This window comes from Cellulomonas sp. APG4 (genome assembly GCF_009996735.1).
GTDB lineage: Bacteria > Actinomycetota > Actinomycetes > Actinomycetales > Cellulomonadaceae > Actinotalea.
In genome coordinates this window covers 108,885-163,706 of sequence record NZ_JAACYI010000004.1, presented here as the reverse complement: position 1 = coordinate 163,706, position 54,822 = coordinate 108,885, and the positions used below count along the sequence as shown (strand labels likewise).

Annotated in this window: 58 protein-coding genes and 2 tRNA genes; 40 read left to right on the top strand and 20 right to left on the bottom strand. The window is 70.5% G+C overall.

The features are described from left to right. Nucleotides 1-7: 7 nt before the first annotated feature. Nucleotides 8-1,219 (bottom strand): hypothetical protein, encoded by a 1,212-nt coding sequence (locus tag GXB85_RS05410; protein WP_161916614.1) that lies wholly within the window; start codon nucleotides 1,217-1,219, stop codon nucleotides 8-10. Nucleotides 1,220-1,236: 17 nt separating this feature from the next. Between GXB85_RS05410 and GXB85_RS05405 the strand changes: the two genes are divergently transcribed. Beyond that, on the top strand, nucleotides 1,237-1,542 hold the full coding sequence (locus GXB85_RS05405; protein WP_161916613.1) for a hypothetical protein: 306 nt from the start codon (nucleotides 1,237-1,239) through the stop codon (nucleotides 1,540-1,542). Between the two features lie 328 nt (nucleotides 1,543-1,870). Then, entirely contained in the window at nucleotides 1,871-2,203 is a 333-nt protein-coding gene (locus GXB85_RS05400) for a hypothetical protein (RefSeq protein WP_161916612.1), read from the top strand. Nucleotides 2,204-2,826: 623 nt separating this feature from the next. On the opposite strand, the gene GXB85_RS05395 is transcribed toward GXB85_RS05400, so the two are convergent. From GXB85_RS05395 to GXB85_RS05385, 3 genes are read right to left on the bottom strand one after another with little or no spacing between them, the layout of a single operon-like run. Next, nucleotides 2,827-4,011: a hypothetical protein gene (locus GXB85_RS05395; RefSeq protein ID WP_161916611.1), complete on the bottom strand. Its 1,185-nt coding sequence runs from the start codon at nucleotides 4,009-4,011 to the stop codon at nucleotides 2,827-2,829. A gap of 55 nt (nucleotides 4,012-4,066) precedes the next feature. Then, the gene (locus GXB85_RS05390; RefSeq protein ID WP_161916610.1) at nucleotides 4,067-5,440 is read right to left on the bottom strand and encodes a hypothetical protein; all 1,374 of its coding nucleotides are present in this window, start codon (nucleotides 5,438-5,440) and stop codon (nucleotides 4,067-4,069) included. Nucleotides 5,441-5,496: 56 nt separating this feature from the next. Next, entirely contained in the window at nucleotides 5,497-5,961 is a 465-nt protein-coding gene (locus GXB85_RS05385; protein WP_161916609.1) for a hypothetical protein, read from the bottom strand. A 196-nt stretch (nucleotides 5,962-6,157) separates the two neighbouring features. Here GXB85_RS05385 and GXB85_RS17790 point away from each other — a divergent pair, with 196 nt between their 5' ends. From GXB85_RS17790 to GXB85_RS05335, 11 genes are all read left to right on the top strand, one after another. Further along, nucleotides 6,158-6,463: a hypothetical protein gene (locus GXB85_RS17790; RefSeq protein ID WP_202627601.1), complete on the top strand. Its 306-nt coding sequence runs from the start codon at nucleotides 6,158-6,160 to the stop codon at nucleotides 6,461-6,463. Nucleotides 6,464-6,492: 29 nt separating this feature from the next. Beyond that, entirely contained in the window at nucleotides 6,493-6,903 is a 411-nt protein-coding gene (locus GXB85_RS05375; protein WP_161916608.1) for a hypothetical protein, read from the top strand. Between the two features lie 102 nt (nucleotides 6,904-7,005). Then, entirely contained in the window at nucleotides 7,006-7,428 is a 423-nt protein-coding gene (locus tag GXB85_RS05370) for a hypothetical protein (RefSeq protein WP_161916607.1), read from the top strand. A gap of 190 nt (nucleotides 7,429-7,618) precedes the next feature. Beyond that, nucleotides 7,619-8,104: a hypothetical protein gene (locus tag GXB85_RS05365; RefSeq protein WP_161916606.1), complete on the top strand. Its 486-nt coding sequence runs from the start codon at nucleotides 7,619-7,621 to the stop codon at nucleotides 8,102-8,104. A gap of 172 nt (nucleotides 8,105-8,276) precedes the next feature. Beyond that, on the top strand, nucleotides 8,277-8,708 hold the full coding sequence (locus GXB85_RS05360) for a hypothetical protein (protein ID WP_161916605.1): 432 nt from the start codon (nucleotides 8,277-8,279) through the stop codon (nucleotides 8,706-8,708). Between the two features lie 79 nt (nucleotides 8,709-8,787). Next, nucleotides 8,788-8,916 carry a hypothetical protein gene (locus GXB85_RS18535; protein ID WP_255465755.1) on the top strand — a complete coding sequence of 43 codons (129 nt, stop codon included), beginning with the start codon at nucleotides 8,788-8,790 and terminating at the stop codon, nucleotides 8,914-8,916. After that, on the top strand, nucleotides 8,916-9,707 hold the full coding sequence (locus GXB85_RS05355) for a DUF2637 domain-containing protein (protein ID WP_161916604.1): 792 nt from the start codon (nucleotides 8,916-8,918) through the stop codon (nucleotides 9,705-9,707). The genes GXB85_RS18535 and GXB85_RS05355 overlap by 1 nt, the downstream gene beginning before the upstream one ends. 705 nt (nucleotides 9,708-10,412) lie before the next feature. Beyond that, complete coding sequence (locus tag GXB85_RS05350) at nucleotides 10,413-10,928, top strand: Lsr2 family protein (protein ID WP_370524018.1); 516 nt, start codon at nucleotides 10,413-10,415, stop codon at nucleotides 10,926-10,928. A 1,083-nt stretch (nucleotides 10,929-12,011) separates the two neighbouring features. Then, complete coding sequence (locus tag GXB85_RS05345; RefSeq protein WP_161916603.1) at nucleotides 12,012-13,034, top strand: tyrosine-type recombinase/integrase; 1,023 nt, start codon at nucleotides 12,012-12,014, stop codon at nucleotides 13,032-13,034. Between the two features lie 56 nt (nucleotides 13,035-13,090). Then, a complete protein-coding gene (locus GXB85_RS05340; RefSeq protein WP_161916602.1) occupies nucleotides 13,091-13,594 on the top strand; it encodes a hypothetical protein in 504 nt (167 codons plus the stop codon). 4 nt (nucleotides 13,595-13,598) lie between these two features. Further along, nucleotides 13,599-14,006 carry a hypothetical protein gene (locus tag GXB85_RS05335; RefSeq protein ID WP_161916601.1) on the top strand — a complete coding sequence of 136 codons (408 nt, stop codon included), beginning with the start codon at nucleotides 13,599-13,601 and terminating at the stop codon, nucleotides 14,004-14,006. Here the strand turns inward: GXB85_RS05335 and GXB85_RS05330 are convergent. Then, nucleotides 13,998-14,492: a hypothetical protein gene (locus GXB85_RS05330; protein ID WP_161916600.1), complete on the bottom strand. Its 495-nt coding sequence runs from the start codon at nucleotides 14,490-14,492 to the stop codon at nucleotides 13,998-14,000. The genes GXB85_RS05335 and GXB85_RS05330 overlap by 9 nt on opposite strands. A 140-nt stretch (nucleotides 14,493-14,632) precedes the next feature. On the opposite strand from GXB85_RS05330, the gene GXB85_RS05325 reads away from it, so the two are divergent. Together GXB85_RS05325 and GXB85_RS05320 are read left to right on the top strand one after the other, a co-directional pair. Beyond that, complete coding sequence (locus GXB85_RS05325) at nucleotides 14,633-14,980, top strand: hypothetical protein (RefSeq protein WP_161916599.1); 348 nt, start codon at nucleotides 14,633-14,635, stop codon at nucleotides 14,978-14,980. A 359-nt stretch (nucleotides 14,981-15,339) separates the two neighbouring features. Continuing rightward, nucleotides 15,340-16,323 carry a site-specific integrase gene (locus GXB85_RS05320; RefSeq protein WP_161916598.1) on the top strand — a complete coding sequence of 328 codons (984 nt, stop codon included), beginning with the start codon at nucleotides 15,340-15,342 and terminating at the stop codon, nucleotides 16,321-16,323. Here the strand turns inward: GXB85_RS05320 and GXB85_RS05315 are convergent. Together GXB85_RS05315 and GXB85_RS05310 are read right to left on the bottom strand one after the other, a co-directional pair. After that, nucleotides 16,320-17,210: a hypothetical protein gene (locus GXB85_RS05315; protein WP_161916597.1), complete on the bottom strand. Its 891-nt coding sequence runs from the start codon at nucleotides 17,208-17,210 to the stop codon at nucleotides 16,320-16,322. The two genes, GXB85_RS05320 and GXB85_RS05315, sit on opposite strands and share 4 nt — an antisense overlap. 284 nt (nucleotides 17,211-17,494) lie before the next feature. Beyond that, nucleotides 17,495-18,016, bottom strand: coding sequence for an ArsR/SmtB family transcription factor (locus GXB85_RS05310; protein ID WP_370524014.1), 522 nt, complete (start codon nucleotides 18,014-18,016; stop codon nucleotides 17,495-17,497). Nucleotides 18,017-18,106: 90 nt separating this feature from the next. Between GXB85_RS05310 and GXB85_RS05305 the strand changes: the two genes are divergently transcribed. The 10 genes from GXB85_RS05305 (at nucleotide 18,107) to GXB85_RS05260 (ending at nucleotide 27,262) form a co-directional block, all read left to right on the top strand. After that, the gene (locus GXB85_RS05305) at nucleotides 18,107-19,453 is read left to right on the top strand and encodes an MFS transporter (RefSeq protein ID WP_161916596.1); all 1,347 of its coding nucleotides are present in this window, start codon (nucleotides 18,107-18,109) and stop codon (nucleotides 19,451-19,453) included. A 10-nt stretch (nucleotides 19,454-19,463) separates the two neighbouring features. Beyond that, a complete protein-coding gene (locus tag GXB85_RS05300) occupies nucleotides 19,464-20,642 on the top strand; it encodes a PP2C family protein-serine/threonine phosphatase (protein ID WP_161916595.1) in 1,179 nt (392 codons plus the stop codon). Beyond that, entirely contained in the window at nucleotides 20,639-22,582 is a 1,944-nt protein-coding gene (locus tag GXB85_RS05295) for a glycosyltransferase family 2 protein (RefSeq protein ID WP_161916594.1), read from the top strand. The genes GXB85_RS05300 and GXB85_RS05295 overlap by 4 nt, the downstream gene beginning before the upstream one ends. Further along, a complete protein-coding gene (locus GXB85_RS05290) occupies nucleotides 22,582-22,917 on the top strand; it encodes an STAS domain-containing protein (RefSeq protein WP_161916593.1) in 336 nt (111 codons plus the stop codon). The genes GXB85_RS05295 and GXB85_RS05290 overlap by 1 nt, the downstream gene beginning before the upstream one ends. Continuing rightward, the gene (locus GXB85_RS05285; protein ID WP_161916592.1) at nucleotides 22,898-23,326 is read left to right on the top strand and encodes an ATP-binding protein; all 429 of its coding nucleotides are present in this window, start codon (nucleotides 22,898-22,900) and stop codon (nucleotides 23,324-23,326) included. Before GXB85_RS05290 ends, GXB85_RS05285 begins: the two co-directional genes overlap by 20 nt. Before the next feature lie 76 nt (nucleotides 23,327-23,402). Further along, the gene (locus GXB85_RS05280; RefSeq protein WP_161916591.1) at nucleotides 23,403-24,875 is read left to right on the top strand and encodes a glutamate synthase subunit beta; all 1,473 of its coding nucleotides are present in this window, start codon (nucleotides 23,403-23,405) and stop codon (nucleotides 24,873-24,875) included. A gap of 117 nt (nucleotides 24,876-24,992) precedes the next feature. Beyond that, a complete protein-coding gene (locus GXB85_RS05275; protein WP_161916590.1) occupies nucleotides 24,993-25,214 on the top strand; it encodes a hypothetical protein in 222 nt (73 codons plus the stop codon). Nucleotides 25,215-25,635: 421 nt separating this feature from the next. Beyond that, entirely contained in the window at nucleotides 25,636-26,910 is a 1,275-nt protein-coding gene (locus tag GXB85_RS05270; RefSeq protein ID WP_161916589.1) for a threonine/serine exporter ThrE family protein, read from the top strand. Between the two features lie 98 nt (nucleotides 26,911-27,008). Next, nucleotides 27,009-27,099: transfer RNA gene (locus GXB85_RS05265), tRNA-Ser, on the top strand. 90 nt (nucleotides 27,100-27,189) lie between these two features. Further along, a tRNA-Arg gene (locus tag GXB85_RS05260) sits at nucleotides 27,190-27,262 on the top strand. An 80-nt stretch (nucleotides 27,263-27,342) separates the two neighbouring features. Here GXB85_RS05260 and GXB85_RS05255 read toward each other — a convergent pair. Both GXB85_RS05255 and GXB85_RS18065 read right to left on the bottom strand, forming a co-directional pair. Beyond that, entirely contained in the window at nucleotides 27,343-27,948 is a 606-nt protein-coding gene (locus tag GXB85_RS05255) for a DUF6036 family nucleotidyltransferase (protein WP_161916588.1), read from the bottom strand. Beyond that, the gene (locus tag GXB85_RS18065; RefSeq protein ID WP_370524013.1) at nucleotides 27,948-28,559 is read right to left on the bottom strand and encodes a type II toxin-antitoxin system Y4mF family antitoxin; all 612 of its coding nucleotides are present in this window, start codon (nucleotides 28,557-28,559) and stop codon (nucleotides 27,948-27,950) included. Before GXB85_RS18065 ends, GXB85_RS05255 begins: the two co-directional genes overlap by 1 nt. A 250-nt stretch (nucleotides 28,560-28,809) precedes the next feature. Here GXB85_RS18065 and GXB85_RS05245 point away from each other — a divergent pair, with 250 nt between their 5' ends. Next, complete coding sequence (locus GXB85_RS05245) at nucleotides 28,810-31,536, top strand: cation-translocating P-type ATPase (protein ID WP_370524012.1); 2,727 nt, start codon at nucleotides 28,810-28,812, stop codon at nucleotides 31,534-31,536. Between the two features lie 3 nt (nucleotides 31,537-31,539). Here GXB85_RS05245 and GXB85_RS05240 read toward each other — a convergent pair whose 3' ends face one another. After that, a complete protein-coding gene (locus tag GXB85_RS05240; RefSeq protein WP_370524011.1) occupies nucleotides 31,540-32,640 on the bottom strand; it encodes a TerC family protein in 1,101 nt (366 codons plus the stop codon). A gap of 273 nt (nucleotides 32,641-32,913) precedes the next feature. Here GXB85_RS05240 and GXB85_RS05235 point away from each other — a divergent pair, with 273 nt between their 5' ends. Then, entirely contained in the window at nucleotides 32,914-34,191 is a 1,278-nt protein-coding gene (locus GXB85_RS05235; RefSeq protein ID WP_161916587.1) for a hemolysin family protein, read from the top strand. A 23-nt stretch (nucleotides 34,192-34,214) separates the two neighbouring features. On the opposite strand, the gene trmB is transcribed toward GXB85_RS05235, so the two are convergent. Further along, entirely contained in the window at nucleotides 34,215-34,967 is a 753-nt protein-coding gene (gene trmB, locus GXB85_RS05230; RefSeq protein ID WP_161916586.1) for a tRNA (guanosine(46)-N7)-methyltransferase TrmB, read from the bottom strand. 138 nt (nucleotides 34,968-35,105) lie between these two features. On the opposite strand from trmB, the gene GXB85_RS05225 reads away from it, so the two are divergent. Beyond that, nucleotides 35,106-35,597, top strand: a complete 492-nt coding sequence (locus GXB85_RS05225; RefSeq protein ID WP_161916585.1) for a septum formation family protein — start codon at nucleotides 35,106-35,108, stop codon at nucleotides 35,595-35,597. Here the strand turns inward: GXB85_RS05225 and GXB85_RS05220 are convergent. The 3 genes from GXB85_RS05220 to GXB85_RS05210 form a co-directional block, all read right to left on the bottom strand. Continuing rightward, on the bottom strand, nucleotides 35,578-36,552 hold the full coding sequence (locus GXB85_RS05220; protein ID WP_161916584.1) for an alpha/beta hydrolase: 975 nt from the start codon (nucleotides 36,550-36,552) through the stop codon (nucleotides 35,578-35,580). The two genes, GXB85_RS05225 and GXB85_RS05220, sit on opposite strands and share 20 nt — an antisense overlap. Continuing rightward, nucleotides 36,549-36,944 (bottom strand): universal stress protein, encoded by a 396-nt coding sequence (locus GXB85_RS05215; protein ID WP_161916583.1) that lies wholly within the window; start codon nucleotides 36,942-36,944, stop codon nucleotides 36,549-36,551. Before GXB85_RS05215 ends, GXB85_RS05220 begins: the two co-directional genes overlap by 4 nt. Nucleotides 36,945-37,015: 71 nt before the next feature. After that, complete coding sequence (locus GXB85_RS05210) at nucleotides 37,016-37,996, bottom strand: hypothetical protein (protein ID WP_161916582.1); 981 nt, start codon at nucleotides 37,994-37,996, stop codon at nucleotides 37,016-37,018. Between the two features lie 142 nt (nucleotides 37,997-38,138). On the opposite strand from GXB85_RS05210, the gene clpB reads away from it, so the two are divergent. The 3 genes from clpB (at nucleotide 38,139) to GXB85_RS05195 (ending at nucleotide 42,332) form a co-directional block, all read left to right on the top strand. Then, on the top strand, nucleotides 38,139-40,760 hold the full coding sequence (clpB, locus tag GXB85_RS05205) for an ATP-dependent chaperone ClpB (protein WP_161916581.1): 2,622 nt from the start codon (nucleotides 38,139-38,141) through the stop codon (nucleotides 40,758-40,760). Between the two features lie 124 nt (nucleotides 40,761-40,884). Beyond that, nucleotides 40,885-41,481, top strand: a complete 597-nt coding sequence (locus GXB85_RS05200) for a sigma-70 family RNA polymerase sigma factor (protein WP_161916580.1) — start codon at nucleotides 40,885-40,887, stop codon at nucleotides 41,479-41,481. A gap of 2 nt (nucleotides 41,482-41,483) precedes the next feature. After that, nucleotides 41,484-42,332 (top strand): hypothetical protein, encoded by an 849-nt coding sequence (locus tag GXB85_RS05195; protein ID WP_161916579.1) that lies wholly within the window; start codon nucleotides 41,484-41,486, stop codon nucleotides 42,330-42,332. Between the two features lie 93 nt (nucleotides 42,333-42,425). Here GXB85_RS05195 and GXB85_RS05190 read toward each other — a convergent pair whose 3' ends face one another. From GXB85_RS05190 to GXB85_RS05180, 3 genes are read right to left on the bottom strand one after another with little or no spacing between them, the layout of a single operon-like run. Continuing rightward, a complete protein-coding gene (locus GXB85_RS05190) occupies nucleotides 42,426-43,019 on the bottom strand; it encodes a septum formation family protein (protein WP_161916578.1) in 594 nt (197 codons plus the stop codon). Then, nucleotides 43,016-43,810 (bottom strand): DUF4190 domain-containing protein, encoded by a 795-nt coding sequence (locus tag GXB85_RS05185; RefSeq protein ID WP_161916577.1) that lies wholly within the window; start codon nucleotides 43,808-43,810, stop codon nucleotides 43,016-43,018. The genes GXB85_RS05190 and GXB85_RS05185 overlap by 4 nt, the downstream gene beginning before the upstream one ends. A gap of 60 nt (nucleotides 43,811-43,870) precedes the next feature. Next, nucleotides 43,871-44,671 (bottom strand): exodeoxyribonuclease III, encoded by an 801-nt coding sequence (locus tag GXB85_RS05180; protein WP_161916576.1) that lies wholly within the window; start codon nucleotides 44,669-44,671, stop codon nucleotides 43,871-43,873. 88 nt (nucleotides 44,672-44,759) lie between these two features. Between GXB85_RS05180 and GXB85_RS05175 the strand changes: the two genes are divergently transcribed. The 5 genes from GXB85_RS05175 to GXB85_RS05155 are packed head-to-tail and all read left to right on the top strand — an operon-like array spanning nucleotide 44,760 to nucleotide 48,200. Next, nucleotides 44,760-45,584 carry an SDR family oxidoreductase gene (locus GXB85_RS05175; RefSeq protein ID WP_161916575.1) on the top strand — a complete coding sequence of 275 codons (825 nt, stop codon included), beginning with the start codon at nucleotides 44,760-44,762 and terminating at the stop codon, nucleotides 45,582-45,584. Between the two features lie 10 nt (nucleotides 45,585-45,594). Beyond that, nucleotides 45,595-46,209 (top strand): orotate phosphoribosyltransferase, encoded by a 615-nt coding sequence (pyrE, locus tag GXB85_RS05170; RefSeq protein WP_161916574.1) that lies wholly within the window; start codon nucleotides 45,595-45,597, stop codon nucleotides 46,207-46,209. A 32-nt stretch (nucleotides 46,210-46,241) separates the two neighbouring features. Next, entirely contained in the window at nucleotides 46,242-46,934 is a 693-nt protein-coding gene (locus GXB85_RS05165) for a DUF3137 domain-containing protein (protein ID WP_161916573.1), read from the top strand. Next, nucleotides 46,927-47,616, top strand: a complete 690-nt coding sequence (locus tag GXB85_RS05160; protein ID WP_161916572.1) for a DUF3137 domain-containing protein — start codon at nucleotides 46,927-46,929, stop codon at nucleotides 47,614-47,616. The genes GXB85_RS05165 and GXB85_RS05160 overlap by 8 nt, the downstream gene beginning before the upstream one ends. 14 nt (nucleotides 47,617-47,630) lie before the next feature. After that, entirely contained in the window at nucleotides 47,631-48,200 is a 570-nt protein-coding gene (locus GXB85_RS05155) for a LemA family protein (protein WP_161916571.1), read from the top strand. A 161-nt stretch (nucleotides 48,201-48,361) separates the two neighbouring features. Here GXB85_RS05155 and GXB85_RS05150 read toward each other — a convergent pair whose 3' ends face one another. Both GXB85_RS05150 and GXB85_RS05145 read right to left on the bottom strand, forming a co-directional pair. After that, nucleotides 48,362-49,153, bottom strand: a complete 792-nt coding sequence (locus GXB85_RS05150; protein ID WP_370524009.1) for a YwiC-like family protein — start codon at nucleotides 49,151-49,153, stop codon at nucleotides 48,362-48,364. 54 nt (nucleotides 49,154-49,207) lie between these two features. Beyond that, complete coding sequence (locus GXB85_RS05145; protein WP_161916638.1) at nucleotides 49,208-49,948, bottom strand: HAD-IIA family hydrolase; 741 nt, start codon at nucleotides 49,946-49,948, stop codon at nucleotides 49,208-49,210. Nucleotides 49,949-50,129: 181 nt separating this feature from the next. Here GXB85_RS05145 and GXB85_RS05140 point away from each other — a divergent pair, with 181 nt between their 5' ends. From GXB85_RS05140 to fbaA, 4 genes are all read left to right on the top strand, one after another. After that, nucleotides 50,130-51,068: an ATP-binding cassette domain-containing protein gene (locus GXB85_RS05140; protein ID WP_161916570.1), complete on the top strand. Its 939-nt coding sequence runs from the start codon at nucleotides 50,130-50,132 to the stop codon at nucleotides 51,066-51,068. After that, nucleotides 51,065-52,318 (top strand): ABC transporter permease, encoded by a 1,254-nt coding sequence (locus tag GXB85_RS05135; protein ID WP_161916569.1) that lies wholly within the window; start codon nucleotides 51,065-51,067, stop codon nucleotides 52,316-52,318. The genes GXB85_RS05140 and GXB85_RS05135 overlap by 4 nt, the downstream gene beginning before the upstream one ends. Continuing rightward, a complete protein-coding gene (locus GXB85_RS05130; protein WP_370524008.1) occupies nucleotides 52,315-53,004 on the top strand; it encodes a TrmH family RNA methyltransferase in 690 nt (229 codons plus the stop codon). The genes GXB85_RS05135 and GXB85_RS05130 overlap by 4 nt, the downstream gene beginning before the upstream one ends. 163 nt (nucleotides 53,005-53,167) lie before the next feature. Beyond that, nucleotides 53,168-54,190 carry a class II fructose-bisphosphate aldolase gene (gene fbaA / locus GXB85_RS05125; RefSeq protein WP_161916568.1) on the top strand — a complete coding sequence of 341 codons (1,023 nt, stop codon included), beginning with the start codon at nucleotides 53,168-53,170 and terminating at the stop codon, nucleotides 54,188-54,190. 76 nt (nucleotides 54,191-54,266) lie between these two features. Here the strand turns inward: fbaA and GXB85_RS05120 are convergent, their stop codons facing one another. After that, complete coding sequence (locus GXB85_RS05120; protein WP_161916567.1) at nucleotides 54,267-54,737, bottom strand: STAS domain-containing protein; 471 nt, start codon at nucleotides 54,735-54,737, stop codon at nucleotides 54,267-54,269. Between the last annotated feature and the right edge of the window lie 85 nt (nucleotides 54,738-54,822).

The following is a 54,822-nucleotide window of genomic DNA, read 5'->3' as shown; positions in this document are numbered from 1 at the left end:
GGCTGGATCAGCGAACTTGTGTGATGAGCGATGCTCCCCACTCGCGCGGGTTGTAGGTCTTCACGAGCACGTAGTCCTCTAGACCTGCCTCAGCGATGGCGTCCGTCACGCGCTTTAAGACGCCAGGAGCGTCTTCAGCAACCAAGTAGTTGACCAGCGTGGAGCGATCCCGAGCATTCCGGTACGAGCGCATGATCATCTGCAAGTTCCGCTTGCTCTTAAGGCTCTTCTCGATCTCTACGGCGACTGTCCCATGAGAGTCAGGACCGAAGATCGTCACCAGGTCAGGCGTGTGGACGCCGCCGCCGACCTCCGCTGAGGGAGCGACGTAGAAGTCCGCCAGTTCAAGAGCGGTCTGCTCGTCGGCGTCCCCGATGCCTTCGAGGTTGTGGACCGTGCCACGGATGAGCATGCGGCGGTCAGGGTCCTCGTCCTGCATCCGTCGAGCCTGCCGAGCGATCTGCGTCTCAGTGAGGATCACAGCAGGGGACACAGGGTTCCTCGTTCCGAACTTCCTGGTACCACTGCGGATGAGTGCTGAGTAGTAGGCGATGGCGAGCGTGTGCTCGATGGTTGCCATGGACGGCTTAGTCAACGCAGGCACGTCGAGACCCAAGACCTCGATTGCCTGCTGGGTCAGCCAGTAGGTCATGTGGACACCGTTGAGCGAGACAGCATGCAGGTAGCCACCGCGTCGTAGGTCGTCCAGGCGGGACTGCACAGCCTGTGAGGGTGCCAGCGTCTGCAAGAACGCCTCGTGCTCAGCCACGAACGCCTCGTAGTCCCGGACGCGCTCTTCATGGCGGTCGCGCTCTGCTTCGAGGTCGCGCAGACGGCGTGCGGCTTCCCGGTACTCAGGAGTGCCAGGACCGAACGCCTTCATGGCTTCCCGGTAGCGAGAGCCGGTGGTCCGGACAGAGCGCCGTAGACCGTTGCGCTCACGCCGCAGACCTCGAAGCACGTCTCGGTACTCGTTCAGTTCATCTCGCGCCTGGTAGTACGCAGTGTGCTCGTCACCCTCTAGGCACTGGATAGTGCGGACGGTCGCGTAGCGAGAGATGCCGACGAAGTGCATCCACTTGCGGTCTCGCTCGGTGATGATCATTTGACCCTTACGAGCATCAGTACGTCGCTTCTTCCTCTTCACCTTGCGGACGCGGGGAGGGGTGGGTGCAACGTCTCCGGGGAGGACCACAGGCTCGTAGTCACCCTCCTCCACGTCTTCAACGAGAACCGGTGAGACCTCTTCGACAGGAGAGGGAGAGGCTGCTCCTTCACTCACAGGAGAGGGAGAGGTCTCACCAACTGGCGCAGGAGAGGGAAGGCTCCGGCGAGGGGAAGAGGAGAGGAAAGGATTCGCAGGAACCTCATCAGGGTCTACCCGGTACGTCTCCTCCGCGCGGCGAGGAGGGGGAACTGAGAGAGAGGGAAGACCTCTCCGAGGTGTTACCGGGGAGGGAGCCTTGCGGACAGAAACACTCCGAGCAGGAGAGGCGAAAGGGTTCGCTGGAACCTCGTCAGGAGAGACTTCCCAAGAGGTGACAGGGGTAGGGAGAGCGGATGAAGTGCGCTGTGCAGGTGACGGTTGGATGGTCATGGCTTCTCCTTTGATGGCAGGTTCTACCCCTAACTATCGGTTGACTTCATTGGTCGCAATCCTCAACCTGGCTTGCGTCGAAAACTGACCATTCAAACCCCTGCCTTTCCCGCGCTGACCTGCACAAACGCTAAGAAGCCACTGGTGGGTCAGAAGCGAGCGAGTTAACTACTTCCTCTTACCTACTCAAATCAGGTAGGGAGGAAGAGCGCAAGGCATCACCCACGAAACACAGTGCCTACGTGCTTACTGCATGCAGTAGCCAGAGGGAACATGACTCCCTGGAGACGGGAGGCATGGGAAACAGGTGCCATCCCCGTAGGGGAGAGGAGAGAGGAGAGGTGCTGCTCTTACCAGCGGGAGAGGGGAGAGGTTCTACCCACAGAGGAGAGGGAGGGGTTCACCCTCGGAGAGGGGAAAGGAAAGAGACTCCAGGGAGGCGAGAGGCTCTGCCTAGAGACGGAGAGAGGGGAGGCTCTATCTCGGAGAGAGGGGAGGCTTCACCTCGGAGAGAGGGAGGAGAGGCTTCAACCCAGGGAGAGGGTAGAGAGGGGTATGGGGAGAGGCTTCCCCATGGATGCAGGGAGAGAGGTAGAGGGAGGGTAGGGATGCCGCGTCACCTCTACTACGGAAAGGCTGGGGAGGGGAGAGAGGGGAGACTTCCCCTCGGTTCAACTACCAACTGCTCACTGCTGACAGGCAACTGCTTACTGCTGACAGGAAGGCATGTTCCCCTTGTCATCTGGGATACAAGGGAGCATGTTGGGGAGGGTCGAGGGTATGGCTCTAGGGTTGTTGTGGAAGTGGTTGGGGGAGGACTAAGGGGATGATTGCGAACGGAGCGAAGGAAGAAGCGAAGAGTGCTTCGGTCTTCATCGCAGGCAACATGAGGGACGTTTTGAGGGAGCCTGCTCTTCCCATATGGGGTGTCTGGAGAGGAAGGCTAGGGGAACTGCTGGGTACATGCGGAGTGCTACTGCGAGGTCTTGGTGCTCTCCGTGCTTGGTGTCTTCAGGTGTTCTTCTTCCATCTCTCTCCTCCTCAGCCACTTAGGCATGAGGGGTCTCTTCGAGTGTGAGTCGAAGAGGCGGCAGGAGGAAGCGGCGGTCTTTGCGGCTGAAGCGAACCGATGGCAGGCAGGCGCATCGAGGGACGTTTGAGTGTCTACATCTGTGGACACGGAGGACCAGCAGCAATGTCTACCGCTCGCGCCTGTCTACAGGCGAGCGTCAGTCCTCGTCAGTGTCCGAGGGGAGGAGCAGTCCACTGCTCTTGTTATAGACCCACTTGGTCCCGGCAGTGATCGTCGCCGCCGTGAAGAGCGCCGTCAGGAGTGCCGGTTGTGCAAGTGCCAGGTAGATAAAGGCGACGAGCGTTCCGTTCGTTGCGATGCCTACGAGCCACCCGCGTGCAGTGAAGTAGTCACCAAGGTTCGGACGGAGACGGATGATCAGGCGTGCGACCGTCTCAAGCGCGACGGCTTGCTCCGGCGTCGGCGGAGCCTGCGGATCGAGTTCGTTCCCGATGGCTTCGAGGACAGCCTGGACCGCTGCCTCTTCTGCTTCGTCGTCATCGACATCGGCGGCAGCCTGCTGCGCGACGGTGGCGGCGTGTGCGGCGGTGCTGATGTCTGCGAGTCCGAACGCCTTGGGGAGCACGTTCGAGAGGTCGAGCGCTTTGGTGTAGTCAGCGGTTGTGAGGATGTCCGCGAGCATCTGCTGGGTGGGGAGGACGCTCAGGATCGCTGAGAGGTCCACGAGGGGACGCGACACCATCTCTTGGATGGCGCTGGAGGCGATGATGCTCCGCTGGACCTCTGCGATCCCGGACAACTGCTGAAGCGCTGGTGCAAGGGTGTCGAGGACGCTGAAGGTCGGCATGATCTGCTTGAACATCAGCGTCTGCTGCGCCTGCATGGTCTCGATGAGGCTGGTCACGCCGGACAACTGCACCGCTCGCACGGTGTCGAAGGCGGCGCTACCGAGGACGGCTTGCATGCTCTCGATGGCTGGCAAGACTGGGTTGACGTTGCCGAGGATGCTCTGCTGCCACCCCGCGATGTCCGGCACGATGCTGCGCTGCATCTGCTCGATGAGGTCCGAGATACCAAGCAGGTCGAGCGACACCACTGACTGACGGTCAGGGTTCTGCCGGAGGTACTCCTCTGCGATGTCTGTGCCGCGTAGCGCCTCACGCGCTTCCTCGGATGCCTCGTACGCCTCTTCGATGACCTCAGGGTCCGGGTGCTCCGTGGACTCCACGATCCGCCTGGCTTCGGCAGCCTCGCGGCGCAGCCGGTACAACTTGCTGGCGCTGATCCCGCTGCTGGATGTGGACGTGGCGTGGTCCGGTCTGGCAGCGGAGCCTTCTGGTTCCCGTGGCTCCTCGTCCTGCTCGCCGCTGCCGTCTGCCATGGATCGACGGTACCGGGGACACACGGTTGACCTGGGTACTGCCAGGCAGGTCGTGTCAGGTCTCGTCGTCCTCCGGCTCATCCTCCCGCTCATCCTTCGTCACCGGATCGAGGAGGTGGTTGTTCGCCATCCTCAAGGCGCTCATGAAGCCAAGGACTTCGAGGAGGGTGGCGAGGAAGATGTAGAAGCCTGGCTGGAAGACCCTCAGGTAGGCGTAAAAGAGGATGCCGCTGCCGTGGACGTACAGGTCGATGCGCTTACGGTCCTCGCGGCTGATAGCGATGTCGGGGAACTGCGCGACCGCCAGCGCCAGGAGTGCCTCACGAGGGGTCAGGTCGCCGTCAGCCGTGTCGTCATCCGTGAGTTCCTCGGAGAGACCTTCCTCTTCGAGGACTTCCTTGGCGATGCGCTCGAACTCGTCCAGGTCTTGGGGAGCGGCGTCTTCGAGGCGTTGGTAGAAGGCGGCGCGGTTCTCGAAGTCGGCATCCTCGATGGCGAACTCAGTGAGGTCGGAGAGGGTCTCGGCGTCGAGGTCGTCAGTCAGGCGCTCAAGGTCTTCTTCAGCGGTCCTCGCGTCCCGGTCAGTCCCTGTGAGCATCTGCTCGTACAGGTCCGCCATGTGCTGCCGGTGGGAGGCAGACGCGATCATCTGGCTCAGGACGCTGCCAGGTTGTGACTCCTGCGGGGTGCCTCGCGCCATCAACTCGGTGTAAGTGGGAGGCGTCCTGAGGCGCTGCTGTGCCGCAGCGGTCTCCTGGAGGATGCGCTGCAAGGCTCCGGTGGTGCCTTCGGAGTCGATGAGTGCCTTCGTGAAGATGCTCGACTCAGTGACGACCTTGCTCAGCGCGGAGGCGAAGGGTGACAGCGCGGCGTTCTGAGCGGCGGCGGACGAGGCGATGCCGAGGTCTCGGAGCGCCGGGTTGTTCCGGTCCGCCATGGTCTGAATGGCGGCAGAGAGACTGCGTTGGGTCTGGCTGGGGGGTGCGATCTTGGCGACCTGCTCGCTGGTCATCGCCAGTTCCCGGAGCATCCGTCCCGCGCTGCTGTCGGGGTCCACAGACCACCGGCTCAGGGTCTCGGTCATCTGGCGGAGCGCAGGATGGTTGGCGAAGACCTGGGTGGCGTGGCTGATCGCAGTCGCGTCGAAGCCGCTGTAGGCGCGGTTCGCAAGCATGCGGTCTCGGTATGCCTGGGAGGGGGAGTAGGACGCCTGCGCCTGACGTAGGTAGAGGTCCGACACCCGGACGCCTCCGGAACGAGGGGATCGGTTCGGCTCCGACTTGGACTCTCCCGAAGTCGCTGCCGGGTCAGTGACCTCGCTCGTGCCTTCCCTACTCACGGCTTCGTCAGTGGGGGACGCAGCCGTGCTGCCGTCTTGCGCCTCGCCACGGGGAGGTTGCTCCTGGTCGCCGTGCTCGTCGGAGTTCACGCACGAAACGCTACCGAGCAGGCGTGACACGTCCACCTACCCCAGCGCGGGTAGTCCTACCTAAGACGATTCCAGAGTCTCTCTTCCTTGAGCACATCAAGGACCGCTCGCTCCAGCACGGCACCCTCTTCGGTGGTCGAGGTGGTGCTCCAGCAGACCCGAAGAGCGGCTCGCTCGACTGCCAGACGGCTCCACTGCTGCACGGTGAGGGTCTGACCTGCCTCCACTTCTTCGAGACGCTCACGGAGCCAGGAAGGCTCTTGGAGTGCTCGCTCTAGTGCGAGGTTCCCCAGACCGCTGTGAGGCGCTCTGCCGCTGACGTAGATGGTGAGCCTGCCTCTTAGACCCTTGCCGCTGCGCTCACCGGCTCGACCGACGTAGACGAGCGCGCCGTCCTGCTGGAACAGGTAGACGCCAGGGAGCACGGGAGCTTGACGGATGACCTCCGGCGTGAACGGCTGCCACCGCGACCAAGACGCGAGGCTTGCGACAACAGTCGGTAGAGAGGCGTCTTCAGGCATGAGATGAGGCTAGTCGGACAGCGGGATGTGTCTACATCTGTAGACAGGCTTCACGTGATTCACGTGGCTTCTGCCATCACCTCTTCGGCATTGTCTACATCTGTGGACATGAACAAGGGTCATCCTGCATACTCGTGTCAGTCCCTTGAGCTTTTCTGTACCTACTAATTCGGTGCAGTGACCTCAAGGAGCCATCGTGACTTTCATCGATACCCTTCCCGCCGAGCACGTCGTCTCTTCCATCGACGCCATGCGGGAGTCCGACCATGGTCGTTTCTACATCGACCACGTGGCACAGGGGGACGCACGGTTCGCGCTGTTCATGCTGCTCGTGGACCGCAAAATGCGTGCGGTTCTTGGAGTCACGCATCGCGACATCGCTGATGCCTGCTGGCGCGACTTCTACCAGGACGGCATGGAGCCGACTGAAGCCATCATCGAGGCTCTTCAGGGTGATGACCTCTACGCGGGTCTCATCCCTGTTCTTCAGCAGATGCCGTGAAGTGGCGAGACGAAGAGGAAGAGCGAGCGATGAAGAACACCGGCAGCACAGCAACCCCGCACGCGTCTTGGCGTGAGGCAGGTGTACAGCCTCTTCAGCGGTTCGAGGAGGGGACACCTGCGACGGTCGAGGACTTCGAGGCGTACCAGTCCCAGGCTCTGCGTGGTGTCTTCCCGTACCGCGATGTCCTCTTCCTCGTGGCGGAGCACATCGGGATCGACGTGGACGAGCACCTGGACCTCCACGTGAGCGACATCGCTGCACAGGTCGTCGCAGACCTCGGTGAGCACCGCTGCGTTGCCGGGTACCGCTTCACCCGCTGGCGGACGCGGCGTGATCCGTTCGGCGGTCGGCGGCGGGAGGCGATGCACGAGGCACTCTACGTCCCGCGCGCGGCTCACCAGATCGTCTCCATGGCTGTGGCGACCTGGCGGCACTGAGGTCGTCGCGATCAGCGGACACGGCATGCAGTGCCTACGTCAGCAGTAAGTACAGCAACACGGGATGCGGGACTACGGCAGCACGGACATAAGGAAGAGAAGATGAGCAGCACCATGGACATGCCTTGGGTGAACGACCTGGAGCCAAGTCCGTCGCTCGCTGGAGCACAGACCCTCACAGACATCACGAGGAACGTCGCGAAGACTCTCGGAGTACCGATGTCTTCGGACCTCGCGGACCTCGTGAAGCAGCACGCGACATGCGAGGTGAACTACAACGGGGAGTCGAACACCCTGGTTGGCACCCACCACGCCGTCTGGTTGCCGGATGGGTCCGGCTCTCTCACTGAACCCGTCTTCAACGCAGACACCGCGCTGGAGGTCGCACAGATCGCGGTCACGGCATGGTGGAGCGAGCGGCTGCCTGCTAAGGAGCGGATGCGACTCCAGCGGGAGTGGGAGGACGACCTGCTGCGCGAGACGCGGGAGATCGTGAAGGACGACGGCAAGAGTGCTGACGACTGACGTGCCTCCCTCGAACACGAAGACCCCGGTTCACATCCGAACCAGGGTCTTCGTGTTCTGTGGGTCAACCAAGCGTCCTACCGGTCCGTGTCCCCGTGGAGCCGCAGTGCCGTAGTGCAGTACCTACTGCACGCCGTGATGCAGTGACGGGGACGCAGCCGAGCGCTCGGTTGATGAGGTGCATCACGCAGTGCTGACTGTGGCGCATGTCACAGCGGATTCGATTGTGACCGGGAGTGGCGCGCTCACCGTGTACTGCGAGGGGTTCGCAGGAGGCGCACGGTCTCCACCCCGCTACAAGAGGAAGAAAAAGTTGAAGAGAGCAACGAGGAAGAAGATCGAGAGCGCTTGGAACCGAAGCGCGGACATCGGGAACCGTGCAGTGAAGTTCGTGACGGCAGTGGTGATCATTGCCACCAGCGTGGGAGTGAGTCGTGCAGGGGTGCTCAGTCTGATTGACGAGTACGGACATCACCTCGCGCCGTACAGCGCCTCAGACGCCGCGCTTCATACGGTCGGTGTCGTGGGTGTGGTGGTCGCCTTCGTGTGGAGCGTCTGGCTCTGTGCGAAGGCTGGCGTCTTCGAGATGGCAGTGAGCGTCTTCAAGAAGCCGGAACGGACGCCTCGCGGTCAGGCGTACAAGGAGAGGCGAGCCAAGCGTCCACGGATACGGTGACCTCATACTGAGAGAACCCCTGAGCGTTCACCCGTTCAGGGGTTTTCCTGTATCCATCGAGGGGACGTAGCCGTGCAACTGCTGAGGTTATTGCTGGAAGTGTGTGGGAGGCGCCTCTAGCCTCGCTGATGAGCGGTGTTCCATGTCGTAGGTAAGTGGTTATCTACGGGTCATGCGAAAGAGCGAAGAGCAGATGCAGGCTCTGCTGATGGAGTGCAGCGTGGAGCCGGACATGAGGCTCAAGAACGAGGCTGGTTCCGGCTCTGGCGGCTATGCCTTCATGCGCGCTGCGGAGGGTCGTGGTTACCACGCGATTCCCTCGTGGGGTCGCGATGGCTACGACGCTGGCGCGTGGTCTCTCGTGATCTTCTTCGAGCGGGTGACCGACTACGCACACCTCGTCCTCTCGTACGTGGAAGGCGACCTGAGTGAGTACGCGGCTTCGGACGCTGCTGAGGCTGAAGCGATCCTCGACTTCCTCATCTACAGCCACTGGAAGAGCAGTGGTGAGCCGTGGGTGGACAACATCACCTGGGAACGGCTGCCTGAGCCTCTGCGTGGTCAGTACAGCGTGGAGCGTCTTCGAGCGGAAGGACGCCTGTGATGCGGACACTGCCACCCGTCATGCGCTCGGTCGCGCACGCGACCTGCTCGAACTCTCGCCTCAGTTCGGTCGCTCTTCGATGGACGAGGCGGCTCAGACCATCACGGACCTACTCGGCGCCTTCGCCGCCTCGGACAGCCGCGACCTCCACACCTTCACCAAGACCTGGCTCACCGAGCGTGAGCACCACACGGACGGAGACCTCTGATGACCAAGAACGTGAGCACCCTCACCGCTGTGGCGGACGGTCGTATCCGTCGTGCCGCTGTGCTCGTAGTGGTCGTGGTCGCCGCTGCGGCGGCGATCCTCTCGTACGCGGGTCTGCGTGACCTTGCGATCAGTGCGGACATCGACCCGTGCCTGGCGATCCTGCTTCCCGTGGTCATCGACGGCATGATCCTGGCGGGAGGACTCGTCGTGCTCCACAGCACGCTCTCGGGGATCAGCACGTCGTACGGCTGGTTCCTGACTCTCGCTGGAGTAGCCGTCTCGACCTGGGGGAACGTGGCGGCGGTCGCGGACATGGACGTCATCGCCAAGTCGGTGCACGCGCTGGCTCCCGTGAGCCTGGCGCTGACGGTCGAGGCGCTCATGCGGATCGTGCGGCACCGGATCGATGTGTCTCAGGCTCTTGAGGCTGCTGCGGCGGAGGAGGCTGCTCGGGTGGCTGAGGAGCAGGAGCGTGCCGAGCGCGCTGCGCGTCGTGCTCAGGAGGCTGAGGAGCGTGCTGCTCGTCGTGCGACCAAGGCGGGTCTGACGGACACGGCTGCTGCCATGCGTGCGGTCCTTCCGCGTGGGGATGCCAGCCTGACGGACGGAGCCATCGCCATCGTCCAGGCGTTCCCTGGTCGTCTGAAGAGCGCGGAGGTGGCGGCTGCTCTCGGGTGCACTCGGGAGCAGGCTCTCCGAGCCGTCTCGCGCGGTCGTGGACGGCTCAAAGCGATGGAGGGTGCCCCGGAGCCGGCGCACGCTTCGGCGTGCGTCTTGGCGGCGGCGTGAGCCTCTGCTCGCTGTCGCTCACTGCATCACTCCCTACGCGGGTTCTTTGTAGGGACGTTCGGGGCTGGAGACAGGTATCCCCCTGTTCTAGGAAGAGATGTCTTCGAAGAACAGGGGAGCCAGTGATAATGGTACGTCCGTACGCAGTATGACAATGACCAGCCACGCGCTCGAATAGCGCTCTGTGGGTGACTGGCGGCAACGGAGATGAGCGGGAATTACTCGCAGTCTCCCAGGACCGGGATGTGTACAGAGGGTTCGAGGTCAACGATGACCTGTGCTGACTAAGCCGCTTCACTGGGTCTGCCTTGAAAGAAGCCGACCCTCTGCGTCAGAAGCACCTCTCGCTCTCGCTCTCGCTACACCCGGTGTGCCAGCCGGTGAACCTCATCCCGTGACCACACCCTCAGGCTTTGTCTCAGCGGAGGCGTTCATCCTGTCGAGCAGGGAATCCGCGTGGCAGTTCAGTTCGTCACTCCCGAACATTGGGACCATGTTATTTGCGCTCCTCCCGGCGTCACCGAGGGGCTTCGTTGTCATGAGGTCTTCCTAGCGACTCCACGACAACAAATATCGGCAGATTGCAATAGCACAATTCTTGGCACAGCAATCCGCCGATGACACCAGTAGGAACCGGTGTCGACGATGAGGTAGGTAGCGACTTGACAGAGTCTTCCGGGCGACCGCATGCAGGTGTGCGTGACGATGGGAGAGTCGTCCTGGCGACTCTTCGCGCTCGAAGAGCATCGCCGAAACGTCACCAAGGGTGGAGCCAATGTGTCGGCGCGTTGCACGAAGCAATGCCAGCCATACGGTATTGCGGTGCTAACCTGCTCGACGGCAGTCTCGATATCGAGGATTGGAAGAGACATGGCGCGGAAGGTGCGCGTGGAGTTGGTCAGTGACCTCTCCCAGGTGGAGGCAGACGAGACCGTGACGTTCGCGCTGGACGGCGTGACGTACGAAATCGACCTCACGACCCAGGAGGCGAGCAGCCTCCGTGACGCGTTGGCGTCCTACGTGAAGGCTGGTCGTCGTATCGGCGGTCGTCGTGGCAGCACCGGTGGCTCGCGCGGACGCTCCAGCGCGAACCGCGGGATCGACCTCGCTGAGGCTCGTGCCTGGATCAAGGAGAACGTGAAGGACATCAAGATCAGCGACAGGGGTCGTCTGCCTGCCAAGGCGCTTGACGCCTACAAGGCGGCTCACGGTCTGTCCTGACGCTTCCCAGCACGTAGAGAACCCCGGCTCTCCGAAGCGGGTGACCGGGGTTCTCTCCATCTTCGGACATGGGACCGCCTCGTCGCTGCTCGCTAGGACATCTGGAGAGACCAGGCGGAAGGCGGCGAGACCCATGAGCACCGTGACGCACGTCATCCCCCGCACAATCCGACCCGTGATGCGACCGGTCAACCATGTCCCGCGCACCCGGGTCTCTGCTCCAGTGCCAGCGGCTCCTTCGCGCCTGCGCCGCGTCGTGCGGACCGTGTTCACAGTGGTGGTCGCGAGCATGCTGGCAGTCGTTGCTCTCAGTGGGATGAGCCACCTCGGACAGGCGGTGGAGTCGTTCACCTCTAGGAGCGTTGGTGTGATCCGCTCCCAGCACGTGCCGTCGTCTGAGCGTCCCCAGGTAGTGCAGGTCAGCGCTGACCCGACCCACGCGGTGCGTAGCGCCGGCTGAGCGGTCTCCCGACAGGACGAGCGAGACGAACTTCGTTTCTCGGGAGAAGACCAATGACCATCGCGCTCGACCACTCGACCCTCACCGGCGGGACAGTCGCGTCCGACGCGCCTTGACGACCACGCGCGTTGCCACCCTCAGGGATGCCTTCGACCTCGTTGAGCATGAACATATGTGGCTCGGGTTCGGGTCCGACAAAACGCTCAGCACCTTGGAGCGCTATGACCTACGTGCCATCCCCCTCGGTGTCTGTGAGGAACTCCGCTCCGGCGTCTCCACCCGTCGCCTCGCGACGCTCACCGAGCGACAGGCGTCCCCGCATGCTGTGGAGGCTGGGGTGCGCTCTGCATCGCTCGAACGCTGGTGTGCGGGTATCAGCGAGCAGACCAGGACGTTGGTTGGGGACTCCGCCGACCCCATGGACGCAGCGCACATCGATGCCTCGCTCTTACGACATCGAAGACCTCGGCATCGGTCAGCGTGCGAGCCGCTACCTCCTAAACGCGGTGCGGTACCACCCGAACGCCACCTGAGGAAGACCCTGCTGAATCCAAGTATTTGTCCTCTCATAAGGAGGGGATATCGCGGGTCGAATGTCAGAGGTCGATGGCACCTTAAGAGCCATGACGACGATGGTGGAGAACCCTAAGAGCGCCACCGTCCCGGTTCTCGTCCCCGAAGCGGACCGAGAGACCCTGGCTGCTCTTCTGGCTAGCGCTCGACCCGAGAACACTCGGAAGACCTACGCGACTCAGTGGTCCGCCTTCACCGCCTACTGCCGCACGAACGGTCTACAGCCACTTCCTGCGGAGGCGGACGCGGTAGGCGGCTTCCTGGCATACCTGCTCAGGACTGGAGCCTCGAAGAGTCGCATCAGCGTCGCTCGCAGCGCGATCCTGGCGGTCCACAAGGACTCTGGCTGCGTCGATCACGCGATGAGCCTCGCTGACCACCACGGACTGTTCATGGTGTCTCGTGGCATCGCGCAGCACTTCAAGCAGCAGCGCGTCACCACAACTAAGGCTCGTGCGTTCACGCAGGCTCAGGTGGTGGCTGCCTCGCAGGCATGTCCGCAGACGCCGCGGGGGGTTCAGGACCGCGCCGTCCTCCTCATCGGTGTGAACGTCGGTCTCCGAGCGAGCGAACTCGTGGGTCTGCGGCTCAAGGACATCTCCGAGGCTGAGCAGGGTCTGAACATCTTCGTTGCGCACAGCAAGACCGACCAGGACGGAGAGGGAGCGGTGCTCGCGTTGGCTTCCCTGCCGCCTCGACTGTCGGACGTGGATGGCGTGCGTGCGGTGCAGGCGTGGCTCGATGTGCTTGAAGACCTCCGAGAGGCTGACCCGGACGCTCCGCTGATCCGCCGTATCCACCGTGGCGGGATGCGGGTCTACAGCACGGGTGTGAGCGAGCAGGCGATCAGCGACCTGGTGCGCCGAGTGTGTGCGCGAGCGGACATCGACCCAGACGGATACTCCGGTCACAGCCTCCGCGCCACTATGGCGACGCTCGCCTACCAGAACGGGGTATCGGAGGAGCGCATCCAGGCGACCACCCGACACGGCTCGGTGAGCGTCCTGCGCGGGTACAACCGCAGCGGTCACTGGGTGCAGCCGTCGTCTCGGTCCATGTGGGGAGTGCAGTAGTGACCCACGGCTGCCGATGGCAGTAGGAGACTCAGCGTGACAGTGAGGGGTAGACCATGACGACCAAGCAGGCGAAGGTGCTGCGGATCGTGCTCGCTATCGCGGGACTGTTGCTCCTCGCGGGTGGGTGCTCAGCCGCCAATGCCGCGACCGAGATTGAGTACGTCTGTGTCGGCGGCGCGTTCGAGTGCGCCGTGGACCGGTCGCCGGGGTGGGTGACCCCGATGAAGTTCATCGCCGGGTTTGGTGGACCGCTACTCCTTCTTGCTGCACTCTTCACGCGCTCGCCAGAGGAGGAGCGTAAGGAGAGGGAGAACACCGAGGCGTACGTCCAGCGCGGTCGCGACGTGATCAACGCCGTTCGGGAGCGGGACGGTGGCAAGTGCCAAGAGTGCGGAGCCTCGGACGGCACGGACGTGGTGTACCGCTCGTCTCCGGTTCCTGACATTCGCAATCCCCAGCGCTACAACCCTCGCCTCATGGTGCTGCTCTGCAAGACCCATCGCGACCACACGACTCCGTTGGCGCGGAACGTCCTCGGAGTGCCGGTCGGTGGCTGAGCAGATGGACGACGACCTCGCGCGTGACCTTGAAGCCGCTCGGACTATGTTCACCGGCTACCAGGACCAGCAGGACGCTGCGATCCGAGACCTCGACCGTCTGATGCGTGAGCATGCGTTCGTGCTGGAGGTCGTCCACCTCCCCAAGGCGGACCCCGCCGAAGACTTCGAGGACGACGGTGACGAGGACGGGATGCTCGCTGCCTGCCGCCGTGGTGAGTACGCCTGCTACCGCGTGACCCTGCACAACGAGCGCGTCGTGCTGGACGAGACGTGCTCGTGGTCGAAGCCGGGTGTCGAGGACGGGATGTACACGCTGCTGGCGGGTCTGCCTGACACGCTCGCGCTCGACGTGGCTGACGACTTCGTTGCAGCGCTGCGGGAGTACGTCGGAGAGCCGCTCTCAGACTGAGCGGATGAGGTACGGCGCGAGGTCATCGAACCGGACGAGCCAGCGCTGCTGTGACTTGCCGTCCTCTCGCATGAGGCGGTTCATATCCTCAACCGGCAGACGCCAGACGTAGGAGGGTGTGGCGACAGCCGTCACGGACAGTGAGCCGTCCTCCCGGTAGTCCATGCTCACGCGGGGGAGGAACTCGGTCAGCACGAGGACCAACTCATCGAGCACCTCGGGGTTGTACGCACCAGCCTTACCAGGCGACGGCACTCCAATGAACTCGCGCGACCGCTTCCGGTGCCACCGGGCTGCCTTGACGTTGATCTTCCTGCCGTCAGCCGTGATGTCGTACGCCGCCTTGTTCCCACCGTCGTACTTGTACTCCGTGCTCTCGGAGGCGATCACGCCAGCGCCGATCAGTTCACAAGTGAGCCAGTCGAGGGTGGACAGCGAGAACTCTCCCTGCAAGCCGTCTTCAAGTCCGGGATACCAGTGCGCCATGGGTGTACTGAAGCATGAAGCCGGTACGGACGCCAGAACCGCAACCCCGGATAATGCCAGAATATGCCACGCTAGATAGGCGGAATCGGCAGGGTTGGCAACCCGACGCAATGTCGGTGGTCGGCGGCACAATATGGCATATGGACACTGATGAGCCGGGGTACGTCTACGAGGACGCGCCGGGCAAGAGGCTCTTCCCGCTGGGGAACGTCTACATCACACGTTCCATCGCGGAAAGCGGTATTCCGCACGAGGTCATCGCGGAGTTCCTCGCTCACCATCAGCACGGATTATGGGGAGACGACATCTCCGACGAGGACTCCATCGCGAACAACTGCGCCACTCACGGAGGCGGTGGTCGAGTTCTAAGCGCTTTTCGTTGGACCGACCCGCGCGGTGACGAGTATCGAGTGCACGTGGTCACCGAGGTGGAGGTCGACGAGAGGACGCGCCACACCACGACTGTGCGCCTTAGCCTGGGGCGCTAACTGTCTCCACAAACCGTTAGCCTGTCGCCATGTCTCCACAACGGAACCCCAACGGCGCTGGCAGCGTCACCGGTTCCGACGCGGCTGGCTACCGAGTGACCTTCCGCTGGACCGAAGGGGGACGCCAGGTCCGCAAGCAGTACCGAGCGAGGACCAGGCGCGAGGCAGAGCGCATCCGTCGCGCCCCTCCCCACAAGAAGGAGAACCGTCCGGTCGGCTCTCCGCCAGGTGCTCCACGGACGGTTGGTGACCTGATCGCTGCCTGGTTGGAGAGCAAGGACCCGCAGTCTCCCGCAGGCGAACTCACCGCTGACGAGCGCAGCGTCTCCCTCGGCACCTGGCGTGACTACCGAGCGCAGTTGACCGACTACATCCTCCCGAGGCTCGGGTCGAAGGCGCTGACGACGCTCGCGTCCTCAGACATACGGCGAGCCTTCGCGGACATCGCGCAGCAGACCTCCCGCCGTGGCGGCACCCTCTCCTGGTACCGCCAGCGCAACATCTGGCGGGTCTTCAGCATGGTCCTCACCGCAGCGGAGCGCGCTGGCTACATCGCTCGTAACCCCATGCGCAGGATGCGTGCTCCCTCTGCTCCCAACGTCCGCAACGCGGCGGACAGCGCAGTGATCGAGTCACCTCGCCTTCGAGCGCTGAGCGCTGAAGAGGTACGCAGGGTCATGGCTCACGCCGAGACGCTCGGAACCCAGGCACTCGTGCGCTGGCACCTCGGTCTGTATGTGGGTCTCCGGCAGTCGGAGTGCCTCGGGATCGTCTGGGACAACGTGAAGGTCTCCCGCAACGAAATCCTCATCGACCGGCAGTTGTACCGGCAGGCGTGGATGCACGGGTGCGATGACGATTCGTGTGGTCGTCGTCCTGCCTCGTGTCCGAGCCGCCACGGTGGAGGTCTGCGGGTTGTGCGGACAACCAAGACCAACCAGATTCGTACGGTCCCGATCACGGACGACATCGCACAGGGTCTGAGCAACCTCTATGAGGAGCAGCAGGAGCAGCGTGCGGAGGCGGGGGAGCGCTGGCAGGAGCAGCGGGACTGGAAGAACTTGGTCTTCCGTCGTCCGTGGGGTGCTCCCATCTCTCCCTCGGATGACTGGAGACAGTGGCAGGAGATGACACAGACCGTCTTGGGTCGCCGCGCCAGGGTCCATGACGCACGACACTCCAGCGCGACCCTCATGATCGATGCCGGAGCGCCGCTGACCGCCGTCCGCGATGTGCTCGGACACAGCCGGATCGACATGACGAGTAGGTACGTCGGCACTGCGAGCGAGGCTGCACACGACGCCATCAGAGCCGTGACCCGCTCGCTCAGCGGTCGAGGCTAGAAGTCGTCAGGCGGCTCGTTGTACTCGCTGGTGGACAGCCACCCGTCAGACACGAGACCGAGATGGTCACGTAGCGCTTCCTGAACCTTCTCGGGTCGATCACCGAAGAGGTGCTCCACTGCGTCCTCGGTCTCCCAGCGCCTGAAGCCTCCCCAGTTGAAGCCGTCCTCTGACTCTCTGTCGAGCCACAGGTGTTGCTCCGGTCCTTCGAACTCCTCAAGGAACTCACGCATGAGGACGTTCATCGCCTCATCGAGTTCGGTGAAGGTGCCACCGGACCACTCGTAGTCACCTTCCGCGATGTTGAAGCCGCCTGAACCGACCTCAGGCTGGTCCTCGAAGGTGAGGAGTCCCTCCTCCGGGGTGATGAGGTAGGCAACGTCCTCCCACTCGAACCGCAGATGACCGAGCACGCGCCACTCCCGCTCCCAGTCGAACGCGTACGACCCAGGTCGCACCATGTCGATGAAGGGGGTCAACTCGAAGAAGCGGCTGTCTTCGTTGAGCGCGCGGAGCCGGTCTGCTTCGTGCAGGAACGCCTCCCACGTAGGGGTTCCGTGGTTGATGTACCAGACGCGCTGTCCGCCTTGGTCGCGGATGAAGTCCCTGTGGAAGACCACGCCGAACTGCGACTTCCGTGCCGTGATGCGACCGAGTTCGTTCGCAGGAGCCTCCGTGAGGCACACCGCCATGTGCGTAGCGGCGAGTTCAGGTCTCTTGTAGACGAAGCCGAACGGATTGCGAGCCTCGACGCATCCCTGAGTGAGGATCGAGGCGAGTGCCTCCCCGCTGCTGGTCATATGGATGAGGTAGGACGACAGGTCTCCGGCGTCGGGGTACTGCACGGTGCCGAGGAGTTGCTTCGGTACCTCAGGTGTCTGTGCCACCACTGTCCTCCTGCGCGCTCGGGTGCATCACAGAGAGTGCCAGGCTGGGGTCCGCAGCGGGGGTGGACGAGGGTGCTGGCGAGTGTCTCCAGACGGTCTCCAGCGGGCGCCTCGGTGCACCTTGATCAACAAAACCGTCTCCGTAACTGTCTCCACTGTGCACCTGTGACGGTGCAGACGGAGATCACAAGTAGCCTCTGACCTGCGAGGATGGGTGACGGACGCAGGCTTGCATACAGCCGAAAGCGACGGTCTTGAAAACCGTTAGTGCGGTGACCCCGTACTCAAGGGTTCGAATCCCTTGCCCTCCGCCCACGTGCGACGTCCTCGTGGACGGCGACGAAGATCGAGTACGGCGTGCCCTCGGGGTCCGGCTCGAGGTCGGCGTACTCCTGGAGCAGGTCGCCCAGGCGGCGATGGAGCTGCTCGTAGGCCTCGGAGCCCAGGCGCACGCCCAGGCGTGAGGCGACCACGGACGACGGCGGGGCCTCGGCGACCTCCTCGAGGAACGTCTCGATGAGCAGCCGGCTGCCCGCCTCGCCGATGTCCGTGCGCCAGGACTTCTTGGTCGCGCGGTACGGGATCTCGCGGGCTCCGCGGGCGCCGCGCCGCTCGGCCTCCGCGGCGAGGAACCCGCGTGCCGCGAGCGTGCGGACGTGGTGGTAGGTGGTCGCCGGGTCCTTGCCGAGGCGCTCGGCGATCTGCTTGTTGGTGAGCGCCTCGTCGAGGCACAGCCGCAGGATGCGCATGCGGACCACGGACGCGAGCGCACGGGCGTCGGCGTCGACCTCGGCGTGGGAGCTCACGCGCGTCACCGTAGCCGGGCGCGGACCGCGAGGGCACGCTCCGGAAAGAGTGATTGACAAATCCCAATCAGTGACGGGATCCTCGCCACCATGACGTCGCCGACCCCGGGCCCCCTGGCGCCCGACTCCACGCCCAACCCGGCCCGGCGCGTCTCGCTGGTGCACCACCGCGACTTCCGGTGGCTCTGGCTCGGCGACGGCCTGGGCCAGGCGGGCGCCCAGCTCGCGTTCCTCGTGCTGCCCGTGTTCGCCGTCACCCACCTGCACGCGACCGAGTGGCAGATGGGCCTGCTCACGGCGGCCGAGACCGCCGCGTTCCTCGTCATCGGCCTGCCGGCGGGCGCCTGGGTGGACCGCATGCGCAAGCGGCGCACCCTGATCGTGGCCGACGTGGTGCGCGCTGCCGTGCTGGCGGTCGTGGTCACCGCCGCGCTCACGGGCCACGCCTCGATGCCGCTCCTCTACGGTGCCGCCCTGGTGATGAGCGCCGCGACGGTGTTCTTCGACGTCGCGCACCAGAGCTACGTGCCGGGCCTCGTGGGGCTCGAGCACGTCGTCGAGGGCAACTCGAAGCTCCAGGCGACCCAGTCCGTCGCGATGGTCGCGGCACCCGCGCTGGGCGGCGCGCTGCTGCGGGTTCTCGCGGCGCCCGTGCTGCTCGCCGGGACGGTCGTGACCTACCTGGTCAGCGCGGTCGCCGTCGGGCGCATCCGGCACGTCGAGCAGCTGCCGTCGCGTGAGGACCGCAGGCCGCTGCGCAGCGAGATCGCCGAGGGCCTGCGGTTCGTGGTGCACCAGCCGCTGCTGCGCCGCATCGTCGCGTGCACGGGCCTCGGCAACTTCTTCGGCGCCGCGTCGGGTTCGCTCACGGCGCTGTACGTGCTGCGCACCCTGGGCCTCGACGAGTCGGCGCTCGGTCTCATGCTCTCGGCCTCCGCCGTGGGCGGCCTGCTCGGCGCCGTGACCTCCGAGCGCCTCGCGCGCGCCCTCGGGGAGGCGCGCATCATCCCGATCTCCGCGGTGCTGTTCGCCCCGGCCCTCGCACTCACCCCGCTCGCCCAGCCGCTCGCCGCCGTCGGCGTCCCACCCGCGGCGGTGCTCGTCGTGGGCGGCTTCCTCGCGAACGCGGCGATCATCGTCTACAACGTCGCCCAGGTGAGCTTCCGCCAGCGCGTGTGCCCGCCCCGGCTGCTGGGCCGGATGAACGCCTCGGTGCGGTTCGTCGTGTGGGGGACCATGCCGCTCGGCGGGCTGCTCGGAGGCTGGCTCGGCACGCAGCTGGGCGTCGTCGCGACCTTCTGGGTCGCCGTCGCGGGGACCGCCGTCGCGGCGCTGCCCGTGGTCGTGTCGCCCATGCTGCGCATGCGCGAGCTGCCGGGGCCCGACGACGGCGCCCGCGGCCTCGCCCCGGTCGCAGCCGCGGAGGGGCCTCGCTAGTTTGGCGGGCATGCCCGTCCCGGTCGACGACGGCGAGCAGGCCCGGCTCGCTGCACTCCACGAGCTCGCGCAGCTGGACAGCCCGCGCGAGGAACGCTTCGACCGGGTGGTGCGCCTCGCGCAGCGCCTGTTCGGCACGTCGTCCGCGTTCGTCTCGCTCGTCGACGCCGACAGGCTCTACTACAAGGCCGAGGTGGGCCTCGGCGCCGTCGAGGCGCCGCGCCTGGACTCCTTCTGCACGGTCGTCATCAGCGAGCCCACCACCCTCGTCGTGCCCGATGCGCGTACCGACCCGCGGTTCGCAGACAACCCTTACGTGCTGGGCGCCCCGAACGTGCGCTTCTACGCGGGTCACCCGATCACCTCGGCGGGCGGCCATCGCATCGGGACGCTGTGCCTCCTGGACACCGAGCCGCGCGAGTTCAGCGAGGCCGAGGCCCACCTGCTCCGGGACCTGGCCCTGTGGGTCGAGAAGGAGCTCATCACCGAGGACGAGCTGCAGCGCGCGGGCCAGGTGCAGGCGAACCTGCTGCCCCGCACGGTGCCTGTGCTCCCGGGGTTCGAGCTCGCCGCGCAGTGCCTGCCCGCACGCCAGGTGGGCGGGGACTTCTACGACTGGCAGGTGGTGCCGGACGGTTTCGTCCTGACGCTCGCCGACGTGATGGGCAAGGGCATGCCGGCGGCGATCGTCGCCGCGACGGTGCGCGCGGTGCTGCGGGCCTCGGGCCGCCGGCTGAGCGTCGAGGAGGCGCTGCGCGGCGCCGAGGAGGCGCTCGAGGAGGACCTCCAGGCGGCCGGCTCGTTCGTCACGTGCGTGCGCCTGCACGTGGACCCGGCGAGCGGCGCGGTGAGGTACGCCGACGCGGGGCACGGTCTCACGCTCGTGCTGCGGGCCGACGGCGCCGTCGAGCGGCTCGAGCCGACGGGCGCGCCGCTGGGACTCTCGTTCGAGGAGGTGCGGCAGGGAGCGTCGACCTCCCTGGGGCACGGCGACCTGCTCGTGAGCTTCAGCGACGGCGTGCTCGACCTCTTCGACGGCACCCTCGCGTCCGTCGACCGCACGCGTGAGCTGCTCGACGGCGCGACGGGAGCGCGGGACGCCGTCGACAGGCTCCTCGCGGCTGCGCGCCGCCATCCCGACAGGCCCGACGACGTCACCGTGGTCGCCCTCGCCCGGCGGCCCGCATGAGGCGCCGGGCCCTGCTGCGCGCGGTGGTGGTGCTCACCGCGGTGCTGGGCGTCAACTACGTGGCCTGGCGCTGGCTCGAGTCGGTGAACTGGTCGGCGTGGTGGATCGCCGTGCCGCTGGTGCTCGCCGAGACGTACAGCCTGGTCGACGTGCTGCTCTTCGGCACCACCATGTGGCGTGTGCGCGTCAGGACGCCCCCTGCGCCGGCCCCACCCGACGCGACCGTGGACGTGCTCGTCACCACCTACGACGAGCCGGTCGAGCTGGTCATGGCCACGGCCCGAGCCGCCCTGGCGATCCGGCACCCGCACCGCACGTGGGTGCTCGACGACGGCGCCCGCCCCGGGCTGCGTGCCGCCGCCGAGGCCGAGGGCATCGGCTACCTCGAGCGCGGCGCCGACTGGGCGGACCGCCCCCGGCACGCCAAGGCGGGCAACCTCAACAACGCGCTGCTGCGCACCGACGGCGAGTTCCTCCTGGTGCTCGACGCCGACCAGGTGCCCGCACCGGAGATCCTCGACCGCACCCTCGGCTACTTCGCCGACGACGGCGTCGCGCTGGTCCAGACGCCCCAGCACTTCACCAACGTCACCGAGGCCGACCCGCTCGGCAGCCAGGCGCCGCTGTTCTACGGCCCGATCCAGCAGGGCAAGGACGGCTGGGAGGCCGCGTTCTTCTGCGGGTCCAACGCCGTGCTGCGCCGCGAGGCGCTCATGCAGCTCGGCGTCGTGGGGTACGTGCGCGAGACCGAGCGCGCCGTGCGCGACGCCCTGCGCACCGGACGACGGCTGCTCGCGCGGGCGCGCCGTCGGGCCGGGACCCCGCGGGAGACGGCCGCGCTCGAGGCTGTCGCGGCGGCCGTCGACGACGCGCTCGCGGCCGTGGACCGCGGCGACCCGCTCGGCGAGGTGACGTACGCGTTCCGGCGTCGGGTCGACGAGGTCGCGACGGCCGACCTCGCGGCCGACCTGGTCCAGATCCGCGCCGACCTCGCACGGATCACCGGCGGGCCGGCGATCGAGACGGACGTCGAGCTGGGTGCCGTGGTGGTGGACGACGACGCGCTCGAGCGCCTCGCGCAGCGCGACCTGTCGCCGGTCCACGCCCTGACCCAGGTGCGCGACCTGGTGGCGGCGGTCGACGTGGGGCGCACGCACGAGGCCCAGGCGGTGATGCCGATGGCCACGGTCTCGGTGACCGAGGACATGGCCACCGCGATGCGGCTGCACGCCCTCGGGTGGCGCAGCGTGTACCACCACGAGGTGCTCGCGCTCGGCCTCGCGCCTGAGGACCTGCCCACGGCCATGACCCAGCGGCTGCGCTGGGCCCAGGGGACCCTCCAGGTGCTGCTGCGCGAGAACCCGCTCACCGTGCGCGGCCTGCGGCTGGGCCAGCGGCTCATGTACTTCTCGACCATGTGGAGCTACCTGTCCGGCTTCGCGGCCGTGGTCTACCTCGCGGCGCCGATCATCTTCCTGTGCTTCGGCGTGCTGCCGGTCACCGCGTGGTCGGCCGACTTCTTCGCGCGGTTCATCCCGTTCTTCCTGGCGAGCCAGCTCCTGTTCGTGGTGGCGGCCCGAGGCGTGCGCACCTGGCGCGGTCAGCAGTACAACCTCGCCCTGTTCCCGCTGTGGATCCGGGCCACGGTCACGGCGGCCGCGAACGTCTGGTGGGGCCGGCCGTTGGGCTTCGCGGTGACGCCCAAGGTGCGCGGCAGCGCCGCGGGGGCGTGGCGGCTCGTGCTGCCGCAGCTGATCGCGATGGTGCTGCTGGTGGTCGCCGCCGTGGTCGGCCTGGTGCGGGCCGGGCTGGGTCTGTCGCCCTGGCCCGGGACCGCGGTGAACCTGCTGTGGGTGGGGTACGACCTCCTCGTCCTCAGCGTGATCGTGACGGCGCTGCGCTACCGCGGCTACGTCCCCGAGGAGAGGAGCCCTGCGTGATGGAGGTCCGACGCGAGCTGCCGAGCCCGACGACGGCCGTGCTGACCCCCGTGGGCCGGCTCACCATGACCGCCGCGGGCGGGCTCACGACCGCGGTCGAGCAGGCTCTGGCCACGGGCCGCACGCTCGTGGTCGTCGACCTCGCCGAGACGACGTTCCTCGACTCGTCCGGGCTCGGTGCCCTGGTGGGCGGGCTGCGCCGCGCGCGCGAGGTGGGCGGCGACCTGCGCATCGCACGGGCGGGCGACCAGGTGCACGCCGTCCTGCTCCTCACGACGATGGACCGTGTGCTGCGGCCCTACGAGACGGTCGACGATGCCCTCGCCGCCGGCTGACGCGCTCCGCACGGTCGAGGGCTGCGCCGGCCCCGAGTGCCTCGACCGCGTCGCGGCCGCCGTGAGCGGGCTGTGGGAGGCGCAGGCCGAGGTCACGGACGCCGACAGGCTGCTGTTCGAGACCGCAGTGGTCGAGCTCGTCGGCAACGTCGTGGAGCACGCCGCCTCGACCGCGCAGGCCACGGTGCACCTCGGGGCGTCCGCGCAGCACCTGTGGGTCGAGGTGCACGCTCCCGGGCCCGAGGTCGAGGTGGACCTCGACCCGCCCCTGCCGCCCGACGACGCTCGGTCGGGGCGCGGCATCCCGCTCGTGCGGCGCACCACGCACGAGCTCACCCTCGAGCGGGACGACGGCGTCAACGTGTGGCGCGCCGTCCGCCATCTGGGCGCGGCCGCCTGGGGATGGTGACCAGGGACGTTCGGGCCTCCGCGGCGCGTGCGACGCACCTACCGTGTGCGGGCGCGACGAGCCCGGGAGGTGGCGCATGGCCGACCCACGCGGCTTCCTGCGGACCAGGGAGCGGGAGCTCCCGCCGTCGCGTCCGGTGCACGTGCGCGTCCTCGACTGGCGCGAGGTCCAGCAGCTGCGGGCGGGCGACACGGAGCACCTGGCCGTGCTCCAGCGGCAGGCGAGCCGCTGCATGGACTGCGGCGTCCCGTTCTGCCACCACGGCTGCCCGCTGGGCAACCTGGTGCCGGACTGGAACACCTTCGCGTGGCGCGGTCAGTGGGAGCACGCCGTCGACCGCCTGCACGAGACGAACAACTTCCCCGAGCTGACCGGCCGGCTGTGCCCGGCCCCGTGCGAGAGCTCGTGCGTGCTCGGGATGACCCAGCCGGCGGTCACGATCAAGCACGTCGAGCTGTCGATCGCCGAGGAGGCGTGGGACCGCGGTCTGCTCACGCCACAGGTGCCGCAGTGGTCGACCGACCGCACGGTCGCGGTGGTCGGCTCGGGCCCCGCGGGCCTCGCGGCGGCCCAGCAGCTCACCCGCGCCGGCCACACCGTCGTCGTGCACGAGCGCGACGACGCCGTGGGCGGTCTGCTCCGGTACGGCATCCCCGAGTTCAAGCTCGAGAAGCGGCACCTCGACCGGCGCCTGGCGCAGATGGCGGCCGAGGGCACGGTGTTCCGCACCGGCGTCGCCGTGGGGACGGACGTGACGTGGGCCGAGCTGCGCGCCCGGCACGACGCCGTCGTCGTCGCGACCGGCGCGACGGTCCCGCGCGACCTGCCCGTGCCCGGGCGGGAGCTCGCGGGCGTCATGCCCGCGATGGACTACCTGGTGCCGGCGAACCGCGTGGCCGTGGGTCGAGGCGCGCCCGGCGCGCCCGTGGCGACCGGGCTCGACGTCGTCGTGGTGGGCGGAGGGGACACCGGCGCCGACTGCGTGGGCACGGCGGTACGCCAGGGCGCGCGCTCGGTCACCCAGCTCGAGATCCTCCCGCAGCCGCCGCTCGAGCGGCCCGCGCACCAGCCCTGGCCCACCTATCCCGCGCTCTTCAAGGTCACGAGCGCGCACGAGGAGGGCGGCGACCGGGTCTACGCGGTCGCGACGACGGCGCTGCTCGGCGACGCGGACGGGCACGTGCGGGCGCTGCGGCTCGTCGAGGTCGAGCTGGTCGACGGCCGTCCGACGCCTGTCCCCGGCACCGACCGCGAGCTGCCCGCGCAGCTGGTGCTGCTCGCGATGGGGTTCACGGGCCCGGAGACCGAGCACGTCGGCGGGCAGCTGGGCCTCGCCGTGAGCGACCGCGCGACCCTTGCACGAGCCGACGACTTCAGCACCGAGGTGCCGGGGGTGTTCGTCGCGGGTGACGCGGGCCGTGGTCAGTCGCTCGTGGTCTGGGCGATCGCGGAGGGGCGTGCGGCCGCGGCGGCCGTGGACGCCTACCTCATGGGATCGACGGGTCTGCCCGCCCCCGTGCGCGCGGGGACCGTCGCGATGCGGGCCTGAGCCCGCCCACCACCCCGGTGGGATGAACCCGGGTCCACCCCAGGCACGACGTCGGGCCTGGCCGGTTCCTCCGGGGGTGCGATGCCTCGCCGCCCGCCCGCGCGGCAGGCTCGGAGCATGGAACGCACGACAACGGCGGACGAGACGTGGGCGCTCGGCGCCGCAGCGGGGCCCCGGCGCGTGACGGCGCGGCCCGGCCCTGTCCACCACGTGCGTGACCTGCTGCTCGCGGTGGCCGCCGCCGTGCTGCTCGCCGTGGGCGGCGGGGTCGTGATGACCGGGGGGCTCATGTCCTCCGACCCGGCCGTCCCCACCGTCGGGGGGACGGCCGAGCCCTGAGGGCCTGCGGAGGCACGCTGCAGCTGACGGCGGCGCCCCTGCGGCGGTGGTCCTGACGCCGGCCGACGCCGCCGCGTCGTGGTGGACGCGACGGCGCCGACCGTCCGGGAGCAGGGCCCGCGCCGGTGGCGCGCGGTGCTCACGGCCGGCTCCGACGTCGTCGTCGGCCGGCGGCCGGGAGGTCGAGGACGGTGACCCCCCGGAACGCCGTCTGAGTACGTCCACCCTGCCCAGGGGGCTGCGGAAAGCGCAATCCCGAAGTCGGCGTGAAACGCATTCACGTGCCGTCCCGCGTTTCATCCCGGCCTCCGGGCGTGGCCCGAGCCCGCACGGCGAGTCGGGTGGCGAGAGCGGTCGTCCGCGCGCGACGCTCCGACGGTCGTCCTACGGGTCGTACCCTCGGGCGCGCCAAGATGGGCGCATGTCGCGCACCGTCCCCGACGAGGACTCCCTCGAGCCCGTCGGCCTGATCCGCCAGTCCGGCACCGTGCTGCGCATGGGCAAGGCGATGCTGTCGTCCGGCACCGGCAGCTACCGCGTCAAGACGGCGATGCAGCAGGTCGCGCACGCCGTCGGGCTCGACAGGCACCAGGCCCACGTGACCCTCACGGAGATCACCGCGACCTCCCACCGCGGGCCCATCTTCCGCACCGAGGTGGCCGAGGTGCGCTCGATCGGCGTCAACTCCCACCGCCTCGCCGAGCTCACCGACGTCTGCAACGGGCTACGGCCGGGCGCGGACGTGGACGAGGTCAACGCCGAGCTCGACCGCATCGAACGGCTGCCCCCGCTGTACCCCGCACTCGCGAACGCGCTGTTCGCGGCGATGGCGTGCGGTGCGTTCGCGTACCTCAACGACGGCGGTGTGATCGAGGTGCTCGGGGTGTTCCTCGCCGCGGGGGCCGGGCAGTTCACCCGCCGCACGTTCCTGCACCGCCACATCAACCAGTTCGCGGTGACCATGCTCGCGGCGGCCGTCGCGTGCCTGGTGTACCTGGGCTTCGTGCTGCTGCTCGACGCCGTCGCGGGCGGGGCGGGCTCGAGCCACGAGGCCGGCTACATCTCGGCCGTGCTGTTCCTGGTGCCCGGCTTCGCGCTCGTCACCGGCGCGCTGGACCTCGCCAAGCTCGACTTCTCCGCCGGGGTCGCACGCACCGTCTACGCGCTCATGATCCTCACGGCGGCGGGCCTGAGCGTGTGGGCGGTCTCGTGGGTCGCGGGCCTGAGCCCGGACGCCGTACCGGGGTACGAGCTGCCCTGGCTGCTCCAGCTCTTCCTCCGCCTGGTGGCGAGCGCGCTCGGCGTGCTGGGCTTCGCGCTCATGTTCAACTCGCCCGTGCGGATGGCGCTGGGTGCGGCGGGCATCGGCATGGTCGCGAACGTGCTGCGCCTCGAGCTGGCAGACCTGGGCGTCGCGGTGCAGGCCGCCACCATGGTCGCGACTCTCGTGGTGGGCCTGCTCGCGGCGTGGGTCGCACCGCGGCTCAAGGTGCCGCGCATCACGGTCTCGGTGCCCGCCGTCGTGATCATGGTGCCGGGTGCCGCGGCCTACCGGGCCGTCGTGGGGCTCAACAACGGCGACGTGGACGTCGCGTTCTCGGCCGGGGTGCAGGCGGTGTTCGTGGTGATCTCGATCGCCGTGGGCCTCGCGGTGGCGCGCATCCTCACCGACCGCGCGTGGGCGTACGACCGCTGAGGCGCTGCTGCCCGACGGCGTCCCGCAGGTGGTTCGGGCTGGCCGCGTGGCTCTGCTTTGCGGCCCGCTCCGCACGGCGGGTACCCTTCAGTCCACTTGGAGACGTCGCATAGTCAGGTCTAGTGCGCGGCCCTGCTAAGGCCGTGAGGGGGGCAACCTCCTCCGTGGGTTCAAATCCCACCGTCTCCGCTCCTCGCAGCCCCTCGTGGGATGCGATTCGTCCGGACGGCGGTGGGGCATGTATCCTCGTCGACGGTCCTGACGCAGGTCACCGACCACGCGCCCGTAGCTCAACGGATAGAGCATCTGACTACGGATCAGAAGGTTGGGGGTTCGAATCCCTCCGGGCGCACAGATCGAAGGCCCCTCACCTCGCGGTGGGGGGCCTTCGTCGTCGATGGGGTGGGATGCCCTTGCCGCTCGCCAGGACCGCTAGGTGATCCGGCCGGGAGAGTCGCGCCCGTGGGCACCGCGCCCGCCGGACGCCCGCCCGGACGTCCGTCGCCGGTCCAGGATCGCGCGCGCCGACAGGATGAGCTCCTCACGGTCCGGGAGCACCACGCTGTACGGGCCGTACACGCCCAGTGCGATGTCGGCTGCCTGCTCGGGTTCGGTGATGGCCAACCGGTCGAACAGTAGCTGCAGGTCGGCCTGATCCTTGCCCGGCCGGTAGGACGCCATCTTCATGGCCAGCAGGTGCTGCGGGGACGCGGTCGCCACCGCGATGCCCTCGATGTCCAGGGGCACCGCAGCAGTGTCGCCGCCGGGGATGAACGCCGCGACGGAGTTGTTCAACCAGTCCCGTGGCAGGCCGCGCTCGGCGGCCAGCACGTGCGCCTCCTCCCGCACGGTGGTCTCCGGGTGGAAGACGGCGTCGACGTCCGCGGTGACCCGCCGCGTGTCCATCTCGAGCGCGATCGCGGCACCCCCGACGACGTACAGGGTCGCCTCGACGCCCTTCGCGTGCAGGCGCCGACCGAGCTCGGTCAGCAGGTCGTGAAGCTCGGCCGCGGTGAGCTCGCGACGGGGACCGGCCATCAGACGACCTCCAGGGCGCGCTCGTCGAGCCAGATGCCGTGCGCGGCGAGATCGACCGGGGTGCGCTGCATGGTGCGTGCGGTCAGGACCGGGTCGTAGACCGGGAACCACCAGGAGTCCAGTGGCCGCGTGCGGGTCCACTCCGGGGGGCGCAGGCCGGCCTTGCGGCAGGCGCGGGCGATGCTGGCGGCGACGAGCGTGTCCCAGCGATGGTCTCCGGTGCTGGCCGGTTCGGCGAGGAACGCGGCCCGGTCACCCGGGTCGGTCAGGTTGCCGAACTCGGAGAGGGCGCGGCCGAGCAGTCGCAGCGCGAAGTCGGTGTCGCCGCGTTCGAGCTCCTCGCGGATGGCGTCCGCGGCGTCGCCGGCGGTCAGCCAGGTTCGGTGCGCGGGTGGGGTGGGCGTCTCGCGCGTGGCGAGTGTCAGGCCGAGGGCGGACAGGACGGCGATGACCTTGCCGAGCTCGGCCCGGTCGTGGCCCTTCTCGAGGGCGACGAGCCACTGGCGGCCGACGCCGGCGCGCTCCGCGAGCTGGGCCTGCGTGAGCCCGCGAGCGCGGCGGGCGGCGCGGATCGCGGCCGCGGTGTCGGCAGCGCTGCGGGTGGCAGTCACGTGGGCCTCCTCTCCTCCTCGTGACACCAGACTACGCAATGTCGTCGTTCGACGACATCTCGCTGGCGTGCGGCGGGCGCGCCTGGGTCGGCCGGGTCAGGTCGTTGTTCATCCGCGGGTCCCTGCCGGGCGGCCAGCCCATGGCGCATGATCGGAGGTGAGCCGGGGCGACGTCGTCGTCCGGGCGCGCGGAGGGTGACCCGCGGATCCCGCGGGCGGTCCCGCACGGGAGCGGGGAGGTGCGAGGGGCGTGACCGTGGAGCAGGTGCAGGGTGAGGTCCCCTGGGCGCGCACTCCCGACGAGGTGCTGGGCCGTCTCGACAGCCACGAGCGCGGCCTCTCCGGGGCCGGGGCGGGCTCCCGGCTCGAGGCCCACGGCCCCAACCGCGTGCCCGGCCGTCCGCCCACGCCGTGGTGGCGTCGGCTGCTGGCGCAGGTGCAGGACGTCCTGGTCTACGTGCTGCTCGCCTCGGCCGCGCTCAAGGCCCTGCTGGGCGAGTGGGTCGACGTCTGGGTGATCGCGGCCGTGACGGTGATCAACGTCGCCGTCGGGCTGGTGCAGGAGGGGCGTGCGCAGCGCGCGCTCGACGCGATCTCGGCCATGGTGCCCACGCGCGCGCACGTGAGGCGCGACGGCACGTGGGCAGAGGTGGACGCCGACTCGCTGGTGCCCGGCGACGTGGTGCGCGTGCGCTCGGGTGACCGCGTGCCCGCCGACGTGCGGCTGCTGCACAGCGCGAACCTCCAGGCCGACGAGTCGGCGCTCACGGGGGAGTCCGTCGCCACGAGCAAGTCCGTCGCGGCCGTCGACGCGCGCGCGGCCCTCGGTGACCGCACCTGCATGCTCTACTCGGGCACCCTCGTGACGGCCGGGACGGGCGTCGGCGTCGTCACCGCGACCGGGACGACGACCGAGATCGGCCGCATCGAGGAGATGGTCGCCCAGGCCGACGTGCTCACCACGCCCTTGGCGCGCGCCCTCAACCGGTTCGGCACGCAGCTCGCCGTCGGGATCCTCGTGCTCGCCGTCGTCATGGTCGCGGTGGGCGCGCTCGTGCACGGGTGGGCACTCGGGACCCTCGTCTCGGCGGCCATCGGCTTCGCGGTCGCCGCCGTGCCCGAGGGGCTGCCCGCGCTCGTGACGATCACGCTCGCGCTCGGCGTGCAGCAGATGGCGCGGCGGCGCGCGATCATGCGCCGGCTGCCGGCCGTCGAGACCCTGGGTTCGGTCACGACGATCTGCTCGGACAAGACCGGCACCCTCACCCGCAACGAGATGACCGCGCAGCTCGTGCGCACCGCGGCCGCCGAGCTGCACGTGACGGGCGGCGGCTACGCGCTCGAGGGAGAGGTGCGCGCCGACGACGGCGTCGCGGTGCGGGTCGCGGACCGCGGCGACCTGGACCTGCTCGCGCGGGTCATGGCGCTGTGCAACGACGCGCACGTGACCCGGGCCGACGACGGCACGTGGCACCTGGCTGGGTCGCCCACCGAGGGGGCCGTGCGCGTGCTCGCCGCCAAGGCCGGCTTCGACGGTGAGGGCTGGTCGCGGCGGGCCGTGCTGCCGTTCGAGTCCGACACCAAGTACATGGGCGTGGTGGTCGAGGGGCCCGACGGCGGCTCCGAGCTGCTGGTCAAGGGCGCCCCGGACCGTGTGCTCGCGCTGTGCACGCGGCAGGTGGGTGCGGACGGCGACCCGCAGCCGCTCGACGCCGACCTGTGGCGTGCGCAGATCGACGCGATCGGGACCCGCGGGCTGCGCGTGCTCGCAGCGGCACGCGCGTCCGGCCGGACGCACGGGTCCGACGACGACGCGTTGCGCCCCGAGCACCTCGTCGACCTCGACCTGGTGGGCCTCGTCGGCATCGCCGACCCGCCGCGTCCCGAGGCGGTGGCGGCCGTCGCCGAGTGCCGCGCGGCGGGCATCGACGTCACGATGGTGACCGGCGACCACGCGGGCACGGCACGCGCGATCGGACGCGAGCTCGGCATCGTCACGGATGCCACCGTGGTGCTCACGGGCGCCGAGCTCGACGACATGGACGACGACGCGCTGCGCGCGGTGGTGCGCGACGCGCGCGTCTTCGCGCGCACGAGCCCCACGCACAAGGTGCGCATCGTGCGGGCCCTGCAGCACCATGGGCACGTGGTCGCGATGACGGGCGACGGCGTCAACGACGCCCCCGCCCTGTCCCAGGCTGACGTCGGCGTCGCGATGGGCGTCAAGGGGACCGCGGCCACGAAGGAGGCGGCCGACGTGGTGCTCGCCGACGACAACTTCGCGACCATCGAGCACGCGGTCGAGGAGGGGCGGCGGATCTTCGACAACATCCGCAAGTCGGTGCTGTTCCTGCTGCCAGCCAACGGCGCGCAGTCGCTGGTGATCCTCGTCGCCGTGCTCGCGGGCTTCACGCTGCCGCTCGCACCCGCACAGGTGCTCTGGATCAACATGGCCGTCGGCATCACCCTGTCCCTCGCGCTCGCCAACGAGCCCGCCGAGCCCGGCCTCATGCGGCGTCCGCCGCGTGACACCGACGAGCCCCTGCTCACGCGCGCGATGCTGCGGCACATCGTGGCCGCGTCCGTGATCATCGGGGCGGCGGCGATCGGGCTGTTCGTGTGGCAGACCGAGCAGGGCGTGCCGCTCGCCGAGGCGCGCACCGCGACCGTCACCGCGCTCGCGGTGACGCAGATGGCGTACCTGTTCTCGTCCCGCTTCCCCGACCGGTCGAGCCTCACGCCCGCGGTGCTGCGCGGGAACCGCAGCGTCTGGTGGTCGTGCCTCGCGCTGCTCGTGCTCCAGCTCGCCTTCGTCTACCTGCCGTTCCTCCAGGGTGTCTTCGGCTCGGTGCCGCTGGGGCTCGAGCAGTGGGGAGCGGTCCTCGTCCTGTCCACCGTCGTCCTGCTGCTGGTCGAGGCGGCCGGGGCGGCGCTGCGGGCGCACGAGCGGCGAGGCGCCCGGCGCCCGCAGCCGTGAGCGTCAGCGCCCGGACCGCGCTGCGACGTCGTCGGCCGCGGTGCCCTCCGGTGCGCTGTCGGTGACCTCGGCGACGTGAGCCGAGGCCTGCGCGTCACCCCGTCCGCCGCGGGTCGCCCACAGGCTCGTGGCGGTGACCACGCCGAGCACCACGACGATGACGGCGAGCGAGACCGGGGTGGGGATCTCGGGCGTCTGGGGCCACAGGCCGTGCGCCCAGTGGAGCACGAGCTTGACGCCGATGAAGCCGAGGATCGTCGCGAGGCCGTAGCCCAGGTGCACGAGCTTGCTGAGCGCGCCCTGGAGCACGAAGTACAGCGCGCGGAGGCCGAGCAGCGCGAAGGCGTTGGTCGCGAACACCAGGTACGGGTCGTTGGTGATGCCGTAGACCGCAGGCACGGAGTCGACCGCGAAGACGACGTCGGTCGCGAACACCGCGGTCACGACGACGGCGAGCGGCGTGAGCATGCGGCGGCCGCCCTCGCGGACGCTCAGGCGCGGGCCGCGGTAGTCCTCGGTCACGGGCATGAACCGGCGGATGAGGCGCACGGAGCGCATCTGCGAGACGTCGACGTCGTGGCCCGTACCGCGCAGCTGGTCGCGCAGGATCTTGACGCCCGTCGCGAGCAGGATCGCGCCGAACAGCAGGAACGCCCAGCTGACGTTCGCGAGCACCGCCGCGCCCAACGCGATGAAGATGCCGCGCAGCACGAGCGCGCCGGCGATGCCGAACAGCAGCACGCGCTGCTGGAGGGCCGCAGGCACGGCGAACGCCGTCAGCAGCAGCATGAAGACGAAGAGGTTGTCGACCGAAAGCGACTTCTCGACGAGGTAGCCCGTCAGGTACTCGACACCGGTCGTCGAGCCCCAGCGCTGCCACACCCACGCACCGAACGCGAGGGGCAGGGCGATGTAGAAGACGCTCCAGCCCACGGCCTCGCGCATCGACACCTCGTGCGGGCGCCGGGTGATCACGAAGTCCATGACCAGCAGACCGAGGACGGCGGCGATGGTGGCGCCCCAGAGCGTCGGCGTCGCGATGCTGGTGAGTGCGGGCTCCGCCGGGGTGGCGGCGGGCACGAGCGCGTGGATCGAAGGCAGCACGGAGTCTCCAGTGGGTGGCTCCGAGGTCTCCTTCGCCCGCTCCGTGGAGCGGACCACCGCCCGAGGTCGCGGGTGCGCCGTAGTGACCGGGTCGGTGCGGGGAAGTACTCCCCTCGTGGCGCACGAGCATACGTGCAGATCCGAGACCTGTCGCGCAGGGGTTTGACGACGGGCGGCGTGATCTCGTTCACTCCTTCCCATGGACGACCCTGACAGTCCCGACGGCCCACCGCCGCGCAGCAGCGCCCCGACCTCGCAGGCGGTGAGGCCGTGATGGACGTCGAGACCCTCCTCAACATCGGTCTCGTGCTGCTGTTCGTGCTCATCGGTGGCGTGTTCGCCGGTACCGAGATCGCCCTCGTCTCGCTGCGCGAGAGCCAGGTCAACCGCCTCGCGACCGAGAGCGCGCGCGGCGCGCGGGTCGCCTCCGTCGCACGCGACCCCAACCGGTTCCTCGCCGCGGTGCAGATCGGCGTCACGGTCGCCGGGTTCTTCTCGGCCGCCTACGGGGCCTCGACGCTCGCGCCGGACTTCGTGCCGGGTCTCGAGGCACTCGGCCTGCCGCGCGGGCTCGCGGAGACCCTCTCGCTCGTGGTGCTGACCCTGGTCATCGCCTACCTCTCGCTCGTGCTCGGCGAGCTGGTCCCCAAGCGGTTCGCGCTCCAGCGGGCACAGACGGTCGCGCTGCTCGTGGGCCCGCCGCTCGACCGCTTCGCGACCCTCATGCGTCCCGTGGTGTGGCTGCTCTCGGTGTCCACGAACGCCGTCGTGCGCGTGCTCGGGGGAGACCCGCACGCCCGCTCGGAGGAGATGTCCGAGGAGGAGCTGCGTGACCTCGTGGCCGCGCACGAGGGTCTCGCCGAGGACGAGCGGCGCATCCTCAACGACGTCTTCGACGCGGCCGACCGGCCGCTGAGCGAGGTCATGCGGCCACGCGGCGACGTGACGTTCCTCGCGGCGGACCTGACCGTCCGCGACGCGTCCGTGGTCGTGCTGCAGAGCCCGTACTCGCGCTACCCGGTGACCGGCGAGAGCTTCGACGACGTCGTGGGGTTCCTGCACGTGCGCGAGCTGCTGGGGGCCGACCCGGACGCGCACGTGCGCGACCTGACGCGCGACCTGCTCTACCTGCCGGCGACCAACCACGTGCTCCCGTCGCTGTCCGAGATGCGCGCGCAGGGCGTGCACATCGCCGTCGTCGTCGACGAGTACGGCGGGACCGACGGCATCGTCACGCTCGAGGACCTGGTCGAGGAGCTCGTGGGCGACATCCGCGACGAGTACGACGTGCAGGAGCCCACGCGCGTCGCGCGGCCGGGCGTGCGCGACGTGGACGCCGGGATCACGATCGAGGAGTTCGCCGAGCAGACCGGCGTCGAGCTCGCCGACGGTCCCTACGAGACCGCGGCGGGCTACGTCGTCGACCGGCTGGGCCGGCTCGGCGAGGTGGGTGACGTGGTGCCGGTGGACGGTCACGAGCTGCGCGTCGCCGAGGTCGACGGTCGGCGGATCCTGCGGCTCGAGGTGCGCGAGCGCGCGGTCGAGGGCTGACGACCGGCGCAGGCGGCACGGCGTCAGCCGTCCGTGCGCCCGACCCGCCGCGCGACGACGTCGGCGACGGGGTGGCCCAGCTCGAGGCCCCGGCGCTCGAACTTCGTCAACGGCCTGTGCGGCGGACGCGGTGAGAACCCGTCGTGGTCCACCGAGAGCTCGGGGTGGGCGCGGAGCACCTCGAGCATCTGCTCGGCGTAGGGGGCCCAGTCCGTGGCGCAGTGGAGCACGCCCCCCGGCCGCAGGCGCGAGACGAGCAGCGCCACCCGCTCGGGCGCGATGATCCGACGCTTGTGGTGGCGCGTCTTGGGCCACGGGTCGGGGAAGAAGACGTGGACGGCGTCGAGCGAGCCCTCGGCGACGTGCTGCCGGAGCAGCTCGAGGGCGTCGCCGTGGGCGAGCCGCACGTTGCCGAGCCGGCGGTCGCGGATGTGCTGGAGGGTGCTCGCGAGCCCCGGGACGTGCGCCTCGACGGCGAGGTAGTCCCGTGCGGGGTCGGCGGCCGCCATCGCGGTGACGGCCTCGCCCATGCCCGAGCCGATCTCGAGGACGAGAGGGGCGGTGCGGCCGAAGAGGGCGCGTGTGTCGAGCACGCCGTCGGTGTCGAGGGGAGGTGGGTCGGCAGGGTCGTGCACCGAGAAGCCCCACCGCGGCCACAGGGACTCGAGGGCCTCGGCCGCGGCCGCACCGAGCGGGCTGCGGCGCGGGTGGAAGGTCCGTAGCGGCGCGTGCGGGCGAGTCGGGTCCTGCCGGAACCGCTGCGACGCCGCGTCCACCGGGCCTCCTCTGGTCGAGCACGCACGCTATCGCCCGGACGGCGCTCTCGGGGCCCACGCCCGTACCGCTACAGTCCCTGTGCCCGGGCTCGGCGTCGCGCTCGCGCACCTCCGCCGAACCGATCCGAAGGACCCTCCATGACCCGCACCGCCCGGACCGCCGCGCGCACCCTCGTGGTCGCCGGCCTGCTCGCCACCACCGTCACCGGCTGCTCGCTCTTCGGCCCGGGTGACCCGGTGCGGGACGACGAGACGGGTGAGATCACCGAGGCCTCCGACGCGAGCGTGTTCTCGATCAAGGTCGGCGACTGCATGGACTCCAGCACGCTCGCGGACGAGGTCGAGTCCGTCCCCGCGATCCCGTGCGGCGAGCCGCACGACACCGAGGTCTACGCCGCGATGGAGTTCCCCGAGGGCGACTACCCGGCCGATCTCGAGGACCAGGCCGACGAGTTCTGCTACGGCGAGTTCAGCACCTTCGTCGGGATGGCCTACGAGGACTCGGAGCTCGACTACACCCTGCTCTACCCGCAGGAGGAGGGTTGGACAGCGCTCGACGACCGTGAGGTCACGTGCCTGCTCCTCTCGGCCGAGCCGGTCACCGGGACGCTCAAGGGCGCGGCGCGCTGAGCCGAGCGCGCACCCAGGTCGCTACCGCGTCGAGGTAGGCGGTGCGCGCGGGCTCGGGCGACAGCGCGAGGTCGTGGACGCCGCCCGGCACCTGGACCACCGTCACGTCCGGGCCGAGGAGCGGGGCTCGCTCGAGCATGTGCTCGACGGCCAGCACGCTGTCGGTGCGGTCGAGCGCGTCGTGGAACCGGTCGTGCGGGCCCGTGGCGTCGCTCGTGCACACGAGCACGGGCACGTCGATCGCGAGCCCCCGGGCGACGGCGCGGTGCCCGCGCCGCACGCTGCGCATCCAGCCCGCGCGCACGCCGAAGCCCTCGTGCGGCTTCCACGCGAGGTCGTAGTCCCACGTCCCGCCCGTGTCCCGGTGCAGGTGCCGGCCGTAGAAGGGCGCGATCTGGCCGACGACGACGTACGGGGCGAACCGGCCGAGCACGTCGATCAACCGCGTGCTCACCACGCGGTCGAACCACCCGCGGTTGAGCTCGAGCCACGGGCTGTTGAGCACGAGGCCGTCGACGACGCCGCGACCGCGTCGCGCGTGGGCCCACAGCGCGGCGACGAGCCCGCCGGTCGAGTGGCCGTTCACGACGAGGCGGTCGTGGCCCTCGGCACGGATCAGGGCCGCGACCCGGTCGAGCTCCTGGCCGTGCAGCGCGAGGTCGCGCACGTAGTTCGGCCGCTGGTGCGGCAGCAGGGAGCGGCCGTGCGTGCGCAGGTCGACCGCGTAGAAGTCGTAGCCGAGCGCCGTCCACGCGTCGGCGAGGTGCGTCTGGAAGAAGTAGTCGACGTAGCCGTGCACGTAGAGCACCGCGTGCCGGCTCGTGCGCGGTCCCGTGTGCCGGATCACCGTGGTGACCGCGGCCCCCTGGTCGTCGTCGGGCAGGGTGAGGACCGTCTGCTCCCAGCCGTCGCCCAGCACGTCGGGCTGCCAGGCGGGCCCGCCCGTCGTGGTCATCGTGCGGCCTTGACCGCCAGCACCGGGCACCCGGCCTCGAGCAGGATGCGCTGGGAGTTGCTGCCGAGCAGCAGCTTGCCGACCGGGCTGCGGTGCCGCAGGCCGATGACGATCATCTCGGCACCGGCGGCCCGGGCGATCTCGACCACCTCGTCCGCCGGGTCCTTGCCGCGGACGAGCTGACGGACCTCGTGGGGGACGCCGCTCGCGGCGAGGGTCTCCTCGAGCGTCGCGATCTCGGCGTCCGAGGCGAACGTCTCCTCGGGCGGGTCGCTGCGCGCCGACACGTTGAGCACCAGGAGGTCCTGCCCGTGCGCACGGGCCTCGACGACGGCGCGCGCGACGGCGGCCTCGCCCTCAGGGGTGGGGGTGAACCCGACGACGATCGGCACGGCTCGTCCTTTCCGCGGCGGCGACGTTGCTCATGCCGATCATGCCACCCGGGACCGCGCCCGGTGCCTCCTCAGGACGGGCGGTCGCCGTCGGGCCGCGTCGTGTCGTCGGAGGCCTCGGCGGGCGCGTCGTCCTGCACGGGCGACGGCGTCGTCTCGGCGGTGGGACCGTCGCCGTCGGTCGACGGACGGTCGGCCTCGGCCGACGGCGTCGGCACCTCGGGCGAGGCGGGCGGCGCCGGCGGGACAGGCGGTGCGGGCGGGACGGGCGGTGCCGGCGCAACCGGCGCGGCGGCCGACTCGGCCACCGACGGCGTCTCGGGGCCGCCCGGGTAGGCGACGGGGGCCGGCCCGTAGGCCGTCGCGGGTGCGACCGCGGGGCCGCCCGACCTGCGCGAGCGCAGCACGAGGAACAGCACGACGGCGGCCACGAGCAGCAGCGTCAGGATCCCGCCGCCGATCAGCAGCAGCGACGAACCGCCCGCGAGGGCACCCAGCGCACTCGCCTCCGCGCTGCCGCGCGCGTTGATCGGGGTGACCTCGCCGGGTGCGGCGACCCATGTGACCGTCGTGCCCTCGAGCTCGCCGTCGTGCTCGCTCACGGCACCCGGGAAGGTGAGGGCGACGCTCACGTCGAGGTCGTCCGTCATGCCGGGGATCATCTCGTCCGCACCCTCGGTGAGGTCGAGCTCGCCCGTGACGACGAACTCGTCGCCCTCGCGCGTGATGGACAGCGACTCGTCTCCGGCGAACGCGTCGAGCGGCTCGCCCTCGAAGGTCATGGTGCTGCCCACGAAGTCGCCGTCGTCGTACGGCTCGGCGGTCGCGCCGTCGGGGCTGTCGGCGAGCATGTCGTCGCGCATCTCCTGCGCCATCTGCTCGGGGTCCATCTCGAGCGACTCCGCGAGGTCTCGCGAGACCGCGAAGACCATCGTGCCGTCGATCGTGTCGTCGGGCTGGAGCTCGAGGTCGAGGTTCATCTTGAGGCAGCCGGACAGGGTGACCGCCAGCACGCCGACGAGGGCCAGGGCCTTGAGGGGACGCATGCGCATGGGTCGACCCTCCCACAGCGGTGATCGCACCGGCACCCCCGCCCACAGCCGGCCATCCACTCGCCAACCAGAGTTGAGCGGAATAGGCTCAACTCTGGGCTCGTTCTGAAGGTCAGACGAGTCGGATCGACCGGAGGAAGCCGTGGAGTCGAAGTTCACCACCAAGTCCCAGGAGGCCCTGGGCGCCGCCATCCAGGCGGCCACCGCGGCCGGCCACCCGCAGCTCGAGCCCGTGCACCTGCTCGAGGCGCTGCTCGCGCAGGACGGCGGCGTCGCGAACGGGCTGCTGGACGCCGTCGGCGTGGACCGCGGAGCGCTCGCGCAGCGGGTCGAGGGCGTGCGGTCGGCGCTGCCCTCGGCCTCGGGCGGATCCGTGGCCCAGCCGACGCCCTCGCGCGCGATGAGCGCGGTGCTCACCGCCGCGCAGACCGAGGCGCAGGCGCTCGGTGACGAGTACATCTCGGCAGAGGTGCTGCTCATCGGCATCGCCGCGGGGAGCTCGCCCGCCGCGCAGGCGCTCCAGGCCGTCGGTGCCACGCGTGACGCACTGGTCGGCGCCCTGCCGAGCGTGCGCGCCTCGGGCCACGTGACGAGCCCGGACCCGGAGGGCACCTTCAAGGCGCTCGAGCAGTACGGCGTCGACCTCACGGCGGCCGCTCGCGAGGGCCGCCTCGACCCGGTGATCGGTCGCGACGGCGAGATCCGCCGCGTGGTGCAGGTGCTCTCGCGGCGCACCAAGAACAACCCGGTACTGATCGGCGAGCCCGGCGTGGGCAAGACCGCCGTGGTCGAGGGCCTGGCCCAGCGCATCGTCGACGGCGACGTGCCCGAGTCCCTGCGGGGCAAGCGACTGATCGCGCTCGACCTCGCGTCGATGGTCGCGGGTGCCAAGTACCGCGGCGAGTTCGAGGAGCGGCTCAAGGCCGTGCTCGAGGAGATCAAGGGTGCCGAGGGCGAGGTCGTCACGTTCATCGACGAGCTGCACACCGTGGTCGGCGCGGGCGCGGCCGAGGGCAGCATGGACGCGGGCAACATGCTCAAGCCCATGCTCGCGCGAGGCGAGCTGCGTCTGGTGGGCGCGACCACGCTCGACGAGTTCCGCGAGCGCATCGAGAAAGACCCTGCGCTCGAGCGGCGGTTCCAGCAGGTGTTCGTGGGGGAGCCGAGCGTCGAGGACACCGTGGCGATCCTGCGCGGCATCGCGCCCAAGTACGAGGCGCACCACAAGGTCACCATCTCGGACGCCGCGCTCGTCGCCGCGGCCACGCTGTCCGACCGCTACATCACGGGCCGTCAGCTGCCCGACAAGGCGATCGACCTTGTCGACGAGGCCGCGTCGCGCCTGCGCATGGAGATGGACTCGTCCCCCGTGGAGATCGACGCGCTCCAGCGCGCCGTGACGCGGCTCGAGATGGAGGAGACCTACCTGCGCTCGGCCGACGACGACGCCTCGCGCGAGCGGCTCGAGCGGCTGCGGGCCGAGCTCGCCGACCGGCGCGAGGAGCTCGCGGCGCTCACCGCGCGCTGGGAGGCCGAGAAGGGCGGGCACAACCGCGTGGGCGAGCTGCGCGCGCGGCTCGACACGCTGCGCACCGAGTTCGACCGCGCCTACCGCGAGGCGGACTGGGAGGTCGCGGGGCGCATCCAGAACCAGGACATCCCGGCCGTCGAGAAGGAGATCGCCGAGGCTGAGGCCGCCGAGGCTCGAGGCTCCGCCCAGGGGGCCGAGGGTCCCGCGACCGCACCGATGATCTCCGAGAAGGTCGGCACGGACGAGATCGCCGAGGTGGTCTCGGCGTGGACCGGCGTGCCCACCGGTCGCCTGCTCGAGGGCGAGACCGCGAAGCTGCTGCGCATGGAGGAGGTGCTCGGCGAGCGCCTCATCGGGCAGAGGGCCGCCGTGCAGGCGGTGTCCGACGCGGTGCGTCGCTCGCGTGCCGGTGTGGCCGACCCCGACCGGCCGACGGGTTCGTTCCTGTTCCTCGGCCCCACGGGCGTCGGCAAGACCGAGCTCGCGAAGTCGCTCGCCGACTTCCTGTTCGACGACGAGCGCGCCATGGTCCGCATCGACATGTCCGAGTACGGCGAGAAGCACTCGGTCGCGCGGCTCGTGGGGGCACCTCCCGGGTACGTCGGCTACGAGGAGGGCGGGCAGCTCACCGAGGCCGTGCGGCGCAGGCCCTACTCGGTGATCCTGCTCGACGAGGTCGAGAAGGCCCACCCCGAGGTGTTCGACCTGCTGCTCCAGGTGCTCGACGACGGCCGGCTCACCGACGGCCAGGGCCGCACGGTCGACTTCCGCAGCACGATCCTCGTGCTGACCTCGAACCTGGGCTCGCAGTTCCTCGTGGACCCGGCGCTCGACGAGACCGCGAAGCGCGAGGCCGTCATGACGGCCGTGCGCGCCGCGTTCAAGCCCGAGTTCCTCAACCGGCTCGACGAGGTGGTGCTGTTCGACGCGCTGACGCTGTCCGAGCTCGGCAGCATTGTCGACCTGCAGATCCAGCACCTCGCGCGACGGCTCGCCGACCGACGCCTCACGCTCGAGGTCACCGAGGCCGCGCGCGAGTGGCTCGCGATCGAGGGCTTCGACCCGGCCTACGGCGCTCGGCCGCTGCGGCGCCTCGTGCAGCGCGAGATCGGCGACCGTCTCGCCAGGATGCTGCTCGCGGGCGAGGTCGAGGACGGCAGCACGGTGGTGGTCGACCGCGCCGAGGCCGAGGACCCGACGGCCCGCGCCCACCTGACCCTCACAACACGCTGACCCACCGCCCCGCGCCGAGGTCGCCGGCCGCTCCTGGCGACCTCGGCCGGGAGCGGCGACCTCGGCGGGCAGCGCGGCGCAGGTCCGTGCGACACAGTGGGGGTGTGGGCGGACAGGTAGAGGTGTGACCGATCTCCGCCGCGCTCGTGAGGAGCGCTTCGCCGACCTCTACGACGCCACGTACGCCGACGTCCTGCGCTTCGTCCAGCGCCGCGCGGGCCCGGGTCGCGCCGAGGACGTCGTCCACGAGGCCTTCCTCGTCGCCTGGCGCCGTCTCGACGACGTCCCGCCGCGGCCCGACGACGCACGCGCCTGGCTCTTCGGCACCGCGCGCCGCTGCCTGCTCAACGACCGGCGCGGCGAGGCCCGGCGTGACGCGCTCATGGTGCGCATCGCCACCGCGCCGTCGTCGGCCGAGCAGCTCACCGCCGACGACGTCGCGCGGCACGTCGACCTCGCCGCGGCCTGGCGGCGCCTGACCGCCGACGAGCAGGAGGTGCTCGCGCTCGCGGTCTGGGAGGACCTCCCGTCACCGCAGGCCGGCCGGGTGCTCGGCATCTCAGCTGTCGCGTACCGCCTCCGCCTGCACCGCGCCCGACGGCGTCTGCGCCGCCTGCTCGACCCCGAACCCGCCCCCGGTGCGACCACCGCGGGTAGCGCGCCGACGACGCCCGCGCGCTCCCTCGCTCCGTCCACCGCCCCGCACGCCAGCACGGAGTGATCATGGACACCAGCACGCAGGACCTCATCCCCGCCCGTACCGACGTGATGCTGCGTCGCCTCGACCCCGCGCCCCCCGTCGACGACGTGCCGCTGCGCCGCGCCGAGGCCGCGCGGCACCGCATCCTCGCGAGCGACCCAGCGGCACCGCTCGCCGTCGAGCCGCCCGACCGCCGTCGGCCCGCCGTCAGGTGGGTCGCGATCCCCGCGGCGGCTGCGGCCCTGGCGGCCGTGGGCTGGGCGCTGCCGGGCCAGCTCGGCGGTGCGCACCCGGCCTACGCGTCCTGGTCGGCTTCGCCCGGCACGCTCGCCGCGGCCGACCGCGCCGTCGCCGACGCCGCGTGCCGGGACCAGCTCCGCATGCCGAGCCCTGAGCCGGTGGTCGCGGAGCGTCGGGGTGCCTGGGTCGCGCTGCTCTACACCGGCGGCGACCTGGTGGGCGCGTGCCTTGCGCACGTGCCGCCCGGCGCGGGTGACGCGGGCTACGTCACGTCGGGTGCCGCGAGCGGCTCGGACGTCGCGTACGACGACGGCGTGGACGGCCACGTCGAGGGGGCGTTCTTCCAGTTCGGCGGCCCCACCGAGGCAGGCCAGGAGGTGCCGACCGTCTCCTTCACCGAGGGACGGGTGGGCCCCGAGGTCGACGGGCTGACCCTCGAGACGCCCGGCGGCACCGAGGTCGAGGCGACGATCACCGACGGCCGGTACGTCGCGTGGTGGCCCGGACCGGCGTTCCCTGAGGTGTTCGACGACGAGGGCGGTGAGGGCGGGCCGACGCCGGGCGTGACCTACCTCCTGCGGTCCGACGGTGAGCAGACCCGCATCGAGGTCACCGCGCCCGCGACCCCCTGACCCCACCCTGCCGCCGAGGTCGCCACCCCGCGCCGAGGTAGTGCCGCGCGACCGGCGACCTCGGCGCGCAGTGGCGGCCTCGCGGGGAGGAGGTCAGGGCGCCGGGGTCACCGGGGTGCCCTCGTGCCACGAGCCGACGACGGCGCCCTGCGGTGCTTGTGCGAGGCACAGGCCCGTGCGGTCGCCCTGGCCCCAGCCCTCCTCGCCCGGCGTCCACACGACCGCGCGGTGGCCGGCCTCGAGCTGGGCGGCGTCCATCTCGCAGTAGCGCTCGACGGTGCGCCGCACCTCGCGCGCGCCGGGCCAGTCGCCGTCGTCGAGCTCGAGGCTCGCGACCACCTCGGCCTCGTGGGGCTCGGCACACGGGACCACCGTCACGCGGTCCACCACGCCGTCGGGCGGGAGCTGCTCGACGCAGTGGCCCGGCGCGAGCTGACGCGCGTTCGCCTGCCTGGCGGCCTCGACCTCGCCCAGGGGCCGCGTCCCGAGGCCCCGCACCAGCTGCGCCGTGAGCAACCCGACGACGGCGAGCACCACCAGGGCGATCGCAGCGGCCGCCAGCCACAGGCCCCAGCGTCGGCGGGGAGGCGGCGGACCGGCGGGCGCCTGCCAGCCCGGCGCGTAGTAGGCCTCCTGCGGGTACCACCCGCCCGGCGTCGCACCGGGTGCCGGCTGTCCGCCGCTCACAGCAGCCCCTCGTCCGCGAGCACGCCGATGAGGAACAGCAGGCCGATGATCGAGCTCACGACACCCACACCGATGGCCCACCCCGCGAGGCCGCGCCCGCGCCGACCGCTGTGCGCGAGCCGCTGCAGCGCGACGGCGCCGAGCACGATGCCGACCGGGCCGAAGAGGTTGAGGCAGAACATGCTGACGACCGACACGACGAAGGCCGCGACCGCGAGCCCCTCCCACTGGGTCCCTTCGAGCTGCTGCCACCCCCCGGGCGGCGCGGTCGCTGCGGTGGGCGGCGGGGTGGGGTGGGGTGCGTGCGGGTCTGTGGCGGGCGCGGGCGGTCCCCACGGGCTCGACGACGGCGACGCGTGCGACCCCTGCGTGGCCGGGCTCGTCAGGTACGGGTCGCGCGGGGTAACGGGCGGCGCGGTCGAGGGCGCACGCGCGGCGGGAGACGTCGAGGGTGCGGGCCGCGGCGCCGGAGGAGTGGCAGGTGCCGGGGGCGCAGGGAACGCGGGCGTGGGCGGTCCGGCGGGGCTCGCAGCGGCGCGCTCGTCGTCCTCGCTCGGCCACTCGAGGCCGCGCGACGACGGCCAGCCCGAGTCGTCATGCGCACGCGACGCGGGCCAGCCACGCTCCTCGGGCGACGGACGGTCGTCGTCCCACCCGCCCGACGGCGACGTGTGGGCGGGGTCGGGGGCGCGCTCGCCGAGCAGACGGTCGACGGCCGACCACCCGTCGGTGGGCGTCGAGGGCTCGGGGGCACCGTCGACGGGGTCGCCGTCGCGCTCCGGGCTGCTCATGGCGGCCAACCTAGTGCGCGCTGCGCGCGGTGCGTGCCACCGGGCGTCCGTCCGGGGGACTCACGCGACGTCGAGCACCACGGGCACGTGGTCCGAGGCGCCCTTGCCCTTGCGCTCCTCGCGGTCGATGGTCACGCCGGTCACGCGCGGCGTGAGCGCGGGCGACGTCCAGGCGAAGTCGATGCGCAGGCCGCGGTTCTTCGGGAACGCGAGCTGCTGGTAGTCCCAGTAGGTGTACCGGCCCTCGTCGGGGACGTGGACGCGGGACACCTCGGTGAACCCGGTCTCGGCGAACGCGAAGAAGGCCTCGCGCTCAGCCGGGGTCACGTGCGTGTGGCCGTCGAACTTCGTCACGTCCCACACGTCGGAGTCGAGCGGGATCACGTTCCAGTCACCCACGAGCGCGACCTGCGCGTCCGGGTCGCCCGTCGTCGGGTCCACCCATGCGTGGGCGGCCTCGCGCAGCCGCGCGAGCCACGCGAGCTTGTAGGCGTAGTGCGGGTCGTCCACCGCGCGCCCGTGCGGCACGTAGAGGCTCCAGACCCTTACCCCGCCGCAGGTCGCCGCGATCGCCCGGGCCTCGACCACGGGCTCGTCGGCTCCGAAGGTGGGCTGGCCCGGGAACCCGACCTCGACGTCCGCCAGGCCCACGCGCGAGACCACCGCGACGCCGTTCCACTGGTTGATCCCCACGTGCGCGACCTCGTAGCCCGCGGCCTCGAACACGGCGTGCGGGAACTGCGCGTCGCTGCACTTGGTCTCCTGGAGCGCGAGCACGTCGGTGCCGGTGCGCTCGAGCCACGCGACAGCACGGTCCGCCCGCGCGCGTACCGAGTTGATGTTCCAGGTCGCGATCCGCATGGCGCGCACGCTACCCGGGTCCGCCCACACGTCCCGGGGCCCGCGTGTGCCCGGGACCGACGGCCCCGCTCGGCCTACGCTGGGCGGCATGGGTACCGCACTGGTCACCGGCGCGAGCGCCGGCCTCGGTCTCGAGTTCGCCTGGCAGCTCGCCACGGCCCGGCACGACGTCGTGCTCGTGGCGCGCGACGAGGAGAGGCTCGAGCGGCTCGCGAGCCAGCTCCGCGCCGCGGCGGGGGTGCGCGCCGAGGTGCTCCCGGCCGACCTCACCGACCGGGCCGCCGTCGAGCGCGTCGCGGACAGGCTGCGCCAGGAGGAGAACCCGGTGGGGCTGCTCGTGAACAACGCCGGCTTCGCGCCGGGCGTGCCTTTCGTGGGCGGCGACCTCGCACGCCACGAGGAGGCGCTCGAGGTGATGGTGCGCACGGTGATGGTGCTCACGCACGCCGCCGTCGGCGCGATGGTCGAGCGCGGCCGGGGCGCCGTGCTCAACGTGTCGTCGGTCGCCGCGCTCACCGCGAGCGGCACCTACGCGGCCGACAAGGCGTGGGTGCGGGTGTTCACCGAGGCGCTCGCGGTCGAGCTCAAGGGGACCGGCGTGACGGCGACCGCGCTGTGCCCGGGCCTGGTGCACACCGAGTTCCACGAGCGCGCGGGGCTCGGCTACGACCAGCTGCCCGAGATCGCGTGGCTCAACGCCGACGCGGTGGTCGCGGCGGCGCTCGCGGACGTGCGCCGTGGTGCGGTGATCTCGACCCCGAGCCTGCGCTACGGCCTGGTGTCGGAGGTGGCCCGGGTGCTGCCGCGCGCCGCGGTGCGCGCGCTCGCGGCGCTCCAGCGGCGGCAGGAGCTCTCGGGCGAGGCCGTGGACACGACCCGGACGGCCGACGAGGGCGTGGGCGGGGGCCGCTAGCCTGGCCGCCGTGAGCGACCAGCCCGAGACCACCGGCCCGGCCCCGTGGGGCGCCACCCCGCGCGAGCAGCTGCGGGACCTGATCCGCGAGCTCGCCGTCGTGCACGGGCGTGTCACGCTGTCCTCGGGAGCCGAGGCCGACTACTATGTCGACCTGCGCCGGGTGACGCTGCACCACCGTGCGGCGCCGCTGATCGGGCACGTGCTGCTCGACCTGCTCGAGGAGGCGGGTCTCGGGACGGCCGAGGTCGACGCCGTGGGCGGCCTGACGCTCGGGGCCGACCCGGTCGCGACCGCCCTGCTGCACGCGGCCGCGTCACGCGGTCAGGACCTCGACGCGTTCGTGGTGCGCAAGGAGGCGAAGACCCACGGCATGCAGCGCCGCATCGAGGGGCCGGACATCGCCGGACGGCGCGTCGTGGTGCTCGAGGACACGTCGACCACGGGCGGCTCGCCCATCGCGGCCGTCGAGGCCGCTCGTGACGCGGGTGCAGAGGTGCTCGGGGTCGCCGTCGTCGTGGACCGCGCGACGGGCGCGCGTGAGCGCATCGAGGCGCTGGGTGTGCCGTACCACCACGTGTTCGACCTCGCCGACCTGGGCCTCGCCGAGGAAGCGACAGACTGACACGTCGTCGGCACCGGGACGAAGGGCACAGCATGACCGCTGAGGCAGTCCTCGTCGTGTTCCTGCTCGTGGTCGCGCCCGGCGTCGCTCTGCTCGCGTGGCAGGCCGAGCGGCGACAGGTGCGGCGCGCACGGGCGTTCGCGCGCGAGGTGGGCTGGGAGTACGTCGGTTCCGATCCCACGCTCGTCGGCCGGTGGCGGGTGCACCCGTTCGGTCGCGGCCGGTGGCCGTCGACCCACGAGGTGATCCGCGGGACCTTCCTCGGCCGGACGGCGACGTCCTTCGCGTACCGCTTCACGACGGGCGGCGGGAAGCAGCGCCGCACGCACTCCTTCCACGTCGTGGCGGTCGACCTGCCGGCCGCGCTCCCCACCCTCCAGCTGTCACCCGACGTCGCGGTCCTCACCGCCGTCGACACGGCGCTGGGAGGGCAGGACATCCAGTTCGAGTCAGAGGAGTTCAACCGACGCTGGAAGGTCGAGGCCGTCGCCGAGCGGTTCGCGCACGACGTGCTCCACCCCAGGCTGATGCAGCGGCTCCTCGAGCCGGACGCGGAGGGGCTGTTCCTGCGGATCGAGGGCGACGCCGTCCTGGTGTGCACCCTCGGCATACCTCGCTACGACGAGCTCACCCGTCGCCTGCACGTGCTGACCGCGATCGCCGACGCCGTCCCGCGATACGTCTGGCTCGACCACGGCCACGACCCGGCCAGGACGGGTGGGTGAGGGCAGCGTGGACGGCGTCTTCCTCCTGATCCTGCTGGCCGTGCCGGCGGTGGTCGCCCTCGGCATCTGGTACCAGCGGCACCGTGTGGGCCTCGCACGGAAGTTCGCCGAGAGCGCCGGCTGGGAGTACGTGGGGAGCGACTCCGGGCTCGTGACCCGCTGGTACGGCACCCCGTTCGACGTGGGCCGGTCGCGGCGCACGAGCGAGGTGGTGCGCGGGCGTTTCCGGGGCCGTCCGGCGACGTCGTTCGGCTACCGCTACACGACCGGCTCGGGCAAGAACCAGAGCACCTACACGTTCCACGTGGTCGCGATCGACCTCCCGGCGTACCTGCCGACGCTCACCCTCACCCCGGACGGCCTCGGGGCCAAGATCGCCAAGGGTCTGGGCGGGCAGGACATCCAGCTCGAGTCCGAGGAGTTCAACGCGCGCTGGCGCGTCGAGGCGCGTGACCAGAAGTTCGCGCACGACGTCGTGAATCCCCGGTTGATGCATCGCATGCTCGCCCCGGACGCGTACGGCCTCTCGCTGCGCATCGAGGGAACATCGATCCTCACGTGGACCATGGGCAGCCCTCGGTACGAGGACGTGGTGCGTCGCCTGCAGGTGCTGTGCGCGATCGCCGACGCCGTGCCCCGGTTCGTCTGGCTCGACCACGGATACGATCCGGGGACACCCTGAGAGAGGACCACCTCGTGGACATCGTCCTGATCGTCGTGATCGCACTCGGCGTGATCATCGTCGGCACCCTGATCTGGGCCGTCGCGACCTACAACGGGTTCGTGCGGCTGCGGAACCTGGTGCAGGAGTCCTGGCGGCAGATCGACGTCGAGCTGCACCGGCGTCACGACCTGATCCCCAACCTGGTCGAGACCGTCAAGGGCTATGCGGCGCACGAGCGCGGCGTGTTCGACGAGGTCACCACGGCACGGGCCGCCGCGGCGTCGTCGGGCACGGGCCCCGCCCAGCAGGCCGCGCAGGAGAACCAGCTCACCGCTGCCCTGGGCCGGCTGTTCGCGGTCGCTGAGGCCTACCCGCAGCTGCGGGCGAGCGAGAACTTCGCGCAGCTCCAGACCGAGCTCGCGACCACGGAGGACCGCATCGCCGCCGGGCGTCGCTTCTACAACGCCAACGTGCGTGCGCTCAACACCAAGGTCGAGAGCTTCCCGGCCAACGTGGTCGCGAACATGTTCTCGTTCACGCGCGCCGAGTACTTCGAGATCGAGGACCCGGCGGTCCGCGCCGCCCCGCGCGTCGGTTTCTGACCACGCGCCCGCCCGTCGGCGGTCGTTGCGGTTCCTGACCGCGCTCCCGCAGCCACCCCCTCACGGGGCCGCAGGTTCGAGCACCCGCGCGCATGGGCGGGTACTGAACGGCCACCTCTGCGCCGACGTTCGCCTTCGAACGTTTGGACAGGGGGGGTGGGTCAGAGGAGGAGGGTCAGGGCGAGGGCGGTGGTGGCGGCGATCTCGCCCAGGCCGAGGGCGCGGGGCGAGGTGCCCGGCCACCGGCGCGGGACGACGACGGCGCGCACGGCCACGAGGGTGAGCACCGCCGCCACCGGCCAGGCGAGCGGTGCGACCCACGCCGCGACGGCGACTCCGGCGTGGTACGCGTCCGAGGCGCGACGTATCGCCGGGTTGTGCCGCTCGCGGATCATCGTCTTGACGTACAGGACCGTGCCGAAGAAGTAGGCGAGCAGCACCGCGGCGAGCTCCCAGGCCTCGCCCGACGACGCCCCCGGCACTGCGCCGCCGTCGGCCGCACCGCGCGCGCCGAGGCCGTACGCGACCACGGCCATGAGGCACGCCGCCACCACGGTCACCGCGTCGTTGCCGAGCGCGCGGTCCTGGCGGCGCCACGAGTAGCCCAGGCTCACCACGAGCAACGGCACGTAGACCGCGGCCCAGGTGAGCAGGCGCGGCTCGACCGCGATCAGCACGCTCCCGAGCACCACCGTCGCGGTGCCGTACGCGACGACGGGCGGGCGGTAGCGGGCGCGCCGACGTGCGCGCAGCCACAGTCCCGTCGCGAAGAACGCGAGGTAGGCGACCAACCACGCCAGCCCCAGCAGCAGGTGCACCGGACGGGCGCCGCCCGCGAGGGCGCCCAGCAGCGTGGGCGCGAGCAGCATCGCCCAGGCCCCGTGCTGGTTCGGCACCCAGCCGGGCCCACGCGCGCCGCGCCGTCGGACCGGGGCGGTGGTCAGGCTCGACACGTGCCGCACGCTAGGCAGCGCGCCCTGAGACGGCCGGGACCTAGGTCCCTGTGCTCAGATGCGCTCGACGAGCTCCGCGATCGACGGGACCACCTCGGCCGGGCGGAACGGGAAGCGCTCGACCTGGTGCTCCTGCGTCGAGCCCGTGAGCACCAGGAACGTGCGCAGGCCGGCCTCGATCCCCGCGACCACGTCGGTGTCCATCCGGTCGCCGATCATCGCCGTGGTCTCGGAGTGCGCGTCGATCTGGTTGAGCGCCGAGCGGAACATCATCGGGTTCGGCTTGCCCACGAAGTACGGCTTGCGTCCGGTCGCGGCCGTGATCATCGCGGCGACCGACCCCGTCGCGGGCAGGTCGCCCTCGGCGCTCGGCCCCGTCACGTCGGGGTTGGTCGCGATGAACCGCGCCCCGCCCTGGATCAGACGGATGGCCTTGGTGATGGCCTCGAACGAGTACGTGCGGGTCTCGCCCAGCACCACGTAGTCCGGGTCCGACTCCGTGAGCGTGTAGCCGACCTCGTAGAGCGCCGTCGTCAGGCCGGCCTCGCCGATCGTGTAGGCGCTGCCACCGGGCACCTGGTCGTGCAGGAACTGGGCCGTCGCGAGGGCCGAGGTCCAGATCGCGCCCTCGGGCACGTCGATGCCCGCGGTGCGCAGCCGGGCCCGCAGGTCCCGCTCGGTGAAGATCGAGTTGTTGGTCAGGACGAGGAACGGACGCTCCTTGTCGCGCAGCGTCCGGACGAAGTCCGCGGCGCCCGGCAGGGCCTTGCCCTCGTGCACCAGCACGCCGTCCATGTCGGTGAGCCAGCTGTGGATCTCTCGCTGCTCGCGCTCGCGGGTCACGGCACTCCTCCTCCGGCGCCGCGTGGGCGCCACGTCCTGGCGACGGGCCCCAGCGTACGCAGCCACGCACGCCCCGTGGGGGCACCGACCAGGCCGCTAGGCTCGACGGGTCGGCTCGCAGGAGGGACGGTTCGTGGCGCAGGAGCTCACGCTCGCGGGGGTCACCCGCACGTTCGGTGACCGGACGGCCCTCGACGACGTCGGCTTCACGGTGCGGCCCGGCCGCATGACGGGCTTCATCGGCGCCAACGGTGCGGGCAAGACGACGGCGATGCGCATCGTCATGGGTGTGCTCGCCCCGGACTCGGGCGAGGTGACCTTCGACGGCCGGCCGCTGACCCTCGAGGTGCGCCGCACGTTCGGGTACATGCCGGAGGAGCGCGGGCTGTACCCGCGCATGCGCGTGGCTGAGCAGCTGGTCCACCTGGGCCGCGTGCACGGGCTCGGCGCGCAGGCGGCGCGGCGCCGCACCCACGAGCTCCTCGAACGCCTGGGCCTGGCGGACCGTGCCGACGACGCGCTCCAGTCACTGTCGCTCGGCAACCAGCAGCGCGTGCAGGTCGCGGCCGCCCTGGTGCACGACCCGGTGCTCCTGGTGCTCGACGAGCCGTTCTCGGGACTCGACCCGATCGCCGTCGACGCGATGGCCGAGCACCTGCGCGAGCGCTCCGCCGCGGGGGTCCCGGTGCTGTTCTCCTCCCACCAGCTCGAGCTGGTCGAGCGACTGTGCGACGACGTCGTGCTGCTGCACCAGGGCCGCGTGCTCGCCGCGGGCGAGGCGGGCGAGCTGCGCCGACGGCGTGCCGGGCGTCGTCTGCGCCTCGTGGTGGACCCGTTCCCCGACGAGCGTGCACCCGCGGCGGAGGGCGCGCCGACGGGCCTCGCCGCGTTCCTCGAGCAGGTGCCGGGCGTGAGCCTGCACGCCCACGACGGTCGCACCGTGGTGGTCGACCTCGCGGAGGACGCCGACGACCAGGCGCTGCTCGCGCAGGCACAGGCCCACGGGGCCGTGCGCGAGCTCACGCCCGTGGTCCCGACGCTCGCCGAGATCTTCCGGGAGGCCGTGCGATGAGCTCGTGGGGCGTGGTCGGCGTCATCGCGCGCCGCGAGGTGCTCGTGAAGCTGCGCGACAAGGCGTTCCTCGGCACCACGGTGTTCCTCCTCCTGCTCGTGACCGCCGCGACCGTCATCCCCGTGCTGCTCCAGCAGCGCACGCCCGAGCTGCGCGTCGCCGCCCAGGGCGAGGCCGCCGTGGCTGCCTCGCGCCTCGCGGCCGACCTGGGCGGTGCCGCGGGCGAGGAGGACGCCGACGACGGCTCGGAGGTGCGGGTCGAGCTCGCCCTGCTGGGCCGCGGTGGCCTGCCCGCGGCCGAGGTCGAGGTGGTCGCCGTCGACGAGCAGACCGACGTCGCGCGCATGGTGCGCGGCGGTGACGTGGACGCCGCCGTCGTGGGCGAGAGCCTCGAGGAGCTGCGGCTGCTGGGCGGCGAGGGCGTGCCGGTCGAGATCGAGCTGCTCGTGAGCGCAGCGTCCGGGCGGCTCCAGGTGGCGGCGGCCGCCGAGGAGCAGGGGCTCGACGCGGCCGACGTCGCCGCGCTCACGGACCCCGCCCCGCCCACGGTCGTGCTGCTCGACGCCCTCCCGAGCGGCTCGGTGCCGCCCGAGCTGCTGGTGCTCGCGTTCGCGTTCCTCTTCTACCTGTCGGTGCTGACGTTCGGCATGTCGATCGCCCAGAGCGTGGTCGAGGAGAAGCAGTCCCGGGTGGTCGAGCTGCTGGTCGCGGCCGTGCCGGTGCGCGCCCTGCTCGCGGGCAAGGTGATCGGCAACACCGCGATGGCCGTGGGCCAGGTGGCCGTGATCGTCGGTGGCGGGCTCGTGGGGGCGGCGCTCGCGGGCCAGGGGCCCGTGGTGGAGCAGCTGCTCGCCGCCTCGGGCTGGTTCGTGCTGTTCTTCGTCCTCGGATTCGTGATGCTCGCGGGGCTCTGGGCCGTGGGCGGTTCCCTGGCCGCGCGCGTCGAGGACCTCCAGTCCACGACGGTCGTGATGCAGGTGCTCGTGATCCTGCCGTTCTTCGCGGCCATCTTCGCGATGGACCCCGGACCCACCCAGCGGCTGCTCTCGTACGTCCCGGTGACCGCACCGCTGCTGATGCCGGCCCGCGTGGTGCTGGGCAACGCCGAACCCTGGGAGCCTGTGGTCGCGGCTCTCGTGGTGCTCGGCACGGCCGTCGCGCTCGTGCTGCTCGCGGCCCGTCTCTACGAGGGCTCGGTGCTGCACACCTCGGGCCGGCTGCGCGTGGGCCAGGCCTGGCGCCACCGGTGACCGGTCCCGGGCGCGCCCTGCCGCACGGTGAGGTCCCCGACGGCCACGCGGAGCGCGAGGTGGGCGTCGGCCCGTGGCCGGGTGGCCGGGACGCGTGGCCCGAGCTCGACGTCGACGGGGTGCGACGCTACGACCCCGAGCTGCTCGAGCACGGCGACCGGCGCAACGTCGTCGACCGCTACCGGTACTGGACGGTCGAGGCCGTGGTCGCCGACCTCGACCTTCGCCGCCACCCGTTCCACGTGGCCGTCGAGAACTGGGTTCACGACCTGAACATCGGCTCCGTGGTGCGGACGGCGAACGCGTTCGCCGCCGCCGAGGTGCACGTGGTGGGCCGGCGTCGCTGGAACCGACGTGGCGCGATGGTGACGGACAGGTACCAGCACGTGCGGCACCACCCGGACGTCGACCACCTGCGTGCGTGGGCGGCGACGGCGGGGCCGGACGGCGCACGGCTGCCCGTGCTGGGGGTCGACAACCTCCCGGGCTCGGTGGCGCTCGAGGGGTACCCGTTGCCGCGTGCGTGCGTGCTGCTGTTCGGTCAGGAGGGCGACGGGCTGTCGCCCGCGGCGCGCGAGGCGTGCGACGCCGTGTTGCACATCCGGCAGTTCGGCTCGACCCGCTCGATCAACGCCGCCGCGGCCGCGGCCATCGCGATGCACGCCTGGGTGGCGCTGCACACGTGACCCGTGCCTGACCGCGACGTGACCGGCAGCCGACCGGCCGGGTCGGTGCGCCTAGCACTCCGCGGGCACCCCGTCCGGGTCCCGGAGGTCCCGGCCACCTGCTCCGCGATCCGTGCCACCATTGGCGGGAAAAGACCACCCCCTCCAGAGTGCAGGAGTCTTCATGGCCATCGCCACGCCCGAGGTCTACAACGAGATGATCGACCGCGCGCGGGACGGCAAGTTCGCCTACCCGGCCGTCAACGTCACGTCGTCGCAGACCCTCACGGCCGCGCTGCAGGGCTTCGCCGAGGCCGAGTCGGACGGCATCATCCAGGTCTCGGTGGGCGGCGCGGAGTACGCGTCTGGCGCCACGATCAAGGACCGCGTCGCGGGCTCGCTCGCCCTCGCCGCCTACGCGGCCGAGGTCGCCAAGAACTACCCCGTGACGGTGGCCCTGCACACGGACCACTGCACCAAGAAGAACCTCGACTCGTGGGTGCGTCCGCTGCTGGCCATCGAGGCCGAGCAGGTCAAGGCGGGCAAGCTGCCCACCTTCCAGTCGCACATGTTCGACGGCTCGGACATCCCGCTGGACGAGAACCTGGTCATCGCGGCGGAGCTGCTCGAGCTCTCGGCCGCGGCGCGCACCATCCTCGAGATCGAGGTGGGCGTCGTGGGCGGCGAGGAGGACGGCCACGAGGCCGCGATCAACGACAAGCTGTACACCACGGTCGAGGACGGCCTCGCGACGGTCGAGGCGCTCGGCACGGGCGAGAAGGGTCGCTACCTCACGGCCCTGACCTTCGGCAACGTGCACGGCGTCTACAAGCCGGGTGCGGTCAAGCTCCGTCCCGCGATCCTCAAGGAGATCCAGGACGCGGTGGGCGCCAAGGTCGGCAAGACCAACCCGTTCGACCTGGTCTTCCACGGTGGCTCGGGCTCGACCGAGGCCGAGATCGCCGAGGCCGTCGACAACGGCGTGATCAAGATGAACATCGACACGGACACCCAGTACGCCTTCACGCGTCCCGTGGTGGGCCACATGTTCACCAACTACGACGGCGTGCTCAAGATCGACGGCGAGGTCGGCAACAAGAAGACGTACGACCCGCGCGCCTGGGGCAAGCTGGCCGAGGCCGGCATGGCCCAGCGCATCGCCGAGGCGTGCCAGCAGCTCCGCTCGGCGGGGCACAAGCTCGGCTGACGCACCGCGTCACCACCACGACGGCGCCGCCACCCGCGAGGGTGACGGCGCCGTCGTCGTTCGTGAGGGGTGCGGCTCAGGCCACGCCGTCGGGCTCGGGGCCCCGGCGCGAGCGGTCGGCGAGGCCGATGGTCGGCAGGCCGTGGTCCACGGACTCGGCGTCGTCGTCCCCGTCCTCGACCACCTCGAGGAGCTCGCCGATGCGCGTGACCTCGAGCAGGAACCGGACCGTCTCGGGTGCGTTGCGGATGCGCACCGGGTGCGCGCTGCGGGTGGCGATGCGCGCGAGGAACGCGATGCCGGACGAGTCCATGAACGTGACCTGGCCGGCGTCGATCTCGATCGGCAGGCCGGTGCCCTCGGCGTCGGAGGTCGCCTCCTGGAGGTCTGCCGCGAGGTCGGCGTCGACCTCGCCGACGAGCACCACCTGGGTGCGCTCGGGGTGGACGATCACGTGGACGCTGCCCGGCTCCGAGCCGCGTCCGCTGCTGGCCGCGGGGGCGCGCGGGGTGTCCTCGTGGACCTCGATCAGGTCGTCACCGTCCATGGGCCCGTGGGGGGTCCGGCTGTTACCGTCCTGCACGACACTCCCCTCGCCTGCGTCGCCCGAGCCCACCACGGTGGTGGCGTCC

Excerpts from the sequence above, each read along its gene's own strand:
- GXB85_RS05175 (WP_161916575.1), top strand. The coding sequence starts at position 44,760 with ATGGGTACCGCACTGGTCACCGGCGCGAGCGCCGGCCTCGGTCTCGAG.
- GXB85_RS05185 (WP_161916577.1), bottom strand. The coding sequence starts at position 43,810 with ATGAGCAGCCCGGAGCGCGACGGCGACCCCGTCGACGGTGCCCCCGAG.
- fbaA (WP_161916568.1), top strand. The coding sequence starts at position 53,168 with ATGGCCATCGCCACGCCCGAGGTCTACAACGAGATGATCGACCGCGCG.
- GXB85_RS05290 (WP_161916593.1), top strand. The coding sequence starts at position 22,582 with ATGGAGGTCCGACGCGAGCTGCCGAGCCCGACGACGGCCGTGCTGACC.
- GXB85_RS05235 (WP_161916587.1), top strand. The coding sequence starts at position 32,914 with ATGGACGTCGAGACCCTCCTCAACATCGGTCTCGTGCTGCTGTTCGTG.
- GXB85_RS05305 (WP_161916596.1), top strand. The coding sequence starts at position 18,107 with ATGACGTCGCCGACCCCGGGCCCCCTGGCGCCCGACTCCACGCCCAAC.
- GXB85_RS05400 (WP_161916612.1), top strand. The coding sequence starts at position 1,871 with ATGACTCCCTGGAGACGGGAGGCATGGGAAACAGGTGCCATCCCCGTA.
- GXB85_RS05275 (WP_161916590.1), top strand. The coding sequence starts at position 24,993 with ATGGAACGCACGACAACGGCGGACGAGACGTGGGCGCTCGGCGCCGCA.
- GXB85_RS05145 (WP_161916638.1), bottom strand. The coding sequence starts at position 49,948 with ATGGACGGCGTGCTGGTGCACGAGGGCAAGGCCCTGCCGGGCGCCGCG.
- GXB85_RS05270 (WP_161916589.1), top strand. The coding sequence starts at position 25,636 with ATGTCGCGCACCGTCCCCGACGAGGACTCCCTCGAGCCCGTCGGCCTG.
- GXB85_RS05330 (WP_161916600.1), bottom strand. The coding sequence starts at position 14,492 with ATGGCGCACTGGTATCCCGGACTTGAAGACGGCTTGCAGGGAGAGTTC.
- GXB85_RS05225 (WP_161916585.1), top strand. The coding sequence starts at position 35,106 with ATGACCCGCACCGCCCGGACCGCCGCGCGCACCCTCGTGGTCGCCGGC.
- GXB85_RS05210 (WP_161916582.1), bottom strand. The coding sequence starts at position 37,996 with ATGCGCATGCGTCCCCTCAAGGCCCTGGCCCTCGTCGGCGTGCTGGCG.
- GXB85_RS05345 (WP_161916603.1), top strand. The coding sequence starts at position 12,012 with ATGACGACGATGGTGGAGAACCCTAAGAGCGCCACCGTCCCGGTTCTC.
- GXB85_RS05135 (WP_161916569.1), top strand. The coding sequence starts at position 51,065 with ATGAGCTCGTGGGGCGTGGTCGGCGTCATCGCGCGCCGCGAGGTGCTC.
- GXB85_RS05335 (WP_161916601.1), top strand. The coding sequence starts at position 13,599 with ATGGACGACGACCTCGCGCGTGACCTTGAAGCCGCTCGGACTATGTTC.
- GXB85_RS05300 (WP_161916595.1), top strand. The coding sequence starts at position 19,464 with ATGCCCGTCCCGGTCGACGACGGCGAGCAGGCCCGGCTCGCTGCACTC.
- GXB85_RS05165 (WP_161916573.1), top strand. The coding sequence starts at position 46,242 with ATGACCGCTGAGGCAGTCCTCGTCGTGTTCCTGCTCGTGGTCGCGCCC.
- GXB85_RS05325 (WP_161916599.1), top strand. The coding sequence starts at position 14,633 with ATGGACACTGATGAGCCGGGGTACGTCTACGAGGACGCGCCGGGCAAG.
- GXB85_RS05195 (WP_161916579.1), top strand. The coding sequence starts at position 41,484 with ATGGACACCAGCACGCAGGACCTCATCCCCGCCCGTACCGACGTGATG.
- GXB85_RS05120 (WP_161916567.1), bottom strand. The coding sequence starts at position 54,737 with ATGGACGGTGACGACCTGATCGAGGTCCACGAGGACACCCCGCGCGCC.
- GXB85_RS05280 (WP_161916591.1), top strand. The coding sequence starts at position 23,403 with ATGGCCGACCCACGCGGCTTCCTGCGGACCAGGGAGCGGGAGCTCCCG.
- GXB85_RS05285 (WP_161916592.1), top strand. The coding sequence starts at position 22,898 with ATGCCCTCGCCGCCGGCTGACGCGCTCCGCACGGTCGAGGGCTGCGCC.
- GXB85_RS18535 (WP_255465755.1), top strand. The coding sequence starts at position 8,788 with ATGGACGAGGCGGCTCAGACCATCACGGACCTACTCGGCGCCTTCGCC.
- GXB85_RS05395 (WP_161916611.1), bottom strand. The coding sequence starts at position 4,011 with ATGGCAGACGGCAGCGGCGAGCAGGACGAGGAGCCACGGGAACCAGAA.
- GXB85_RS05370 (WP_161916607.1), top strand. The coding sequence starts at position 7,006 with ATGAGCAGCACCATGGACATGCCTTGGGTGAACGACCTGGAGCCAAGT.
- GXB85_RS05220 (WP_161916584.1), bottom strand. The coding sequence starts at position 36,552 with ATGACCACGACGGGCGGGCCCGCCTGGCAGCCCGACGTGCTGGGCGAC.
- GXB85_RS05295 (WP_161916594.1), top strand. The coding sequence starts at position 20,639 with ATGAGGCGCCGGGCCCTGCTGCGCGCGGTGGTGGTGCTCACCGCGGTG.
- GXB85_RS05255 (WP_161916588.1), bottom strand. The coding sequence starts at position 27,948 with ATGGCCGGTCCCCGTCGCGAGCTCACCGCGGCCGAGCTTCACGACCTG.
- GXB85_RS05385 (WP_161916609.1), bottom strand. The coding sequence starts at position 5,961 with ATGCCTGAAGACGCCTCTCTACCGACTGTTGTCGCAAGCCTCGCGTCT.
- GXB85_RS05360 (WP_161916605.1), top strand. The coding sequence starts at position 8,277 with ATGCGAAAGAGCGAAGAGCAGATGCAGGCTCTGCTGATGGAGTGCAGC.
- GXB85_RS05340 (WP_161916602.1), top strand. The coding sequence starts at position 13,091 with ATGACGACCAAGCAGGCGAAGGTGCTGCGGATCGTGCTCGCTATCGCG.
- GXB85_RS05355 (WP_161916604.1), top strand. The coding sequence starts at position 8,916 with ATGACCAAGAACGTGAGCACCCTCACCGCTGTGGCGGACGGTCGTATC.
- GXB85_RS05180 (WP_161916576.1), bottom strand. The coding sequence starts at position 44,671 with ATGCGGATCGCGACCTGGAACATCAACTCGGTACGCGCGCGGGCGGAC.
- GXB85_RS05375 (WP_161916608.1), top strand. The coding sequence starts at position 6,493 with ATGAAGAACACCGGCAGCACAGCAACCCCGCACGCGTCTTGGCGTGAG.
- GXB85_RS05350 (WP_370524018.1), top strand. The coding sequence starts at position 10,413 with ATGGGAGAGTCGTCCTGGCGACTCTTCGCGCTCGAAGAGCATCGCCGA.